53 protein-coding genes and 1 tRNA gene (1 of these 54 cut by a window edge) are annotated in these 57502 nt (G+C 57.7%); 16 read left to right on the top strand and 38 right to left on the bottom strand.

What is annotated here, in order from left to right; all coding sequences use genetic code 11:
* Both AC19YY_RS17360 and AC19YY_RS17355 read right to left on the bottom strand, forming a co-directional pair.
* A protein-coding gene (locus AC19YY_RS17360; RefSeq protein ID WP_500604582.1) for a hypothetical protein crosses the window boundary here: on the bottom strand, nt 1-173 show its 5' portion. The gene continues 1699 nt to the left of window position 1, outside the view; only the first 173 of its 1872 coding nucleotides appear in the window; it begins with the start codon at nt 171-173; its stop codon lies off the left edge, out of view.
* Between the two features lie 235 nt (nt 174-408).
* Complete coding sequence (locus tag AC19YY_RS17355) at nt 409-603, bottom strand: transcriptional regulator (protein ID WP_122554678.1); 195 nt, start codon at nt 601-603, stop codon at nt 409-411.
* A 387-nt stretch (nt 604-990) separates the two neighbouring features.
* On the opposite strand from AC19YY_RS17355, the gene AC19YY_RS17350 reads away from it, so the two are divergent.
* Together AC19YY_RS17350 and AC19YY_RS17345 are read left to right on the top strand one after the other, a co-directional pair.
* The gene (locus AC19YY_RS17350) at nt 991-2196 is read left to right on the top strand and encodes a hypothetical protein (RefSeq protein WP_500604581.1); all 1206 of its coding nucleotides are present in this window, start codon (nt 991-993) and stop codon (nt 2194-2196) included.
* A gap of 122 nt (nt 2197-2318) precedes the next feature.
* On the top strand, nt 2319-4091 hold the full coding sequence (locus AC19YY_RS17345; RefSeq protein ID WP_122554679.1) for an ATP-dependent nuclease: 1773 nt from the start codon (nt 2319-2321) through the stop codon (nt 4089-4091).
* 343 nt (nt 4092-4434) lie between these two features.
* On the opposite strand, the gene AC19YY_RS17340 is transcribed toward AC19YY_RS17345, so the two are convergent.
* Both AC19YY_RS17340 and AC19YY_RS17335 read right to left on the bottom strand, forming a co-directional pair.
* Nucleotides 4435-6720, bottom strand: coding sequence for an nSTAND3 domain-containing NTPase (locus AC19YY_RS17340; protein ID WP_500604580.1), 2286 nt, complete (start codon nt 6718-6720; stop codon nt 4435-4437).
* Between the two features lie 467 nt (nt 6721-7187).
* The gene (locus AC19YY_RS17335) at nt 7188-7559 is read right to left on the bottom strand and encodes a plasmid mobilization protein (RefSeq protein ID WP_500604579.1); all 372 of its coding nucleotides are present in this window, start codon (nt 7557-7559) and stop codon (nt 7188-7190) included.
* An 891-nt stretch (nt 7560-8450) separates the two neighbouring features.
* Between AC19YY_RS17335 and trbJ the strand changes: the two genes are divergently transcribed.
* From trbJ to AC19YY_RS17315, 4 genes are all read left to right on the top strand, one after another.
* Complete coding sequence (trbJ, locus tag AC19YY_RS17330; protein WP_500604578.1) at nt 8451-9293, top strand: P-type conjugative transfer protein TrbJ; 843 nt, start codon at nt 8451-8453, stop codon at nt 9291-9293.
* A 190-nt stretch (nt 9294-9483) separates the two neighbouring features.
* Nucleotides 9484-11094 carry a P-type conjugative transfer protein TrbL gene (gene trbL, locus AC19YY_RS17325; RefSeq protein WP_500604577.1) on the top strand — a complete coding sequence of 537 codons (1611 nt, stop codon included), beginning with the start codon at nt 9484-9486 and terminating at the stop codon, nt 11092-11094.
* Nucleotides 11095-11096: 2 nt separating this feature from the next.
* Nucleotides 11097-11417, top strand: a complete 321-nt coding sequence (locus AC19YY_RS17320; protein WP_500604576.1) for a hypothetical protein — start codon at nt 11097-11099, stop codon at nt 11415-11417.
* Nucleotides 11418-11822: 405 nt separating this feature from the next.
* Nucleotides 11823-12440 (top strand): hypothetical protein, encoded by a 618-nt coding sequence (locus tag AC19YY_RS17315; RefSeq protein ID WP_500604575.1) that lies wholly within the window; start codon nt 11823-11825, stop codon nt 12438-12440.
* A 277-nt stretch (nt 12441-12717) separates the two neighbouring features.
* On the opposite strand, the gene AC19YY_RS17310 is transcribed toward AC19YY_RS17315, so the two are convergent.
* Together AC19YY_RS17310 and AC19YY_RS17305 are read right to left on the bottom strand one after the other, a co-directional pair.
* A complete protein-coding gene (locus tag AC19YY_RS17310) occupies nt 12718-14070 on the bottom strand; it encodes a replication protein (protein ID WP_500604574.1) in 1353 nt (450 codons plus the stop codon).
* Nucleotides 14071-14184: 114 nt separating this feature from the next.
* A complete protein-coding gene (locus tag AC19YY_RS17305; RefSeq protein WP_103363074.1) occupies nt 14185-14406 on the bottom strand; it encodes a helix-turn-helix transcriptional regulator in 222 nt (73 codons plus the stop codon).
* A gap of 83 nt (nt 14407-14489) precedes the next feature.
* On the opposite strand from AC19YY_RS17305, the gene AC19YY_RS17300 reads away from it, so the two are divergent.
* Nucleotides 14490-15461, top strand: coding sequence for a hypothetical protein (locus AC19YY_RS17300; RefSeq protein WP_500604573.1), 972 nt, complete (start codon nt 14490-14492; stop codon nt 15459-15461).
* Nucleotides 15462-15525: 64 nt separating this feature from the next.
* Here AC19YY_RS17300 and AC19YY_RS17295 read toward each other — a convergent pair whose 3' ends face one another.
* From AC19YY_RS17295 to AC19YY_RS17275, 5 genes are all read right to left on the bottom strand, one after another.
* Nucleotides 15526-16740: a tyrosine-type recombinase/integrase gene (locus tag AC19YY_RS17295; RefSeq protein ID WP_500604628.1), complete on the bottom strand. Its 1215-nt coding sequence runs from the start codon at nt 16738-16740 to the stop codon at nt 15526-15528.
* 308 nt (nt 16741-17048) lie between these two features.
* The gene (guaA, locus tag AC19YY_RS17290; RefSeq protein WP_029298509.1) at nt 17049-18626 is read right to left on the bottom strand and encodes a glutamine-hydrolyzing GMP synthase; all 1578 of its coding nucleotides are present in this window, start codon (nt 18624-18626) and stop codon (nt 17049-17051) included.
* Between the two features lie 81 nt (nt 18627-18707).
* Nucleotides 18708-20177 (bottom strand): IMP dehydrogenase, encoded by a 1470-nt coding sequence (gene guaB, locus AC19YY_RS17285; RefSeq protein ID WP_016977684.1) that lies wholly within the window; start codon nt 20175-20177, stop codon nt 18708-18710.
* Between the two features lie 186 nt (nt 20178-20363).
* Nucleotides 20364-20912: a sugar ABC transporter ATPase gene (locus tag AC19YY_RS17280; RefSeq protein WP_169956685.1), complete on the bottom strand. Its 549-nt coding sequence runs from the start codon at nt 20910-20912 to the stop codon at nt 20364-20366.
* A gap of 154 nt (nt 20913-21066) precedes the next feature.
* Nucleotides 21067-21834: a sulfite exporter TauE/SafE family protein gene (locus tag AC19YY_RS17275; protein WP_500604572.1), complete on the bottom strand. Its 768-nt coding sequence runs from the start codon at nt 21832-21834 to the stop codon at nt 21067-21069.
* A gap of 99 nt (nt 21835-21933) precedes the next feature.
* Here AC19YY_RS17275 and AC19YY_RS17270 point away from each other — a divergent pair, with 99 nt between their 5' ends.
* The 4 genes from AC19YY_RS17270 (at nt 21934) to leuA (ending at nt 27120) form a co-directional block, all read left to right on the top strand.
* Nucleotides 21934-22824 carry a LysR family transcriptional regulator gene (locus tag AC19YY_RS17270; RefSeq protein ID WP_492634168.1) on the top strand — a complete coding sequence of 297 codons (891 nt, stop codon included), beginning with the start codon at nt 21934-21936 and terminating at the stop codon, nt 22822-22824.
* Between the two features lie 30 nt (nt 22825-22854).
* A complete protein-coding gene (gene xseA, locus AC19YY_RS17265) occupies nt 22855-24234 on the top strand; it encodes an exodeoxyribonuclease VII large subunit (RefSeq protein WP_500604571.1) in 1380 nt (459 codons plus the stop codon).
* Nucleotides 24235-24237: 3 nt separating this feature from the next.
* Nucleotides 24238-25059: a M23 family metallopeptidase gene (locus tag AC19YY_RS17260; protein WP_170042968.1), complete on the top strand. Its 822-nt coding sequence runs from the start codon at nt 24238-24240 to the stop codon at nt 25057-25059.
* A 381-nt stretch (nt 25060-25440) separates the two neighbouring features.
* Nucleotides 25441-27120: a 2-isopropylmalate synthase gene (leuA, locus tag AC19YY_RS17255; protein ID WP_169956696.1), complete on the top strand. Its 1680-nt coding sequence runs from the start codon at nt 25441-25443 to the stop codon at nt 27118-27120.
* 174 nt (nt 27121-27294) lie between these two features.
* Here leuA and AC19YY_RS17250 read toward each other — a convergent pair whose 3' ends face one another.
* From AC19YY_RS17250 to trmJ, 21 genes are all read right to left on the bottom strand, one after another.
* On the bottom strand, nt 27295-28086 hold the full coding sequence (locus AC19YY_RS17250) for an amidohydrolase (RefSeq protein ID WP_169956323.1): 792 nt from the start codon (nt 28084-28086) through the stop codon (nt 27295-27297).
* A complete protein-coding gene (locus AC19YY_RS17245) occupies nt 28074-29222 on the bottom strand; it encodes a pyridoxal phosphate-dependent aminotransferase (protein ID WP_500604570.1) in 1149 nt (382 codons plus the stop codon). Before AC19YY_RS17245 ends, AC19YY_RS17250 begins: the two co-directional genes overlap by 13 nt.
* 236 nt (nt 29223-29458) lie before the next feature.
* Nucleotides 29459-30928 carry a ribosome biogenesis GTPase Der gene (gene der / locus AC19YY_RS17240; RefSeq protein WP_169956319.1) on the bottom strand — a complete coding sequence of 490 codons (1470 nt, stop codon included), beginning with the start codon at nt 30926-30928 and terminating at the stop codon, nt 29459-29461.
* A gap of 134 nt (nt 30929-31062) precedes the next feature.
* Nucleotides 31063-32214 (bottom strand): outer membrane protein assembly factor BamB, encoded by a 1152-nt coding sequence (gene bamB, locus AC19YY_RS17235; protein ID WP_032858293.1) that lies wholly within the window; start codon nt 32212-32214, stop codon nt 31063-31065.
* Complete coding sequence (locus AC19YY_RS17230) at nt 32207-32848, bottom strand: YfgM family protein (RefSeq protein WP_057437951.1); 642 nt, start codon at nt 32846-32848, stop codon at nt 32207-32209. Before AC19YY_RS17230 ends, bamB begins: the two co-directional genes overlap by 8 nt.
* Nucleotides 32849-32889: 41 nt before the next feature.
* Complete coding sequence (hisS, locus tag AC19YY_RS17225; protein ID WP_099169878.1) at nt 32890-34179, bottom strand: histidine--tRNA ligase; 1290 nt, start codon at nt 34177-34179, stop codon at nt 32890-32892.
* 23 nt (nt 34180-34202) lie between these two features.
* Entirely contained in the window at nt 34203-35312 is a 1110-nt protein-coding gene (gene ispG, locus AC19YY_RS17220) for a flavodoxin-dependent (E)-4-hydroxy-3-methylbut-2-enyl-diphosphate synthase (RefSeq protein ID WP_057437947.1), read from the bottom strand.
* Nucleotides 35313-35314: 2 nt separating this feature from the next.
* Nucleotides 35315-36304, bottom strand: a complete 990-nt coding sequence (locus tag AC19YY_RS17215) for a RodZ domain-containing protein (RefSeq protein WP_500604569.1) — start codon at nt 36302-36304, stop codon at nt 35315-35317.
* Complete coding sequence (pilW, locus tag AC19YY_RS17210; protein ID WP_169956315.1) at nt 36304-37062, bottom strand: type IV pilus biogenesis/stability protein PilW; 759 nt, start codon at nt 37060-37062, stop codon at nt 36304-36306. The genes AC19YY_RS17215 and pilW overlap by 1 nt, the downstream gene beginning before the upstream one ends.
* Before the next feature lie 12 nt (nt 37063-37074).
* Entirely contained in the window at nt 37075-38223 is a 1149-nt protein-coding gene (rlmN, locus tag AC19YY_RS17205; RefSeq protein WP_169956313.1) for a dual-specificity RNA methyltransferase RlmN, read from the bottom strand.
* Between the two features lie 29 nt (nt 38224-38252).
* The gene (ndk, locus tag AC19YY_RS17200) at nt 38253-38678 is read right to left on the bottom strand and encodes a nucleoside-diphosphate kinase (RefSeq protein ID WP_017846179.1); all 426 of its coding nucleotides are present in this window, start codon (nt 38676-38678) and stop codon (nt 38253-38255) included.
* Between the two features lie 91 nt (nt 38679-38769).
* A complete protein-coding gene (iscX, locus tag AC19YY_RS17195; protein ID WP_057437937.1) occupies nt 38770-38970 on the bottom strand; it encodes a Fe-S cluster assembly protein IscX in 201 nt (66 codons plus the stop codon).
* A 14-nt stretch (nt 38971-38984) separates the two neighbouring features.
* Nucleotides 38985-39326 (bottom strand): ISC system 2Fe-2S type ferredoxin, encoded by a 342-nt coding sequence (fdx, locus tag AC19YY_RS17190; RefSeq protein ID WP_016977666.1) that lies wholly within the window; start codon nt 39324-39326, stop codon nt 38985-38987.
* Between the two features lie 3 nt (nt 39327-39329).
* Nucleotides 39330-41192 carry a Fe-S protein assembly chaperone HscA gene (gene hscA, locus AC19YY_RS17185; RefSeq protein WP_170042972.1) on the bottom strand — a complete coding sequence of 621 codons (1863 nt, stop codon included), beginning with the start codon at nt 41190-41192 and terminating at the stop codon, nt 39330-39332.
* 51 nt (nt 41193-41243) lie between these two features.
* Nucleotides 41244-41765: a co-chaperone HscB gene (gene hscB / locus AC19YY_RS17180; RefSeq protein WP_169956309.1), complete on the bottom strand. Its 522-nt coding sequence runs from the start codon at nt 41763-41765 to the stop codon at nt 41244-41246.
* An 8-nt stretch (nt 41766-41773) separates the two neighbouring features.
* A complete protein-coding gene (iscA, locus tag AC19YY_RS17175) occupies nt 41774-42097 on the bottom strand; it encodes an iron-sulfur cluster assembly protein IscA (RefSeq protein ID WP_010565230.1) in 324 nt (107 codons plus the stop codon).
* Nucleotides 42098-42125: 28 nt separating this feature from the next.
* A complete protein-coding gene (gene iscU, locus AC19YY_RS17170) occupies nt 42126-42512 on the bottom strand; it encodes a Fe-S cluster assembly scaffold IscU (RefSeq protein WP_028617851.1) in 387 nt (128 codons plus the stop codon).
* Nucleotides 42513-42611: 99 nt separating this feature from the next.
* Nucleotides 42612-43826 (bottom strand): IscS subfamily cysteine desulfurase, encoded by a 1215-nt coding sequence (locus tag AC19YY_RS17165; protein WP_169956307.1) that lies wholly within the window; start codon nt 43824-43826, stop codon nt 42612-42614.
* Nucleotides 43827-43876: 50 nt separating this feature from the next.
* Nucleotides 43877-44368, bottom strand: a complete 492-nt coding sequence (iscR, locus tag AC19YY_RS17160; protein WP_003210305.1) for a Fe-S cluster assembly transcriptional regulator IscR — start codon at nt 44366-44368, stop codon at nt 43877-43879.
* Between the two features lie 299 nt (nt 44369-44667).
* On the bottom strand, nt 44668-45453 hold the full coding sequence (gene cysE, locus AC19YY_RS17155; protein WP_500604568.1) for a serine O-acetyltransferase: 786 nt from the start codon (nt 45451-45453) through the stop codon (nt 44668-44670).
* Between the two features lie 2 nt (nt 45454-45455).
* A complete protein-coding gene (gene trmJ, locus AC19YY_RS17150; RefSeq protein ID WP_169956304.1) occupies nt 45456-46226 on the bottom strand; it encodes a tRNA (cytosine(32)/uridine(32)-2'-O)-methyltransferase TrmJ in 771 nt (256 codons plus the stop codon).
* Between the two features lie 145 nt (nt 46227-46371).
* Between trmJ and suhB the strand changes: the two genes are divergently transcribed.
* Nucleotides 46372-47187 carry a type III secretion system regulator SuhB gene (gene suhB / locus AC19YY_RS17145; RefSeq protein ID WP_003175971.1) on the top strand — a complete coding sequence of 272 codons (816 nt, stop codon included), beginning with the start codon at nt 46372-46374 and terminating at the stop codon, nt 47185-47187.
* Nucleotides 47188-47370: 183 nt separating this feature from the next.
* Here the strand turns inward: suhB and AC19YY_RS17140 are convergent, their stop codons facing one another.
* The 6 genes from AC19YY_RS17140 to queA all read right to left on the bottom strand — a co-directional run bounded on the left by AC19YY_RS17140 (nt 47371) and on the right by queA (nt 53444).
* Complete coding sequence (locus AC19YY_RS17140) at nt 47371-47913, bottom strand: glycine zipper 2TM domain-containing protein (protein WP_029298576.1); 543 nt, start codon at nt 47911-47913, stop codon at nt 47371-47373.
* Nucleotides 47914-48036: 123 nt separating this feature from the next.
* Entirely contained in the window at nt 48037-48951 is a 915-nt protein-coding gene (gene secF, locus AC19YY_RS17135) for a protein translocase subunit SecF (RefSeq protein ID WP_169956302.1), read from the bottom strand.
* Between the two features lie 9 nt (nt 48952-48960).
* Nucleotides 48961-50829, bottom strand: a complete 1869-nt coding sequence (secD, locus tag AC19YY_RS17130) for a protein translocase subunit SecD (protein ID WP_169956300.1) — start codon at nt 50827-50829, stop codon at nt 48961-48963.
* 62 nt (nt 50830-50891) lie between these two features.
* Nucleotides 50892-51230 (bottom strand): preprotein translocase subunit YajC, encoded by a 339-nt coding sequence (gene yajC, locus AC19YY_RS17125; protein WP_003175975.1) that lies wholly within the window; start codon nt 51228-51230, stop codon nt 50892-50894.
* A gap of 43 nt (nt 51231-51273) precedes the next feature.
* Nucleotides 51274-52389 carry a tRNA guanosine(34) transglycosylase Tgt gene (tgt, locus tag AC19YY_RS17120; protein ID WP_032858353.1) on the bottom strand — a complete coding sequence of 372 codons (1116 nt, stop codon included), beginning with the start codon at nt 52387-52389 and terminating at the stop codon, nt 51274-51276.
* A 5-nt stretch (nt 52390-52394) separates the two neighbouring features.
* Nucleotides 52395-53444: a tRNA preQ1(34) S-adenosylmethionine ribosyltransferase-isomerase QueA gene (queA, locus tag AC19YY_RS17115; protein WP_170042975.1), complete on the bottom strand. Its 1050-nt coding sequence runs from the start codon at nt 53442-53444 to the stop codon at nt 52395-52397.
* A gap of 108 nt (nt 53445-53552) precedes the next feature.
* Between queA and AC19YY_RS17110 the strand changes: the two genes are divergently transcribed.
* The 4 genes from AC19YY_RS17110 (at nt 53553) to AC19YY_RS17095 (ending at nt 57370) form a co-directional block, all read left to right on the top strand.
* Nucleotides 53553-53637 (top strand) — tRNA-Leu (locus AC19YY_RS17110).
* Between the two features lie 163 nt (nt 53638-53800).
* A complete protein-coding gene (locus AC19YY_RS17105) occupies nt 53801-55129 on the top strand; it encodes a tyrosine-type recombinase/integrase (RefSeq protein ID WP_142580087.1) in 1329 nt (442 codons plus the stop codon).
* 988 nt (nt 55130-56117) lie between these two features.
* Nucleotides 56118-57098: an integrase domain-containing protein gene (locus tag AC19YY_RS17100; protein ID WP_169906369.1), complete on the top strand. Its 981-nt coding sequence runs from the start codon at nt 56118-56120 to the stop codon at nt 57096-57098.
* On the top strand, nt 57095-57370 hold the full coding sequence (locus AC19YY_RS17095) for a hypothetical protein (protein WP_169906367.1): 276 nt from the start codon (nt 57095-57097) through the stop codon (nt 57368-57370). Before AC19YY_RS17100 ends, AC19YY_RS17095 begins: the two co-directional genes overlap by 4 nt.
* The last annotated feature ends 132 nt before the right edge of the window (nt 57371-57502 follow it).

The raw sequence follows: 57502 nt of genomic DNA, 5'->3' as shown, positions 1-57502 counted from the left end.
GTAAGATACTCTTTAACAATTTTAGCCTCCGACTCCGCAATACTATAGGTACTCTGTAGCTTCGACAGAGACAGCACGCGAAACTCTGTGACAGACAACCCCAGAGAGTCGTACTTGGAGGCTAAGTTACTAGGAACCCCATACTTAAGGTAGGTCTTGGCTAAATTTCTCATATCTAATCTTAAAATTAATTAAATATATATACTAACACTATTACCGCCACTTGGTAAATCTTGCTTCAGGCATCATGTTGCTTCCACCCTGCTGGCGGCAGCACAAGAGACATCGTTGCAATCACATGGTACAAGCTAACGAGATAAACGTTTCGTCTCGACTGTCCGCCATAACCTAATTTGCAAAACCTACTACGAAATAAGCGTCCCCAATGCATCAACCAACCTTTCTAGATCATTTGAGCTTCGTCCCTGTCTGAGAGACTATTCCCAGCGTATCGTGCCCGAATGCTTCAGCCATATGCCGCAACAGAATAGCCAACTCAGCCGGATCGCCGTCTCGGCGAACGTAGGCGAGCAGTTCAGCGGCGTAGATCGGGTCCGCGTGTAAATTCTCAACCATAAACTCGTCATGCGATCTTTCTTTCATCTGGTGGCGTCCTCCTTGCTAGCTGCGCGATTCAACGTCGCTAGATCCACATCAATGGGATGTGATCTGTGTTGCGAACGACGCCGCGTGCTAGCAGAGCCGGACATGTATGTTCTGGGTAACAGCCTAACGCAATGCACAACGCCAGTGTGCCCGCTGCTGGTTCACCTCACAATCAGGCTCGACGAATTCCATAAACACAGCCAATGCTCTACGCCCGACCTTGAGGATCGTCAGCCTTAATGCTGGTCCTACGAATAGTCTACTTATGGGCCATGTGCTAAAGAAAATTAGTCCTCGGAGCAAAGTTTACCTACACTCCGTTACTGAGCCGTTTTCTCCTACACTCCTCATTGAGGGGCTTTGTCTACCAGCCAGGCGAATGAGATGGATCTTTTCAATACAAAAATACCACAAAATAAACTGCATGAATCTTTCAAACAGATCTGCAGCGACCCTAATTATGCCCCAGTAAAAGACGTGATCCAGTCGTGGGGTAAAGGACTGCTGGAAAGATCAGGAGAGCAAACCAAGTTTATTAACGAATTTCAAACCACTTTCAATTCTGCCTTTTGGGAACTATATCTCAACAAAATGTTTATCGAACTGGGTTTTTCTGTCGATTACACCAAAGGAAGCCCAGACTTTTGCGTGAGCACCTCCGACGGATACCAGTTTAACATTGAGGCAGTCGTATCTGATCGCCCCCAAGATCCTTCAACACAGACAAACTCGTTCAACGAAAAAAAATTCAAGGACCACTGCACCATTAAACTTATAGGCAAGATAAAAGACAAAAAAGATCTTTTCACAGGAGTTAATGAAAAAAAGTTCCCCTACTCGTCACTTGAGCATGTTCGTGGCAGGCCCTTCGTAATTGCAATTGCTCCATTTGATAGCGATCTATCGCTTACACAAAATAACGAAATCATAAACCGCGTACTTTTTGGTATCGAGCCCCCTGACGCAGACACGTTTCAAACGGGTAAACAAAAAAAGACTGCATCAATTAACAAACCATCAGGTGCGCCAATTGAACTGGGAATATTCACCAATGACTCCTATAAAGAAATTAGTGCAGTCATTTTTTCAACCACTGGAACTTTCGGCAAAGCAGTAGTTGAAAGTGGCATCGAAAGAATCGTGAGAGCAACTAATTTCAGAGAGTTCAACAGGAATGAATTCATTACCCATCAAGGATTGAAAAACCTCGGAATAAATAACTATAAAATAGGACCACTAAACTATCTAGTGACCAGCAGATACGACTTCGGTGGCAGCATCGCTGGTTCCGACATACATATTTATCATTCATCCCACCATAGAGAAACTCATTTTGATGGTTTGCACATATATTACAATCCCTATGCCACGATCCCTCTTGATACCAGTGTCATAGCGCCTATGGAAATTACTCATAACTTTTACGACATTGAAACCGACTCCCCCACTCAAAAACATCCTGACGGCGCTTTAGTATCTAGACAGCTTTACGAACCAACAACCAACAATTTAAAGTTTCTTCTTAGCGCACACTCAAAGCAAATATTAAATGAGTTGCACAGACAGAAAAACAACCCTACAACAGACTGACAACAATTAAATCACGCTTAAATTTCGACTACCGATTTTTTGGCAAAGAACTGTATCGAGTCGATTATAAAATCCACACATCACAATCGCAACGAACAATTCAACAGACATAGGAAAATAAAATGCATCATATTTCAGAGGTTAGGATTCAGAATTTTAAGTCTATATCTGACGGATTGTTCCAACTTTCGCATTACACGCCTTTAGTCGGCTACAACAATGCTGGTAAGACAAACATAATTCGAGCGCTGGGTTGGATTATCAAGCGTTCCAGCCTCCCCGCAGAAGATTTCCATAATTCAAATCAGCCCATTGTTGTCGAAGCGGAAATATCCGGAATCACAGCCGAAGTCCTCGATGCCATCGGCAACGCCCATCGCGGGCGTATTGAGCCTCTGGTCGTCGATGGCTGCATACGTATTAGGCGGACACAAATGACGCCGGGCCAAACGGCCGCAACCATACGCTTCGAGGTGCTCAAACATGAGGACGGCCATGATGAATGGGTAGTGAACCCAGCAGGCATTGACCCCGCGATCAGCGCCTTATTTCCAGAGCCCATTTTCATTGGGGCCATGGAGAATGCTACAGAGGACGTGGCGAAGTTCGGTAACGGTACGACAATCGGCAAGCTCCTAAAAGAGATAATGACTCCCGTCATAGAGCGGCATTCGCCTGCAGTTGCGGAAGCACTACAAAATGTTGGCAGACGATTATCCGCAAATTCCGCCGACAAAGACGAGACGTTAGTCGATCTCGACGAGCGCATTCAAAGCCAGCTTTCAAAACTCTTCCCGGGCGTATCTGTAAAGACTCACATTCCGGTGCCGGAGTTTTCTGACTTTATGAAATCAGCAACGATACGAATTTTCGAAGAAGGATATGAAAATCCGGACGGTCGGGATGCCTCGTCATTCGGGCATGGTGCTCAGCGCTCAATCCAGATAGCGCTCATCAAGTGTCTTGCCGAAGTTCGAAGGGAGGGTGGTGGAAACGCGGGCAGAACTACGCTTCTTCTCATTGATGAACCCGAGCTTTATCTGCACCCACAGGCCATAGAGGTCGTGCGAGCAGCCCTAAGCCGCTTAGCTGGGGACGGGTATCAAGTCGTCATTACAACGCATTCGGCGAATATGATCTCGCGCTCAGATGCGCCCAATACCCTCCTGATCCGCAGAAGCGTTGCGGAAGGAACAAAGTGCTATCCCCGTATTAAGGACGCGGTGATAGAAGCGATTGATGATGCTAATCATCAATCGGAAACGCTCTTCGCCCTTTCGAACTCAAGCAAAATCCTGTTTTCGGAGCGTGTCGTAATCACAGAAGGCAAGACAGAGCGAACTATCCTGCCCGCAATCTTTTATGATGCGTTTGGGGCCACGCCTGACGAAGAGAAGATCGGCCTGGTGGATATTGGAGGTACACCCAATATTCCTGACACGTTGAAAGTTCTCAGAGCAATGGGAATGCCCTGCAAGGCAATTGTTGACCTTGACTTCGCATTTAGAATAGCTCCGATTAAAGCTCTCCTCGATCCGGCCCATGCGGACCTCGCCGCCTGCAAGGCGATTCTCGCTCAGCTAAGAGACGATGGGCATGTCGGGCTTGATGCAGAAGGGCTTCCCACCAAGCATAACGGAGTCTCGGCCGCCGCCGCCTTCGAGATACTTGCAAGACAGGCTAACGCGATTCCATGCATTGCAAGGCTGCATGAGGAATTAAAAGCTGTTGGCGTGTGGATATGGACAAAAGGTGCAATTGAGGCTCACCTCGGTATAGCCAAGACAAGCGCGGCGCACATAGCGTTTATAGCTGGCCTCGCAGATGAGGCATATAAAGCCGCAATCCCAGACTTTCCGTCAGTCACCGATGCAATGACGTGGCTGCGCGCCTGATAGAGATCGATGTAAATCCAACTGAAGCGGGTCAATTTCTCGACCCGTGCATTTCGGCGGCTAACGATCCCCAGCACAATTTACAACTTCACGCACGATGAAAAGCTGGAAGCTCGCCACCTCAAATCGAGGATGAAGTGTAACCGAACAGCAAACACACCTATCGAACTCCTAAGTTAAGGACGATGGCGTCTGATCAAAAATTTTTCATAGCTCAAAAAGCCTATCGACCAATCACTCTCGATTCCATGGCTGTACTCCTCATCCGAACATAGTATCGAGGTACTTTTTCATAGCTGGCTAGCATATCTAAACGAATGGCAACGCCATGCTTTTAGTGAGTCTAGCGATCAAGGAGAGGGGTGAATAGGTCTCGAAGAGCTCTGTCGTCAAACGTCTCCCGATCACGCTTGTTCGACGGTGGGAAACTCGGAGAGGAGGCGGGACTACTCCGGTCTTCAATCTCGCATATGCGATCCTCGATGGCTGAGACGGCGCTATTTAAAACAGCGTCCGACACACCGAAACGCGGCGCGAACTTTTTCAGGGCATCAATGCGGTCCGACAGGGAAGACTCGCTATCATCCTCGCGAATGCGGCTGGTGTTCTCCTCGAAATCTTCGAGCACAGCCGCCCGCAAGGCACTAGTGATGTTGGCGGGTAGCCCCTTCGCTGCGTCCACCGCATCGACAAGCGTGGAGAGCGTGTCACATGAGCTCAAGCGTATTGTGTCCGTGAGCGCTTTTTCCAGGAGCTCTAGGAATTCGGCTTCGTAAATGAACTGACGGCCATAGCCCCTGTCACCTAGCTGGCAAAAGAAGTCGATTAAAGCCTCGCCATCCGACCATGCACCGAAGCCCTGCTGTGGATTGCGGGCAATCGCCATAATGCTGTCGGCAAACCGCTGTTCGTTCGTGAGCTGCCACCAATCCATCAGCATTCGGAGCCGTCTAGAGTTTGCGGCATCATTGTATTCGAGCGAGCGGGCGTCACCAGCTCGCGGACGCCAGTGCGGACGCGTTTCGATCATCTCCAGCATGCCAACGCAGGCTCTGGCGATCTTCGTTTGATCGGCTTCGCTGAGCCCGTTCGGATGCACGAAGTCCCACAGGCTCGACAGCCAATCGATGGAGGCCGCTGTGGGAACAAGGCGAATAAGGAGGTCCGTGTCCAGTAGGTAGGTTGAGAGATAGTCCTTGAGTGAGGGGTTGAGAAAAGAGACGATTGGGCCGCCGATGTTGACGATGTTGACAAAGCTACCTTCCAGAATGCGAAGGGCTTCTTCGAAATCCTTAGGCCCATGTGCCAGGCCGTAGGCCGTGCTCACCGCGGTATGCAGGGTCTCGAAAGATGAGCGAAGGGTGGCGAGGTAAACCCCGTATTCCGCGAGGAAAAACATCGCCATCAGGAGGTGCCTGCACCGATGATCAATGTGCATCCGGAAAGCGGTGTCCCAAATTTGGCTGGGATTGTTCAGGGCGCCGATAAAGGCTGAGGGATAATTGGCGGGTTCGATCTCACCGATGCGAAAAGCATCGGTCATGGCCTCGATGACACGTGGGTTATAGTTCTTGTGATCAACAATTTCCGCGAGCTTATTGCTTTGCAATAGCACCCGAATATGCGACTGCGGTGTCTCTAATACGAGAAGATGATTGTAGAGAATCCGCGCCTTGATCCGGCGGGTATAGATACCAACATCGAGCACGTATTTCGTTACATCGAGGCGCTGATCGCCAAGGTGTTCGGAGACTCTCCGGGCTTCCTCAAATATGTAACCCCTCGTCGTCAGGATAAAACGGGCGTTCGGTGAGCGTCGTACGCGGCTCATGAACCGCGCTAGATCAGAATCCTTGTGCGCCAGAGCTTGTCGGTCGAGGGCGACCTTCCCGAGGAAATCGTCGAAGAGGAATACCTGCTTTTTGCTGTCGGTAATGGCAGTGAAGCCGTCCTCCAGACTGCGGATGGGAACGAGCTCCCACTGCTCGCCCAGGAAGGTGTAGCAAAGCATCTCGGCCAGTGTCGTTTTGCCAACGCCCGGCGGACCGGAGATGATGAGAAGCCGATGCTTCTCTAGCGTAGCTAGTGATTCGTCAAAGCTGGGGTTTGATGCGTAGACGCGAACCTTCTGTTCGATGTCTTCCTGCGTGAACGCTGCAAACGTATGGGCCGCCGCACGCACGACCCGCTCCAAAACACCCGCGCCCGAGAGCCATAGTTTGATGTGCGACTTGAGGATGTCTGGGTACTTCCGGAGAAGACCATTGATGTCCTCCGGACCGAAAATATCCGCCTCGGACTTCAGGCTTGGCCCTATGAGTGGAGCGAGCTTCCCCTTGCTAAGCGGAGTGAACTTACAGGAGGTCGCTAGAATATATCGAGTGGGTGCCAGCGTATTGATTGACAAGCGCTCACGCTTCATAGCTGCCGTCAGTTTGCTGAACGGCGAACCTTCATAATGCTTCGCCTGTAAAATGAGGTTCCCGCTGGCCTGCGCGTGCCGGCCATCAATGCCGCCATCTGGCCCTGCGCAGAATGCCTCGAAGCGAAGTCCTTCCTCTTTTCCGATGAGGTCCCGGACGAGATCCTCAAAGTCCGCCGATGAAAGATTTCTGAAGTCGTAGCTCATGCTGAAGTATCGTCCATCACAAATTTCGCTCATATCAGCTGCTGTTAGCAGACCCGCTGTGTGGTTGCTAAGCAAGCATATCCTCAAGTATGGAATCAGCATCCGATGGAAAAGCTCGGTCCGATGATTCACCCGCACTAGGCGTGCTGAGTCTGGTCGTGCGCTCCAAACGCGAGGGCTAGCTGTTGTAACAAAATAACCAGCTCCGCTGGGCTGCCTCCGCGTAGCACGTCCGCAAGTAATTCAGCCGCATATTAGGGGTCTGCACGAAGCTGCTCGGACATTGCCTCACTGTGCGGTCGATCTCTCATTTGGTCCTCCCCATATCGCCTAGAGGCATACGAGCTAAAGCCCACCAATAGCATACGTTGAGCGGGCGACATCGTGCTCAGAACAGTCAGAGGGGCAGCCAACCGGCTATTGGTCTTTGTGGATTGCACAATCCCAAAGCTGCTCAGAGCTGAGATTTACCTGTGAGCTTTAACAATCGCTCCCATCTTCATTCCTATGGCCACCTGCAACCTCCGAAACTCCATCATTACGCTTTCTACATCAATGGCGTTCGCGCCTTCTCCACGCTTCTCTGCAAGCCAGAGTTTCAATAGACCCGCAACCCGTCCAAGGTCGCCATTTACCTTCGCCAAGTCAGTCACTGCGCCCAGGTCAACGACTGACTTTACAGGCGTATTTAAACCAAGAGCTCGCAGATAGGCCGAGCGTGCCATCCCAGCCTCTCTAGCCCGAGCAGTAATTGTCGCCTTTTCTTCATCGGTGACCCAAACCTCTATGGGCTTCCCGCGTCGGCGAGCCGGTGCTTTTTCTTTGGTGCCGTCTGTCATGGCTGCTCCTTTTGTTGCTATGCCTTTGCTCCTAGTCGCGGTAGCGGCTGTGCGCCGCGAAGAGCAAGATGCGTTGAGCCGAAGGCGAATAAGGGGCGTTGGTGGATGGGGGCGGGCTTGCCCGTACCCGTACAACACACATCTTGCCGTCTGATTCGACGCAAATACATGCGTATCTTTGCGAACGGTTCATATCTAGCATACCTACGCATATCTGCGCACATCTAATCTAGATTACGCATGGTCAGTAAACAGTTTTTTGCGCATACTTGCGTAACCATGCTTAAGCGGAGGATCGATGATGAAGACACCAAAAGAAGGGCTTACTGGCGCGGGGCGGGTGGCGTTTTTAGCGCGCCTCGATGAATTTCGGGGTCTCATTCAAGCCGGCTGGCCGGTAACGGTCGTATATGAGAACCACGGCGGAGATAACACGGGGCTGAGCTACAGCCAGTTCGCTCGGTACGTAGGAAAGTACATCCGAAAGCCGACCAAACGTGGCGCCCAGCAGCCCACAATTCCTGACGAAATAACTATCCCGGTAGCGCCGGTGCCAGAACAAATGCAGTCCGGCACCCCAACGGTACCAGCCCCTATGTCGAAGCCCCGACCTGGGTTCCGGCATGACCCAAGCAGCGGCAACAACCGTGATGATCTTATATAGCCTTCTAATGGGTTAGCCTTTCCGGCTGCACATCTTTCAAGCGGTCCGAAGCAAGTACTGCAAGTAGAAGCCCAATATTTGGTACATTCCGAAAAGGGTGGATTGAACAATAATCGCTAAGAATTGATTCCCCCATGTCAACCTAATTAGCCAATCATTCCATCGATGCAACCGGCATGTCCGGGCACGATCAGGCACTGACCAAAGTGACTGATAGAGGCCGGGAAATGCACCAAAAAATCATAACGTCGATTATCTGCAAAACGCCGCTGGCAACAATTCCGCTGCACGAAACGACCGTTTCTCCTGCTCGGAAACTCCGTCGTCAGGCGGCCTATGGTGCCAAAGTTGCCGTAGCCGCCTTTTTCGGACTGGTCATGTACATCGCTCCGCCCCCGGCTTACGCCATCTATTGCTCGAACTGCTCGACGTTCTATCAGCAGATGTTCGAGTACGTCGAGGCCGTTAATACCGCCTTGAACACGGCCGAGACGTTACAGACGCAAATTCAGCAGTATCAGAACATGGTCACTCAAGGCACCGGCTTGCCCGACTCAATGTTTGGAAGCGTCGCGGCCGATCTCAAAAAAGTGGCCAACATCTACACCCGCTCGCAGTCTCTAGGCCGCCAGATCCAGAACATGGACTCGCAGTTCAATACGGCTTTTCCCGGCTTTCAGTCCTATCTGAATCAAGCTGCAAACTCGGCAGAAGTACCGGCGGGTGAGCGCTATCAGAAGTGGTCCGAGCAAAACCGCGACAGCGTGAAAATGGCGCTTGAGGCGGCGAACCTCAACACCAGCACTTTCGAGTCTGAGGATACCCAGCTCGATCACATGGTGGCTCGCTCACAGTCGGCCGTGGGCCGGATGCAAGCCATTCAGGCAGGTAACGAGATAGCCTCTCAGAACGTTCAGCAGTTGCAAAAACTGCGCGATCTACTGGCCACGCAAATAAACATGCAAGGCAACTATATCGCTCAGCAGGGCGACCGGAAGGCTGCTAGCGAAGCTGCGGAGCAAAAGTTTGAGGCCCGTAAAAATAACTGGGGGCCTTCCGAGGATTTCTAACCATGTTCATATCTAAATATCTGATCATTGGGTTATGTATCGCCTCTGCTCTTGGTGGCTCCGCTATATCTGGATTCATTGTTTCTATCCGCACCGATTGCGTGGCTGTTGAGCGGTCGATGCAATCAGATACGGATAAGAACTTTGAAGTACGGAAAAACAACTGGGGCCCGTCTGAGGATTTCTAACTATGCAACGCTCAGCATTTCTAGCACTGATTGGTGCAATACTCTTGCTTTCGACCGGTAGCGCGATGGCAGCCGGCGATGTAACTCAAAGCAATGAAATGAACGGCCTTTTGCGGATGCTCTATCAAGCCGCAAGTGAATGGTCACCACGGCTACAGGGCTATGCACTCAAATTACTGGCATCTCTCGCTCTCATCCAATTGGTTTGGACGTTCATGCCTTTAGTGATGAGACAAGCTGACTTAGGCGAAGTTGTCGGCGAGCTGATCCGCTTCTTCATGGTCATTGGCTTTTTCTATGCAGTCATTGAGCATTCCGTGCCATGGGCGACAGCCGTAGTGGACAGTTTCCGAGAAGCTGCGGGCACGGCTAGCGGTTTGGGCCGTGCGCTTCAGCCCGGTGATATGTTCGCGGTGGCGGTCAACTTCTCACGCACCATCGTGGAAGGCATTTCACTTTTTTCTCCGGGTAAAGCAATTCTTATCGCGCTTGTTGGCTGCTTGGTTTTACTGTGCTTCGCTTTTATCGCGGCATTTATGTTTGTGACGCTTGTAGAGTCGTACGTCATCATTAATGCCTCCGTACTGCTCTTCGGTTTCGGCGGTTCACAATGGACACGCGATTTTGCAATTGCACCACTCCGCTTCGTTGTCGCAGTAGGTGCCAAGCTGTTCGTCTTAACCTTGATCGTGGGAATTATTGTCACGTCGGCTAAGTCCTGGTTAGCGGCTTATACCAATGACGAAGCATCTCTGATGACATTGGCAGGTTTGGCTTTGGTATGCGCCTACCTGACCAAAACTATTCCCGAACTGATTGGCGGGATGATCAGCGGCACGTCAATGGGAGGAGGTTCGGCCATCGGTGGAATGGCAGCGGCTGGCGCTGCCGGTGCTGCTGCCGCAGTCGCCACCATCGCCACGGCCGGTGCCGCTGCGCCCGCCGCTGCTGGTGCGCTTGGCGCTGCCGGTGGTGGTGCAAGTGCCGCAGGGGCGGCTGGTAGCGGAGGATTGGCTGGCTCTATTAACTCCAGCTTTGCCGGTGCGGCAAACTCCGGCATCGGTGCAGCGGCTTCAATGGGCAACGCCGCGTCCTCTGGAGTGGGTGCCAGCACTGGTGGCGGTGCAGCCATCAAAGTCTCTACATCAGCAGGGTCGAGCGTAGGTGGCAGTGCCGCTAAAGCGACGCCCAGCCCTGCACAACCACCTAACAGCGGCGTGCAGCAGGCCGCCAAGCAGGCTGGAAAGATAGTGCAAGACAACGACGGCAAAGACAAACAACAAGAGACACCAAAAAGGGGGACTGAAGTGTCGGGAAATTCCCTTTCTCAAGCGGCGAATGGAGGTGCGAAGGTGCTCGGGGTGATGGCTTCAATGGCTGTACCGGGCATGGAGAATGCGCACGGCTTGTCCCTTGGTGCTGGATCAACCCCACCTTCAAATAGCGAGGCCAATTCGGCCGCTCCAAACAGCGGCGGAGAGTTAGCCGCTAATTCCGAGCAGGGGGATTCCAACGTGATCCGTCCAGCCTCAGACGCAAGCCCTACTAATGGTCGCCTAGCCTCGCTGAGTGTGCCGGGTACGGCCTCCAACAACGAAAAAACGGAGAAATAATCATGATGGGATTTCTGATGTTCGCTGGATTCGCAGTATTCGCCTTTACGTTCGCCGTTGGCATGTGGGCACTCGGCCGGTGGCTGCGAAGCGAAGGTTACGGGCCGCAGCTAGATAAGCTGGATCGGCAGTACACGGCGCTGCAGCTTCGCGTTAGCCCGCTCGCAATGTCGGCTTCGTATCGCATGTTTGTCGGGGCAGAGGCTCTAAATCGCCTACCTTTGTTGGGCAGCAAGACTAACGCGAACTTGAACCAGCAAGTGTTGATGGCCATCCAAGCCGCGCAGCAAGCACAGCAGCAGGAAACCCCTGCCAATCGCTAATCACTAATCACTAATCACTACCCTGCCCTACAGACAACCCCGCCCGAGTGCGGGGTTTTGTTTGCATGTCGCACATCAGGAAGGCATATGTGCTGCGCTCGGAGCGATTTTCGCCTCTCACCGGCGCGCGCATCATTACTAAACAACTGAAAAGCGGCTCACCGCCTCCTGAGGCCTTTCGGGGGAAGTCGATAGTCAAACCAGCGCCCTGACTTTCTTTTTGGTGTCCACCGGTCAGGGTGTATCCCTCTCGACACCTCTCGCGTGCTGATCCATTTACCAATAAAATTTACGACGAATACTTGGCCGATACTGATCGTTGACGCTTTCTCAACTGGCGAGGCGGTCACCCTGGCTTGAAACTACAACCTTGCTTTAACTGACTGAACAATTGAGCGGACGAACGTGCGCATTAAAGAAAAATCAAAGAAGCGGGAATCGGAAACATCGCCTCCCGAATCAGCAGACCGGAAAAAAGGCGGGATCAAGGCGCTATGGATTGCCTTTCTATCCGCTACCGGCGGAGCGTTGATGGAGTCTTACACAAGCTTCCTTTCTCAAAACATCGGCCCCCTGTGCTTGTCGTTTATCGCGTGGGCTCAGGACCACGTCATGCCAATGCCAGCAGACCAACAGATAGTCGCGCAACTCACCTTCTATATGCCGGCGAAGCTCACGACTGATCATTCCGCAGAGATCATGGGCGTCTCACTACTGGGCCGAGACTGCCGACGGCCTGGTGGCAAAAGCGACATCGGGACCTACCAGTTTGGGGACAGTGAAACCTACACGGACGCCGTTGTCCGGGCATCATGTCGTCCATCAGGCAAGACCCGAGTCACAATCACACCGAGGAACGGCAGCCCTATCGTTCTTCACGATGGTTTTTTCAACAGTGGGGATCAGGTTGAATTCGGTGCTGTACCTGGTAGCTACGAGCACGGAGTGCTAACCATGCTGTATGTCGGGACGAACCAACCGAGTGGACCGTGGGTGCCGGTGAATGAGACCCCGCCGCAATGAAACAACTACATCGAGCTGCCAAGCGATGCGAACTGGCGGCCAGAAGAAGTACATTTCTGCGCACTGCGAAACCACAGGCTTTCGATTAGTAATACGCACGGACATGGAACAGCTATTGCGGGGGCCATCCCCATTACTAGCATAGGCGCCTCGGGACACATCTAAGACCTCCGCCTTCAGTGACTAGATCTGCCCCACCACCTAGATCAGCAAGAACAGATCCGCAGTCAACAACGCGGAGGCTTCGCCATTAGTAATACGGACGGACATTGAACACCTACACGGGATCGGGAGCTTCGCCATTAGTAGTACGCACGGACTCTGAACACTTCACAAGCTTCACCTTGAGGTAGCCGGAAACGGCCCCCACCGAGATGCCCATTTGCCTAGCAATCGCTCGCACGCTCATGCCTTCCGCTCTGAGCGCTTGAGCCTTTGCCAGCTTGCCGTTAGCCACTTCGATATAGGCTTCGCGGCTAACCGCACCGGCGGCGCGCCTGCGGATCTCGTGGCGCTTCCTGTCACGCTCCTGGGCCATCCCCGAGCCGATGATCGTCTTGAGCTGCCGCTGTTCATCCACGGTGATCCTGAAAAGGTTGATCAGGGTTTCGTTCCTGGGCGTGTAGAGCGGCGTGTAATCCTTACCTCCGAAGCTAACCCTTTCCCCAGACTCGTACGCCTTGGCCTTACTGAACAGCGTCATTAGTTCCTTGGAACGGCTGCTCCATTTCGGATCTAGCTCGCGAGCCAGCGCTGAGGCTTCGTGATACATCTGCTTGCTGTTGGTCGCGCCGGACAGTAGCAGGAAGTTCAAGCGCCAAAATAGGTGCTGCATCCGGCTGCCTTCGTTGACGCCACCGCGCAGCTCGGCGAGCTTGCGCAGGTCTTCGAGGCGATCCCAAGCAAGCTGGCGGCCGGAGAATCCGCGGAGATTGTCAGCTTTACCGCCAGGCACCAAAAGGAAGGGCTTAAGCTTGCGTTTGACCCGCTCGGCCTGTTCCTGCCGCTGTTGCTCGATTGTCCAACGGGAAGTTGGTAGCAGGGCCTCGGCCATATACTCGAAGTTGTAGCGGACGGGCTGGCCATCGGTGTCGTTCGTGACGTGAATAACGCGACAGACTTCGCCACTCTTGCTGTTGACTGTCTGGATGGTTCGCAAAACGCGGCTTGCGTCTTTGGCCATCGGATCGGCCCCGACATGTGCGAGGCGATCCACTAGGTAGCGTTGGCACGCATTCCAGCGGGGCAATGCCTGACGCGGGATAGTACCGTCGAGTAGCCATTTCGCCTGGATACCCCGGCCGCTGTAGATCAGTACGGACGGTGCCGGTAATCCTTCTTCAGTGCAGAAATACAGCACCGACATCGCCAGTTGGTCAGGCGTGCGACCGGCGAGAGAAGGTATGCGATAAGTGTCAAGATCGGTGAACAACAGCCCCAACCGGGCAAGGTTCACGACCCGCCGGTTGGGCCGGATGAACTCTGCCTGAGACATCCATGTGTCGCGGTTTTTATCCACCAAATTGAGAATGGCGGGCATGTCCGCTAACCGATGGGAGGACTGGCGTTTTTCGCCACGTACGTCAACCAACAGCGAGAAAAACCCGCTCCTGTTGCTGTCGTGGTACATCTGCGCCTCGTCCTGAGAACTGAATAGCGCAAGCTGTGGACATTGGTGGCGACCGCAAGCCGTTCTAGCATGGCGCTGCGACATGGGCCTTGCGTCGGGCCCGATCTGCACCGCTCAGACTCCAATTCCGGGCCTGGGCGCAGGGCCGGAGTCCTTACATGCGTCAATCCAATCTTCGACCTCAGCCAAATCCCATACTACTTTGCGACTGCTGATCGCAATGCGACGCGGGAACTTACCTTTGATTTCAAAGTTGTAGATCGTCCGCTCACACAGCGGGATCATCGCTAGTAGCGTCTTTTTATCGATAAGCGTTCTGTTCGTTGATACCTGCATACCCTTGCCTCAATCAGTCACATTGGATGTGTGCCTGATCGTGCCCGGACGTGCCGCTTGCTTCGACGAGATGATTGGCTAAAATGGTTGACATGAAAAATAGATCAACCATCGCCATTTGGAAGGGATGCGACCCAACCGTCGCAGATGCCATTCGACGGTTTCGGGATTGCTGGGAGCCGTACTCTGCAGCATCGAAGCGCTACCCTATCGCTCGACTGGTAGAAGAACTCATCGACCCCGTTGTAGCTACGTACACGACAACACTCCCGTCGCGCTATTTGGGGCACGTGCCAGGAGCCGGTACCGGCGTAGCATTCAGTGAGATCATGCGATTGGTCGGTGCTGAAGCAATGGTCCGGGTACAGCGCCGATTGCTGCGAGCTTTTGTTCTAACAGAAGATCAGCAGTCCAAGAGAGACCAGCAATTTATCGCCACACTCGAAACGCTCATCGAGCTGGTATGGGCATGCAAGCGCAAGCAACCGGCGAACAGAAATGTTCGCGGCTTAAATGGTCAACGCTTAAAAGTTTTTTGTAGATTTTGCGGCTCGCTTGCGGAGCTGGCCTCATTCGCCGAATCCGTCAAAGACGAAGGCCAACGCGGCATCGATGAAAAACTACGCCTAAGCAACCTGTACTGCGTGGCTCATCGCCCGAAGTTGCCGGATGACGATTGGAATCCCGAGTACAGGAAAGCAAAACGGTCTGTAGCGCAGTTTGACCTCGAACTAATTAGGCTCAGCCGACAATGCGCCTCGCGAGGCACCCCGCAAGCGAAATCAGGTGACGAGTTGGTTGACAGCTACATACACAACTACATGCTTGGCCAAACGCTAACGCTAGCAGAGGAAGCAGAGTTACGGGACCTAGCGCGGCTCATGGTGGACTCAAGATTATCTGATAGAAAAAAACAGATACTCATGCTCCAACGGCTTGGTTTCAATCAATCAGCGATTGCGCGCAGGCTGGGTATCGAACGCCAAGCGGTATCCAAAGCAATTGCCTCAATCCCAGAGATATTTTGGTTGAGTCAGCCACACCGATCCGGTTAGTGGCTCTTTTTAGTGTCAACCCAAATACACAATCAATAGAGGTTCACGCGGCCGAACCGGACTCTTAAATCAAAACCTTCGCACGTGGTTTTTTTAGCGTCCATTCGTCAATCATATCCGCCCAATCCTGCAACATCGCCCGACGCTGATCGCGGTATTCAGCCTTGTTGTAAACGGCCCGTACCCCCTTCTGCTCGTGCGCAAGGCACTTCTCAATCCAGTCTGAGTTGTAACCCGCCTCATGCAGCAGCGTGCTCGCTGTGCGCCTCAAATCATGCGGGCCGAACTTGCTTAGCGGCTGCCCTTCTTTCTGCGCAAGCCGATAGGTCAGCGTCAGCACCTGATTGATCGTCGCGGTGCTCATTGGCAAATCAGAATCGTATCGGGAGGGAAAGACGTAATCTGAACCACCGGCAAACGTCTTCAACGCGATGAAGAAATCCAAAGCCTGCTGAGATAAGAACACCAAATGGGGGTTGCGGCGCTTCATCCGCTCTTTCGGAATTGTCCACAAGGCTTCGCTGAAATTGATCTCATTCCAGGTAGCGTTGGTCAACTCACTTTTGCGAACCATTGTCAGCAACAATAACTTAGCGGCCACCCTCACGGATGAGGCAGTGCCGATGCGGTCCAGGTACTGATACATCAACGCGATTTCGTCAGGCCCTAAAGCACGGTCACGTGGCTCGAATTTAGCGATGCTTGCAGGACGCACCAAATCAGCCGGATTCTCGACCTTCTGGCCTCGCTCTATCGCCCATCGGAACACCTGCATCACAATCTCGCGGGAGTGCACGGCCGTGGCTGGAGCTCCACGCTCCACAATTGCATCAGTCAGCGTTCGCAGGTCCTCATGATTGATTTCCACCAGTTTCTGATTACCGAAGTGCGGCTTTAGCTCGCGCTCGTAAACCGATCGGCGCATGTCACGGGTCGAGTCAGCCATCTGATACCCACGCAGCCATTTCTCAGCCCACGCATCAAACGTCTCTGCCCCTTTGGTGCGTGCCTTGGCACGGGCTTTCTCTTTGGCAGGTGACTTACCCGCCGAAACCATCTTTTTAGCCTCGCCCAGGCGCTCTCTGGCTTCCGCAAGTGTGATGCCACTCACGCCATAACGGCCGAACGTGATGGTCTCCTGACGGCCATTGATTGAGTAGTTGTAACGAAATGAGATGGAACCGGCAGCAGTGACGGCCACGTACAGCCCGTCGCGGTCGTTCACCTTGTAGAGTTTTTCTTGCGGTTTGAGGTTACGCAGCTTGGTATCGGTCAACATGGCAGTTATGGATTCCATGGAAAAAATACCATGCTCAGAAAAGCACTCATACACCACGGTAAAACCCAATGAAACCGGGCTGATGATGAGATTTAATACCATGCCCTACCCTACGAGGGCGACATGGTATCGAGCACCGAACATGGTATTTGGCTCAGTCAATGCCCCGTACCATGCCATACAAACACGGTGCTTGGCGATGCACAAAGCTGCCAGAATTTGCCAGACCCAAAAAGCCAAAAGCCCGCAATTACGCGGGCTCTAGGGCATTTCTTGCTAGATCGTGCCGGACAATGCCGGACGTCCCATCATTCCCACTCAATCGTCGCCGGCGGCTTGCTCGACACGTCATACGTCACGCGCGAGATGCCTTCGATTTCATTGATGATACGGCCGCTGACAGTCTCCAGCAGTTCGTACGGCAGGTGTGCCCAGCGGGCGGTCATGAAGTCGATGGTTTCTACGGCACGCAGGGCCACGACCCAGGCGTAGCGACGGCCATCGCCAACCACGCCAACCGATTTCACCGGCTGGAACACGACGAAGGCCTGGCTGACTTTGTGGTACCAGTCGGCCTTGCGCAGTTCTTCGATGAAGATGTGGTCGGCGCGACGCAGCAGGTCGGCGTATTCCTTCTTCACTTCACCGAGGATGCGCACGCCCAGGCCCGGGCCCGGGAATGGGTGGCGGTAGACCATGTCGTACGGCAGGCCCAGTTCCAGGCCCAGGCGACGGACTTCGTCCTTGAACAGTTCGCGCAGCGGTTCTACCAGCTTGAGGTTCATTTCCTCAGGCAGGCCACCCACGTTGTGGTGGGACTTGATCACGTGGGCCTTGCCGCTCTTGGCGCCGGCCGACTCGATCACGTCGGGGTAGATGGTGCCCTGGGCGAGGTACTTGATGTTGTCCAGTTTGTTGGACTGGGCATCGAAGACGTCGATGAAGGTGCGGCCGATGATCTTGCGCTTCTTCTCCGGGTCGGACTCGCCGGCCAGGTTGTTCAAGAACTGATCTTCGGCGTTGGCGCGGATCACCTTGACGCCCATATTCTCGGCGAACATGGCCATCACTTGCTCGCCTTCGTGCAGGCGCAGCAGGCCGTTGTCGACGAACACGCAGGTCAGTTGGTCGCCGATGGCCTTGTGCAGCAGCGCAGCAACCACGGAGGAGTCAACGCCGCCGGAAAGGCCGAGCAGGACGTTGTCGGTACCGACCTGGGCGCGCACGTTGGCGATGGCGTCTTCAGCGATTTTCGACGGGGTCCACAGGGCCTCACACTCGCAGATGTCGAGGATGAAGCGCGACAGGATGCGCCCGCCTTGCTTGGTGTGAGTCACTTCGGGGTGGAACTGCACGCCGTAGTAACGACGCTCGTCGCTGAACATGCCGGCGATCGGGCAGCTCGGGGTGCTGGCCAGGATGTGGAAGTCTTCCGGCATCCGGGTGACCTTGTCACCGTGGCTCATCCAGACATCGAGGCCGAACAGGCCGTCGGCGTCGACGTGATCTTCGATGCCGTCCAGCAGGCGGCTCTTGCCGACCACGTCGACACGGGCATAACCGAATTCACGCAGCTCGGAACCTTCAACCTTGCCGCCCAGTTGCTCGGCCATGGTCTGCATGCCGTAGCAGATACCAAATACCGGCACGCCCAGGTCGAATACCGCTTGTGGGCAGCGCGGGCTGTTGGCTTCGTGCACGGACTCGGGGCCACCGGCGAGGATGACGCCTTTAGGGGCGAATTCGCGGATCGCTTCGTCATCCATGTCGAACGGATGCAGTTCGCAGTACACGCCGATTTCACGCACGCGGCGGGCGATCAGCTGGGTGTACTGGGAACCGAAGTCGAGGATCAGGATGCGGTGGGCGTGAATGTCGAGGGCCATGAAGTCAGTCTCGTCTAATGAATCAGAAACAACTCGGGGCTGAAAGAACAGCCCCGGTTACTTAACGTTTTGCTGGAAGCCTCAACCTACGCGGTAGTTTGGCGCTTCCTTGGTGATCTGCACGTCGTGGACATGGGATTCAGCCATGCCGGCGCCGGTGATCCGTACGAACTCTGGCTTGGTGCGCATTTCTTCGATGTCGGCGCTGCCGGTGTAGCCCATCGAGGAACGCAGGCCGCCCATCAGTTGATGGATGATGGCGCTCAGGGTGCCCTTGTACGGCACACGGCCTTCGATGCCTTCCGGTACGAGCTTCTCGGCGCCTGCCGAGGAGTCCTGGAAGTAGCGGTCGGAAGAGCCTTGCGCCTGGGACATGGCGCCCAGCGAACCCATGCCACGGTAAGCCTTGTAGGAACGGCCCTGGAACAGTTCGATCTCGCCTGGCGCTTCTTCAGTGCCGGCAAACATCGAGCCCATCATCACGCAGGAAGCACCGGCCACGATGGCCTTGGACAGGTCACCGGAGAAACGGATGCCGCCGTCAGCGATCAACGGTACGCCAGTGCCTTCGAGGGCAGCGGCAACATTGGCGATGGCGCTGATTTGCGGCACGCCCACACCGGCGACGATCCGCGTGGTGCAGATCGAGCCAGGGCCGATACCGACCTTGACCGCGTCAGCGCCGGCTTCGGCCAGGGCCTTGGCGGCAGCGCCGGTGGCGATGTTGCCGCCGATCACCTGTACGTCAGGGAAGTTCTGCTTGACCCAGCGCACGCGGTCGATCACGCCCTTGGAGTGACCGTGGGCGGTGTCGACCACCACCACGTCAACCCCGGCAGCGACCAGGGCCGAAACGCGATCGCCGGTGTCTTTACCGGTACCAACGGCGGCGCCAACGCGCAGACGACCTTGGTCATCCTTGCTGGCCAGCGGGTAAGCCTTGGCTTTTTCGATGTCGTTGACGGTCATCATGCCTTTGAGGGCGAATTTGTCGTCGACGATCAGCACGCGCTCGATGCGGTGCTTGTGCAGCAGTTCACGCACATCGTTCTTGTCGGCGCCTTCCTTGACAGTAACGAGGCGCTCTTTAGGCGTCATCACTTCACGGACGGTGACTTCAAGACGGTTTTCAAAGCGCACGTCACGGGAAGTGACGATGCCGACCAGGTCGCCATCGTGCAGCACTGGAACACCGGAGATGTTGTGCAGGCGGGTCAGGTCGAACAGGTCGCGCACGGTGGCGTCGGCTTCGATGGTGATCGGATCTTTCACCACGCCGGCTTCGTAACGCTTGACCTTGCGCACTTCGGCAGCTTGCTGCTCGATGGTCATGTTCTTGTGGATGATGCCGATGCCGCCTTCCTGAGCCATGGCGATTGCCAAACGGGCTTCAGTGACGGTGTCCATGGCAGCGGAAACCAGAGGAATATTCAGCTCGATGCCACGGGTTAGGCGGGTCTTGAGACTGACTTCGTTAGGAAGCACCTCGGAATAACCGGGCACTAGGAGAATGTCGTCGAATGTCAGAGCTTCTTGGCTGATACGCAGCATCGCGGGGGCTCCCGAGCGGGAAAATGGAAGCGCGTCATTATACTCAGACACCCCTCGGGCCTCAACGTAAAACTCTGACAAACTTGGTAATACTGATAGATGGGTAAAACCAGTCTCTGGTTTGGCGCACGGCCCAGGCTCCATCGCCGGCAAGCCGGCTCCTACAGGTAGGGGGCGGCAGTGGTTTTAGAGTTCGACTTTGACCCAACTGATTTTCTGATCGAGCCAATCGGCAAACTCGTCGATAAAGCTCTGCTTGAAGCCCGCTTCCGCCCAGTTGTTGAAGATAAAGCCCAGGTTGGAAAAGCCGCATTCCTGCAGGAACAGGAAACCGTTGATGTCATCTTCATGCCCACACAGCGGGCAAGTGAAGTTGTCGGTGTGGCCGGGCATCCAGTCTTCCAGGCTGTCGAACAGCGCCTCGCCAACTTCTTTAAGGCATTGCGGGCAGCCGGCTTCTTCGAGAAAACCCTTGGCGGGGGTGTAGATGCAGCGTTTGTAGATGATTTCCAGGCCGTTGACCGGTTCGTTGAACGGCAGCGCCTCGGGGTGCAGCACCACCGCGCGGGCACCATCGGCCAGGGCATAGCCCATGCGGTTGCCGGTGCGCCCGCAGGTGGTCAGTTCTTCCTTGATGATGTTCTTGCGCACCAGCCAGCGCACGATGGCCCGGGCGCGGGGTTCGTGGACGGGCAAGGTGGAGATTTTCGGGACAAGGATGCTTTGGGAATTCATGGGAGTCCTGCGGTGTGGCGTCTGACGCCTTCGCGAGCAAGCCCGCTCCCACATTCGACTGCATTCCTACAGGAGAAATGCAGTCGAATGTGGGAGCGGGCTTGCTCGCGAAGAGGCCCTGAAGGCTGGCAGCTTAATCTCTGCCCCACACAGGTCAAGTACTCAAATACCGTCCAATCAAGGCAATGCCACTGGCCAGTACCAGCCACGTCACCAACCGCACAAACGCCTCGCGGGACATGCGCAGGGTCAATCGCCGCCCCGCCCACAGCCCCAGCGCCATCGCCGGCAGCAGGCACACGGCCAACATCAGCAGCGGCAACTCGGCATACACCCCGGCGATCAAAAACAGGCTCAGACGTACCACCGTGCTCGCGCTGATCAACGCACTTTGGGTCGCTCGCGCCCCGTCCTTGGGCAGGCGGCTGTTCAGATAGATCGCATATAAAAAGCCGCCACTGCCAAACAAGGCACCAAACAGTCCGCCCACCACGCCCATCGGCACCGACCAGCCGGCAGCCAGGGCTGTGGGCTTGGCCCTTACCGTCAGGCTGTAGATGGCATAGGCGCTGATAAACAGGCCCATCAACAGCAGGAGCAGATCCGAATGCAGGTTGAGCAGGAAGATCACGCCGAGGGTGCAGCCAATCGCCATGCACGGCAGTAAGCGCAACAGCTCCGGCTTGACCACATCCCGCCGCGATTGCAGCAGGTTGCCAAAGGCCGCGACGAAATCCAGCAGCACCAGCAGCGGGATGATCTTCGACAGCGGCATAAACATAATCAGGATCGGCCCGGCCACCAGCGCCGTGCCAAAGCCGGCGATGCCAAACACGATGTAAGCCAGGGCAATCCCCAGGCCGATTACCAGCCAGTCCATCGTCCCGAACGACCACTGCCCCATCAATTCAACCAGGCTCATGCAATATTCCTTGTCAGCGATGGCCCTCACTTTAGCCAAGCCGGTGAGTTGCGACTAATATCTTCCACGCCCTCCACCTATCTCGAAAAGGCATGACTCGTGATTTCCACCCGGCAACTGCGTTACTTCGTTGAAATCGCCGAGAGCGGCAGCTTCAGCGCCGCCGCCGAGCGCCTGTTTGTCGCGCAATCGGCCCTCAGCCGGCAGATCAAGGAGCTGGAAATTATCCTGCACACCCCGCTGTTCGAGCGCACCGCCCGCCAACCCAGGCTGACTGCCGCCGGCGAGGCGTTTTATCCACGGGCGCGCAATCTGCTGGGCGAGTTGCACAAGGCCAGTGAACTGGCGACCCAGGTCGGCCACGGCCAGCTCGGCACCCTGCGCCTGAGCCACTCCAGCACAGTGCCGATGAGTGGGCGGGTACTGCGCGGGATCAGCGCCTGGCTGGAGCAGTGCCCCGGGGTGTCGCTGGATATCGTCAAACTGTCCTCTGAAGCGCAGTTGGAAGACATTGCCGAGGGTCGCCTGGAAGTCGGCCTGCTGCGCCTGCCGGTGCTACGCCAGCGCGAGGGGGTACGCATCCTGCCTTTATATAAGGAGCCGCTGCTGCTGGCAGTCCCGCCAGGCCATCCGTTGGCCCGGCATTCCTCGGCCATTGAGCTGGCGCAGTTACAGGACCAAGCCTTTATCTCGATCCCCCATCCGCAACGCGGCGGCCTGAGTTACCTGTCAGCCGAGTTGTGCATGCGCGCCGGATTTTTCCCCAAGGCGGCGCGGGTGATGTCGCGCAAGACCACCCAATTGCAACTGATCCAGGCGGGGTTTGGCATTGCCCTGCTGCCCGAGTCGATGCGCGATATCGCCCCGGCCAACATTCACTTCCTGCCCCTGGCCGACCCCGACTGCCACAGCACTGTGGCCCTGGCCTGTGCGCAGGCGCCGAGCGCGCTGGTTGCGCAGTTCTGTCAAACACTGGGCGAATGCCTATAAACTGCCGCCCATGACTAAAGATCGCCTCTCATGATTAAAGACCCGTTTGCCCGCCTGGGCCTGGACCGCGAAGTCCTGACTGTCAGCCAGCTCAACGGCCGCGCGCGGGTGTTGCTGGAGGACGTGTTCACCAATATCTGGGTCGAGGGCGAGATCTCCAACCTCGCCCGCCCGGCCTCCGGCCATGTGTATTTCACCCTCAAGGACAGTGGCGCGCAGGTGCGTTGTGCACTGTTTCGCAATAACGCTGCGCGGGTGCGCCAGGCGTTGAAGGATGGCCTGGCGGTCAAGGTGCGCGGCAAGGTCTCGCTGTTCGAGGGGCGTGGCGACTATCAGTTGATTCTCGACACTGTGGAGCCGGCCGGTGATGGTGCGCTGCGCCTGGCCTTCGATGCACTGAAGGAAAAACTCAGCGCCGAAGGCTTGTTCAGCGCCGAGCGCAAAGTGCCACTGCCGGCCCACCCGCGGCGCATCGGCATTATCAGCTCACCTACGGGCGCGGTGATTCGCGACATCATCAGTGTGTTCGGCCGCCGTGCGCCGAACGTGCAACTGACCCTGATCCCCACCGCCGTGCAGGGCCGCGAGGCCGTGGCGCAGATTGTCCGCGCCCTCAAGTTGGCCGATGCCCGTGGTTTTGATGCACTGATCCTGGCCCGTGGTGGTGGCTCGCTGGAAGACCTCTGGTGCTTCAACGAAGAAGCCGTGGCGCGGGCCATCGATGCCTGTGTCACGCCTATCGTCAGTGCCGTGGGTCATGAGACCGATGTGTCCATCAGCGACTTCGTGGCCGACGTACGCGCGCCCACGCCGTCGGCGGCTGCTGAGCTGCTGGCGCCGGATGCGAGCAACCTGGTGCGTCAGGTCGAAAGCCTGCATCGCCGGCTGGTGATGCTGATGCGCAATCGCCTGACCCACGACCGCCTGCGCCTGGAAGGCATGGCCCGGCGCCTGCGCCACCCCGGTGAGCGCCTGCGCCAGCAGGCCCAGCGCCTGGATGATCTGGATATGCGCCTGCGCCGCGCGTTCGAGCGCAGCCTCAATACCCGCCGCGAACGCCTGATCCGCCTGGAAACCCGCCTGGCCGCCCAGCATCCGGGGCGGCAACTGGCCCTGCTGCGCCAAAGGCTGGACAGCCTCGCCGAACGCCTGCCCCGGGCCATGCGCGAAGGCCTCAAGGCGCGCCGCCTGCAACTGCAAAGCCAGGTGCAGACGTTGCAGGTGGTCAGCCCGCTGGCGACCTTGGGCCGTGGCTACAGCATCCTGCTGGACGAGCGCGGCCAGGCCATTCGCAATGCCGCACAAACCCACACCGGCCAGCGCCTGACCGCGCGTCTCGGTGAAGGCCAATTGCAAGTGCGGGTGGAAGACAACCACCTGACACCCGTCACCCTTTCATTACTGGATTGATTGATGCCTCGTCTATTTAGCCTGTTGATGTTGCTGTGCCTGACCTTCAATGCCCACGCCGACAGCTACATCACCCGCACTCTGAACAAGCCGGTGCCTGGCGGTGTGGCCGTGGTCGACCTGGGCCCTGGAGCCGCCGCGCCGAAAGCCACTTACCAAGGCAAACCGGTGCTGGTGGTCAAGGAACAGGACAACTGGCTGGCGATTGTCGGCATCCCGTTGACGGTCAAGCCCGGTAACGAGCGGATCAGCAGTGGCGGGCGCACCCTGCCGTTTATCGTTGGTTTCAAGAAGTATCCGGAACAGCGCATCACCCTGAAGAACAAAAGCCAGGTCAACCCTGAGCCGGCGCAACTCAAGCGCATCGAGGGCGAGTTGGCGGTGCAGCTCAAGGCTTACCGCAGCTTCAGCCCGAACCTGCCGAGCAACCTGGTGCTGGACAAGCCGGTGAATGGTCCGCTGTCGAGCAGGTTCGGCGTGCGCCGCTTCTTCAACGGTGAAGAGCGCAACCCGCACTCGGGCCTGGACTTCGCGGTGCCTGCCGGCACGCCGATCAAGACGCCGGCCAATGGCAAGGTGATCCTGGTGGGTAATTACTTCTTCAACGGCAACACGGTGTTCGTCGACCACGGCCAGGGCTTTATCAGCATGTTCTGCCATATGTCGAAGATTGACGTGAAGGTGGGCCAGCAATTGGTGCGAGGGGCGGTGGTCGGCAAGGTCGGGGCGACGGGCCGGGCGACCGGGCCGCATATGCACTGGAATATCAGCTTGAATGATGCGCGGGTGGATCCGGCGATCTTTATTGGCGCGTTCCAACCTTGATGTGATCGTTGAGCTTACTGGCGCCATCGCGGGCTTGCATGCGAGGGCGCCGATCAGTCGCCACTGATTGCGCATCTGGAAACCCCAACGCAAATAGAACAAAGCCTCCCGACTTTTTCCACAATAAAATCTCGTTTCCTACAGAAATAGCAGAACTTCTCTCAATTTTTTCCGACTGCTTGCCATCTTTCACCCCGGCGGTTAGGGTTGAGCTTATGAAAACCTCTCACACCCTCATTCAGCTCCGCCAGCACCGCAGCCTGTGCCTCGTCAGCGCACGACTGCCAGGCTGAATCGATCTGCCTCGTCCCCGATTTGCATCCCTAATAAACGCTTTCTGGCAGGCCGCCTCTTCTCGGCCCTACAACAAGGATTCTTCTGATGAGCATGCTCAAAGACCCGTCTTCGAAATACCGCGCGTTCCCGACCATTGATATCCCGGACCGCACCTGGCCATCCAAGACCATCACCACCGCGCCGATCTGGTGCAGCTCCGACTTGCGCGACGGTAACCAGTCGCTGATCGAGCCCATGGATGCGGTGAAAAAACTGCGTTTCTGGAAAACCCTGGTCGCGGTGGGCGTGAAAGAGATCGAAGCCTCGTTCCCGGCCGCGTCGCAAACCGACTTCGACTTCGTGCGCACCCTGATCGAAGACAACCACATCCCCGAGGACACCACCATCCAGGTGCTGACCCAGGGCCGTGAAGACTTGATCGCCCGTACCTTCGAATCCCTGCGCGGTGCCAAGAAAGCCATCGTGCACTTGTACAACGCCACTTCGCCGTCGTTCCGCCGTATCGTGTTCAACCAGGACAAGGATGGGATCAAGGCCATCGCAGTCGACGCAGCCAAGCTGTTCGTCAAGTACGCTGCCCAGCAGCCGGAAACCCAGTGGACCTTCGAGTACTCCCCGGAGACCTTCAGCGCTACTGAACTGGAATTCGCCAAGGAAGTGTGTGACGCGGTGATCGAGGTGTGGAACCCGACGCCCGAGCACAAGATGATCCTCAACCTGCCGGCCACCGTGGAATGCGCCACGCCGAATATCTATGCCGACCAGATCGAGTGGTTCGGTCGCCATATCAACCGTCGTGACAGCGTGATCATCAGCCTGCACACCCACAACGACCGTGGCACTGGCGTTGCAGCAACCGAACTGGGCCTGATGGCCGGCGCCGATCGTGTCGAAGGCTGCCTGTTCGGCAACGGCGAGCGTACCGGTAACGTCGACCTCGTCACCGTGGCGTTGAACCTCTACACCCAGGGCGTGAACCCTGAGCTGGACTTCTCCGACATCGACGGCGTGCGCAAAGTGGTCGAGGAATGCAACCAGATCCCGGTCCACCCGCGTCACCCGTATGTTGGCGACCTGGTCCACACCGCGTTCTCCGGCTCGCACCAGGACGCGATCCGCAAGGGCTTCGCCCAGCAGAAGCCGGACACCTTGTGGGAAGTACCGTACTTGCCAATCGACCCGGCTGACATTGGCCGCAGCTACGAGGCGGTGATCCGCGTCAACAGCCAGTCGGGCAAGGGCGGCATCGCCTACTTGCTGGAGCAGGAATACGGCATCAGCTTGCCACGCCGCATGCAGATCGAGTTCAGCCAGGTGGTACAGGCCGAGACCGATCGCGTGGGCCTGGAAATGACCGCCGCGCAGATCCACGCGTTGTTACAGCGTGAATACCTGCAGGCCAACACCCCGTACGCGTTGGTCAGCCACCGCTTGCAGGAAGAGAACGGCAACAGCTCGGTAGAAGTTGAAGTGTCCGGCAAAGGTCAGGGCGAAACCAACCTGCGCTGGCACGGCAAGGGCAATGGCGCGCTGGAAGCGCTGGTGGCCGGCCTGCCGATTGGGGTTGAGATCATGGACTACAACGAGCACGCGATTGGCGCGGGTACTAACGCCAAGGCTGCCGCTTACATTGAACTGCGCGTGAACGGCGAGCGTCCGGTGCACGGTGTGGGGATTGATGAAAACATCACCACGGCCAGCTTCAAGGCGGTGTTCAGCGCGCTGAACCGTTCGTTGAGCCAGCTGGAAGCGAAAGCGGCGTAACTGACTGCTGGAATGTAAAAGGCCCCTGGGTGAGAACCCAGGGGCCTTTTTTATTTGTGGTTGTGGTGGTGCTGATGGCCTTATCGCGGGCAAGCCCGCTCCCACATTTGCAATGCAGTACCCTGTGGGAGCGGGCTTGCCCGCGATAGCTACCTCACTGGCAACGGGCTCCTGTCAGACAAACTGAAAGCTATCGGCATCCAGATTCGCCGGAAACCGCGTGCGGTACTCCGCCAATTGCGCCGCCTCCAGGCACACCTGGAACACCCCGTCCGCCTCCCCCGCGCTCAGCAGGCTTTCACCCTGGAAGTCCAGGACCTGGCTGTCCCCGGTGTAGGCAAAACCCTTGCCATCCGTTCCCACCCGATTCACCGCCGCCACATAGCACAGGTTTTCGATGGCCCGGGCCGGCAACAGGCGGTTCCAGTGCTGGCGCCGCGCCCCCGGCCAGTTGGCGGTGTACAGCAGCAGGTCGGTGTCCTGGGCGTCCCGGCTCCACACCGGGAAGCGCAGGTCATAGCAGATCAGCGGGCGTATCCGCCAACCCTTGAGCTCGAACTGCACCTGACGCTCGCCAGGCGTGTAGTGATTGTGCTCGCCGGCCATGCGAAACAGGTGGCGCTTATCGTAGTGCAACACCTCACCGTCAGGCCGTGCCCACAATAGGCGATTACGGTGACTGCCATCGGCGGCTTGGATGATCACACTGCCGGTAATCACCGCGTTGTGCTTATGTGCCTGAGCCTTGAGCCATTCATGGGTCGGGCCGTTTTCGGCTTCGGCTAGCAGTTGGGATTCCATGGAAAATCCGGTGGTGAACATTTCTGGCAGCACGATCAGGTCGGCGCCCGCGGCCTGCTCCAGCAGCAGCTCGAAATGCTCCAGGTTGGCCTGGCGGTCATGCCAGGCCAGGGTGGTCTGTACCAGGGCGATATTCAGGTCGGGTAAAGCACTTAGATCACGCATAGTTTCTCGGCTGCTTGGCGCAGCGTCTCCTCGCGTTTGGCAAAGCACAGGCGCACCAGGCGCTGGCCTTGGGGTGGGGTCCGATAGAACACCGAGACCGGAATTGTCGCCACACCATGCTCGCGGGTCATCCACAGCGACATGGCCACGTCATCCAGGTCCGGGCGAATCTGTGAGTAATCAACCAGTTGAAAGTAAGTACCGGCCACCCGCGTAAAACTGAAACGCGAGGGGGCCAGCAGATCGCAGAACAGGTCGCGCTTGGCCTGATAAAAGGCTGGCAGTTCCTCGACATGTTCCGGGTGCTCGGCCATAAAGTCGGCCAGGGCGAACTGCAACGGCGTCACACCGCAGAAGCTGACGTATTGATGTACCTTGCGCAGCTCGGCGCTCAAGGCCGCTGGGGCCACCACGTAGCCGGTCTTCCAGCCGGTGACGTGGTAGGTCTTGCCAAAGGAGCTGACCACGAACGCGCGCTGATACAGCTCTTCGTGGGCCAGGACGCTGACGTGGGGCACGCCATCGAAAACCAGGTGTTCGTAGACTTCATCGCTGACCAGGTAGATATCGCGGTCGCGGATCAGCTCGGCCAATTGGTCCAGCTCGGTGCGGCTGATCAGGGCGCCGCTGGGGTTGTGCGGGGTGTTGAGGATGATCATCCGCGTACGCGACGACAGCGCCGCCTCGATCTGCTCGAAATCCAGGCTGAAGTCCGTCAGCCCCAACTGCACATGCACGCAACGCCCACCGGCCAGCTCCACCGCAGGTTCGTAGCTGTCGTAGCACGGGTCGAAGACAATCACTTCATCACCGCTGCGGATCACCGCCTGGATCGCACAGAAGATCGCCTGGGTGGCGCCGGGGGTGATGGTCACTTCGCTGTCGGGACTGACCTGCACGCCATAGCTGCGGGCGATCTTGGCCGCCACTTGCTGGCGCAGGGCCGGTAGGCCGGTCATCGGCGCGTATTGGTTATGGCCGCTGGCAACGTGTTTGCCCACCGCGTCGAGCAAGGCCTGGGGGCCATTGAAGTCGGGAAATCCCTGGGACAGGTTCAACGCGCCGGTTTCGGCAGCGAGTTGCGACATGGTGGTGAAAATGGTGGTGCCGACATTTGGCAGCTTGCTGGTGATCATTCGGTGGGCCCCTGGCGGTGAGTTACAAGTTGTAAGCTGCAAGCGCCGAAGGGTCAATCGTGAGGCACAAAAAAGGGCTCGTTCAGAGCCCCTTCTTGGGTAACGCCTAACTTACATAAGAGCTGGCTTGCCTGGGTTGGCGCTGGGTCAGTCAGCACATCGGTGTCTGACCTGTCGCTATCGCGGGTAAGCCTGCTCCCACACAAGCCTGCTCCCACACAAGCCTGCTCCCAGAGCTAGCGGCGATCTTTACGCTTTTTGTCAGCCTTCTTGTTGTGGCTCATCAAGCGACGTTTCTTGTTCACTTGGCGGTCAGTCAGGCTGTTCTTGTTGCCTTCGTACGGGTTTTCACCACCTTTGAACTCGATGCGGATCGGTGTACCGACCAGCTTCAGGACACGGCGGTAGGTGTTTTCCAGGTAACGCACGTAGGACTTGGGCACCTTCTCGATCTGGTTACCGTGGATCACGATAATCGGCGGGTTGGCACCACCCAAGTGGGCGTAACGCAGCTTGATTCGACGGTTGTTGACCATCGGTGGCGCGTGTTCGCCCACGGCGTCTTCGAGGATCTGGGTCAGACGGTTGGTCGGCCAGCGGGTGACCGCCGACTTGAACGAGTTCTGTACCGACGCGTAGAGGTTGCCCACGCCAGTGCCGTGCAGCGCCGAGATAAAGTGGATATCGGCGAAGTCGACGAAGAACAACCGACGTTGCAACTCGACCTTGACGAAGTCGCGCTCGCTCGGGGTCATGCCGTCCCATTTGTTGATCGCGATCACCAATGCCCGACCGGCCTCCAGGGCAAAGCCCAGCAGGTTGAGGTCGTGGTCGACCACGCCTTCGCGGGCGTCCATGACGAAGATCACCACGTTGGCGTCTTTGATCGCCTGCAGGGTTTTGACCACCGAGAACTTTTCAACTTCCTCGTGGATCTTGCCGCGCTTGCGCACACCGGCGGTGTCGATCAGCGTGTACTTCTCGTCGTTACGCTCGAACGGGATGTAGATACTGTCGCGGGTGGTGCCGGGCTGGTCATAGACGATTACCCGGTCTTCACCGAGCATGCGGTTGACCAGGGTCGACTTGCCCACGTTGGGGCGGCCGATGATGGCGATCTTGATCCCGTCTTTTTCACTCGGGCCAGGAATGCGCTTGGCTTCCTCACCTTCAGCGACGATCTCTTCTTCACCTTCAACTTCTTCGGCGTCATCCTTGGGGAAGTCGCTCAGGGCGATTTCCAACATCTGGGTGATGCCGCGGCCGTGGGCACCGGCGACAGGAATCGCGTCACCCAGGCCCATCGGGCTGAATTCGGCTCGGGCCGCCTCAGGATCGATGTTGTCGATCTTGTTGGCGATCAGATAGGAGCGCTTGTTACGCTTGCGCAAGTGCTCGCCGATCATTTGGTCGGCAGCGGTGTAGCCTGCGCGGGCGTCCACCAGGAACAACACGACATCGGCTTCTTCAATGGCCAGCAGCGACTGCTCGGCCATCTTTTCGTCCATGCCATGCTCGTCACCGGAGATACCACCGGTGTCGACAATAATGTAGGAGCGCCCTTGCCACTTTGCCTCACCGTATTGGCGATCACGGGTCAGACCGGACAAGTCGCCGACGATGGCGTCGCGAGTCCTGGTCAGGCGGTTGAACAAGGTGGACTTGCCGACGTTAGGTCGGCCCACCAGGGCGATTACGGGAACCATGCGGCTCTCCACTGCGTTATTTCAGAAAATACAAAAGCCGCTGCAAGGCAGCGGCTGGTGCTCGGGGCAACACCCGAAGGTGCCGCATGCCCTGCCGAAGCAGGGCCGCCTGGGGGTTACCCCAAGCATAGTTCTTACTTGATGGTCAGGGCTTCCAGCTTGCCGCTGTTACCAAACACATAAAGCATGTTGCCTACTACCAGCGGACGCGCACGCAGGCCGTCGCTGTCGATACGCTCACGGCCGACAAAGCGGCCATCCACCTGGCTCAGCAGGTGCAGGTAACCTTCCAGGTCGCCTACCGCTACATAGCTGGAGAATACTTCCGGAGCCGACAGTTGACGGCGAGCCAACGAGTCGTTGCTCCACAGGGCTGTGGTGGAACGTTCGTCGACGCTTTCAACGGTACCGGATGCCAGGCTCACGTAGACGCTGCCAAACCCTTGGGCGACACCGGCGTAGCTGGAAGCATCACGCTGCCACAGGACACGACCGCTTTGCAGGTCCAACGCCGCAACACGGCCCTGGTAAGTGGCGACGTACAGGGTTTCGCCCGACAGCAGCAAGCCGCCGTCGATGTCCACGACACGGTCCAGCTCGGAGCGACCTTGCGGAATGGCGACCCGCGATTCCCAGGCCGGCACGCCGTTCTGGGTATCCAGGGCGACCACTTTACCGGTCGAAAGACCTGCCAGCGCCAGGTTATTGGTCACAACCGGACCACTGGTACCGCGCAACGTCAACACCGCAGGGGTGCTGTCATACAGCCAGCGCTGCTCACCGGTGTTGGCGTCGAGGCCGATGACACGGTCATCCTGGGTCTGCACCACGACGATGTCGCCGTTGGTGGCAGGCGGTGCGAGGACTTCACTGGTCACGCGAGCGCGCCATTTCTCTTCACCGTTGCTCGAATCCAGGGCCACGACTTCGCCTTTCAGCGTGCCGATCATCACCATGCCGTAACCCACGCCGACGGCGCCGGAAACCGGGAGCTCGAGGTCTTTCTTCCACTTGACGTCGCCGTTCATGCGATCCATGGAGATCACCACGCCCGTCACGTCAGCGGCCACAATGTTGTCACCGTCGATTGCCGGTACCAGCATGTTGTAGGTGTCGCCCTGGCCGTCACCGATGGAGCGGCTCCACTGCTTTTGCAGGACCACTTCTTCCTTGAAGCTGGTCAGCTCGGCCGGAGGCAGTTCTTTTTTGCTGTTGCTGCTGCAACCCGCGGCCAAAACGGCCAGAGCCAGCAATGCTGCATGTTTCCAACGGATCACGTCACGCATCCCCTTTGGCCAAGTCGTCCAGCTTGATTTGTAAGCCACCGACCGCTGCTTCATCAGACAGCGCAGCCTTGGCTTTTTGGTACGCAGCATTGGCTTCGTCGGTACGACCCAATTGGACCAGCAGGTCGCCCTTGAGCTCTTCGCGAGTGGCTACAAATGCCTTGTCAGCATCGCCGTCGAGCAGTTTCAGTGCTTCGTCGGCTTTGTTCTGTGCGGCCAGGACCTGGGCCAGGCGCTGACGTGCGATTTCACCCAGGGTCGGGTTGCTCGGTTTGTCGGCGATGGCTTTGAGCTCGGAGGCTGCATCATCCAGCTTACCGGTATCGACCGCGACTTTCGCGACGAACAGGCTGCCGTATTGGGCGTAGGTGCTACCACCAAATTCGTTTTTCAGCTTGCCGGCCAGGTCCGCCACTTGGGCAGGATCAGGCTTGCCAGTGGGCGTCAGCGTGGTTTCCAGCAGCTGCTGATAGAGCATCGAGGCGCCTTGCGACTGATTGCCCTGATACTTCTGGAACGCCTGCCAACCGAACACCACCACCAGCGCCAGCAGGCCGCCAGTTACCAAGGGTTTGCCGTTACGCTGCCACCAGTCTTTGAACTCGGCCAGCTGATCATCTTCAGTACTCGACACCCCAATACTCCTTAATCGCTAAATTCGGCTGTTTGACAGCTTCAACCCTGCACGATGCAGGTGGCCAAGTGCGCGGCAAGCGCATCAAAGGCAATGCTTTGTTGTTCGCCCTGGCCACGCAGGGGTTTGACACTTACCACTTGCTGGGCCAGTTCATCGTCGCCCAGGATCAGCGCGTACAACGCGCCGCTCTTGTCGGCTTTCTTAAATTGGCTCTTGAAGCTGCCAGCGCCGGCATTGACCAGCAGGCGCAGGCTCGGCAGTTGGTCGCGCAGCTGTTCGCTCAAGGCCAGGCCAGCCAATTCAGCTGCCTCGCCAAAGGCGCACAGGTACACGTCCACCTGACGGGAAATTTCTTCAGGGATCTGCTCCAGGGTTTCCAGCAGCAGGATCAGCCGCTCGATGCCCATGGCAAAACCCACGCCCGTGGTCGGCTTGCCGCCCATCTGCTCGACCAGGCCGTCGTAGCGCCCACCGGCACACACGGTGCCCTGGGCGCCGAGCTTGTCGGTGACCCACTCGAACACGGTCTTGCTGTAGTAATCGAGGCCGCGCACCAACTTGGGGTTGATCACGTAGGGAATACCGGCCGCATCCAGGCGAGCCTTGAGGCCCTCGAAGTGGGTGCGGGATTCGTCATCCAGGTAGTCGGCCATTTTCGGCGCGTCGACCAGCACGGCCTGGGTGTCGGCGTTCTTGGTATCGAGGACGCGCAACGGGTTGGTCTTCAGGCGACGCTGGCTGTCTTCATCGAGCTTGTCCAGGTGGGCCGACAGATACTCGACCAGGGCCTCACGGTAACGGCCACGGGACTCACTGGTGCCCAGGCTGTTGAGCTCGAGCTTGACCGCGTCGCGGATGCCCAATTGGCCCCACAGGCGCCAGGTCAGCACGATCAGCTCGGCGTCGATGTCCGGACCATCGAGGTTGAAGACTTCGCAACCGATCTGGTGGAATTGGCGATAACGGCCTTTTTGTGGGCGCTCGTGGCGGAACATCGGGCCGATGTACCACAGCTTCTGGGTCTGGCCACCACCGGTGATGCCATGCTCAAGCACAGCGCGCACGCACGCAGCAGTACCTTCCGGACGCAGGGTCAGGGAGTCGCCGTTGCGATCTTCGAAGGTGTACATCTCTTTTTCGACGATGTCGGTCACTTCACCGATGGAGCGTTTGAACAGCTCGGTGAACTCGACGATTGGCATGCGGATCTGCTTGTAACCGTAGTTATCCAGCAGGCGCGCGACCGTGCTCTCGAAATAGCGCCACAGGGGCGTCTGCTCGGGCAGGATGTCGTTCATGCCACGAATGGCTTGCAGAGACTTGCTCACATCAAATCCTTAAATTCGTTCGATCAGCCGCGAGCGATAAGCGCTGCGTCAGAGGCGACCTTCTCGGCCGCTTTCTCGCGGATCAGCCGTTCCAACTGATCCACCAGATTATCATTCGTCAATTTCTGCGACGGCTTGCCGTCGATGTAAATCAGGTTCGGGGTACCGCCGGTCAGGCCCACATGCGCCTCCTTGGCCTCACCCGGCCCGTTGACCACGCAACCGATAACCGCGACATCCAGCGGCACCAGCAGGTCTTCCAGGCGTACTTCCAACTCGTTCATGGTTTTCACCACGTCGAAGTTCTGCCGCGAGCAACTCGGGCAGGCAATAAAATTGATGCCACGGGAGCGTAAATGCAGGGATTTGAGAATGTCGTAGCCGACTTTCACTTCCTCTACCGGGTCCGCCGCCAGGGAGATGCGAATGGTATCGCCAATCCCGTCGGCCAGCAGCATACCGAGACCCACCGCAGATTTCACTGTGCCTGAACGCAAACCACCGGCTTCGGTGATGCCCAGGTGCAACGGCTGCACGATTTCCTTGGCCAGCAGGCGGTAGGCTTCTACCGCCATGAACACGTCGGAAGCCTTTACGCTGACCTTGAAGTCCTGGAAATTCAGGCGCTCAAGGTGCTCGACGTGGCGCAGTGCAGACTCGACCAGGGCTGCCGGGGTAGGCTCGCCATATTTTTTTTGCAGGTCTTTTTCCAGGGAACCGGCGTTGACGCCGATACGGATCGGGATCCCGCGATCACGGGCCGCATCGACCACGGCACGCACGCGGTCTTCGCGACCGATGTTGCCCGGGTTGATCCGTAGGCAGTCGACACCCAGTTCGGCCACGCGCAACGCGATCTTGTAGTCGAAGTGGATATCGGCGACCAGTGGCACCTTGACCAATTGCTTGATGCGGCCAAACGCCTCGGCAGCGTCCATATCCGGCACGGAAACCCGCACGATATCGACGCCGGCGGCTTCCAAGCGGTTGATCTGGGCCACTGTGGCAGCCACATCATTGGTGTCGCTGTTGGTCATGCTCTGTACGGCAATGGGGGCATCGCCACCCACCGGCACCGAGCCGACCCAGATCTTGCGCGATACGCGACGTTTGATTGGAGATTCGCCGTGCATGACTATTGTCCCAACTTCAGGCGAGCGGTCTCGCCACTGGTGAACGGCGCCACGTCCACAGGCTGGCCGTTGTAGGCCACTTGCGCGCCACGGGCGAAGCCCAGACGCAGCGTCAAAGGAGGCTTGCCGACCTGATCAAGCGTATCTCCCTTACGCTTCAAAGCACTGAACAGGACCTTGCCATTGCCATCGGTGACTTGTGTCCAGCAGTCAGCGACGTAGGTAATCTGGAGACGGCCATCGCCCGCCACGCTGGCAGGCGCCTGGGCGGCAGGTGCGGCGACCGTTGGTACGACGGGTGCGACCGGTGCCGGCACAACGGGGGCCTGGGCCGCAGTGGCCGGAACCTGGCTTGCGGGCGCGGCTGGAGCGGCTGCAACGACGGCCGGGGCCGACTCGGTGCCGGCTTCGGCAGGCGGTTGGCCTGCTTGCAGGTCAAGATTGGTTTCAGCCGTGGCCTCGCCCTGGGCGACAGCCTGGTCTTCCGGCTCGTCCAGGGGATGAATCTGGGTGGTGCCGTCGGCGCTTTCGACTTCGACGTGCTCCATAGCGTTGCTGATCAAGTCCTTGCTGCGCAGCGAGGTCTGGTCCTGCCACCAGACAAAACCACCACCGATCACCGCAATCAGCAACAAAAGGCTGACAATTCGCAAAATCGTGTGGGAAACACGCACGGGCTCTTCAATACGACCAAGACCGTGTACGTTGCTGCCCTGGGAATCGGTACCGGTGAACTGGTCGAATTGCTGGACCAGAATGGCCTGGTCGGTGCCCAGCAGCTTGGCGTAGGCACGGATATAACCGCGGGCAAAGGTATGCCCGGGCAGTTTGTCGAACGCGCCGTTTTCCAGGTTGCCCAGGGAAGTGGTGGTCAAATTGAGCTTGAGGGCCACTTCTTCGAGCGACCAACCATTGCTTTCGCGGGCCTGACGCAAGGTCTCGCCTGGGTTTACGCGATTAGCGGCTACAACTTCCGGGTGCGCGGCTTTCATCATTGCTCCGACAGGTATTGCTGATATTCCGGCGTACCGGGATAGAGTCGTTCTAGTTGCTGGCCAAAACGTGCGGCCTTGTCGCGCTCTTCATGAACTGTGGCCAGGCGCACACCAAGCAATAGACTACGTGCATTTTGCCCACTGAGCAGGCTAAAACGCTCGTAATAGTCACGTGCCGGCACATAATGCCTGTCTTCAAACGACAACTGGGCCATTTCAAGCAAGGCCCGTGGCTGGCGCTGGTTCAGGTGCAGGGCTTTTTCCAGTTGCCGGCGGGCGTCTTCACGTTGGCCAAGGCGCATGGAGGTCACTCCCAGGTTTTCGAAAACCCGCGAACGCTCAGGATATAGGGTATCAGTAGCTGCTTGCTGGAAATAACCGGCCGCGTGCTTATAACGCTCCTGCTGAAACAGGAAGCTGCCGTAGTTGTTAAGCAGGCGCGGATCATGGGGGCGAACCGCCAGGGCCTTCTGGAAATACTGGTCGGCCAGCTCGGGCTCGGCCTGGGCCTGGAACACCAGCGCTAGCGCCGCATTGGCGTCGGCATCCTGATTATCGAGGGCCAGGGCCTTTTGCAGCGGCACCTTGGCCTGCTCGCTCAAGCCCTGGCGCAAGTAACCCAACCCCAGCTGCACATAGGCAGCACGCGCTTCGTCACGGCCCTTGCCAGTTTGCAGCGGGCTGTCAGAGCCCGATGAAACACAGCCAACCGAGAGGCTGGCAACAAGCAAAAGCAGCGCAAGGCGCAGGGGCATAGAGTTCCTCTCTCAGGTTCTTGTCGCGGCGTTCTGCGCCAGATCGCTGTCGGCGCTCAACTCGCGCACGGCGATATAACGCTCGCTACGACGGGTGCGATCCAGCACCTGTCCTACCAATTGACCACAGGCGGCGTCGATGTCTTCACCACGGGTGGTGCGCACAGTGACGTTGTAGCCTGCCTGGTGCAGTTGATCCTGGAAACGACGAATGGCGTTGTTGCTCGGCCGCTCGTAGCCAGAATGGGGAAACGGGTTGAACGGAATCAGGTTGATCTTGCACGGGGTGTTCTTAAGCAGCTCGATCATCTCGACCGCGTGTTCGACCTTGTCGTTGATGTCCTTGAGCATGGTGTACTCAATAGTCAGCACGCGCTTCTCGCCCAAGGTCGCCATATAACGCTGGCAAGATTCGAGGAGCATCTTAAGCGGATACTTCTTGTTGATCGGCACCAATTGGTTACGCAATGCGTCATTGGGTGCATGCAGCGACAACGCCAGGGAGACGTCGATGTGCTTGGCCAGCTCATCGATCATCGGGACCACGCCGGAGGTCGACAGGGTCACACGGCGCTTGGAAATGCCGTAGCCCAGGTCGTCCATCATCAGATGCATGGCCGCAATCACGTTGTCGAAGTTCAGCAGCGGCTCACCCATGCCCATCATCACCACGTTGGTGATGGCACGGTCGACGGTTGCCGGTACGCTGCCAAAGGATTTGTTGGCAATCCACACCTGGCCGATGACTTCGGCGGCGGTGAGGTTGCTATTGAAGCCTTGCTTGCCAGTGGAGCAGAAACTGCAGTCCAGGGCACAGCCTGCCTGGGACGAAACGCACAAGGTGCCGCGTTTGCCCTGGGGAATGTAGACGGTCTCGACGCAACTGCCGGACGCCACGCGCACCACCCACTTACGGGTGCCATCGCTGGAGATGTCCTCGCTGACAACCTCGGGACCACGAACCTCGGCAATCGCCTTGAGCTTGTCGCGCAGGGCCTTGCTGACGTTCGTCATGGCGTCGAAATCGTCGACGCCAAAGTGGTGAATCCACTTCATTACCTGACCGGCACGGAAACGCTTCTCCCCGATTGAGTCGAAGAATTTTTCCATTTCCTGTTGAGTCAGACCCAGCAGGTTGGTTTTTACAGTCGATGTAGTCATGGATTCACCTTCACTCTTTAAGCCAATGCTTAGCGAGTGGTTACTTCAGTAGCTGCGAAGAAGTACGAGATTTCACGAGCAGCAGCGGCTTCGGAGTCCGAACCGTGTACAGCGTTGGCGTCGATGGAGTCAGCGAAGTCAGCACGGATGGTGCCGGCAGCAGCTTCTTTAGGGTTGGTAGCGCCCATCAGCTCACGGTTCAGAGCGATAGCGTTTTCGCCTTCCAGAACCTGTACAACAACAGGACCGGAGATCATGAAGGCAACCAGGTCGCCGAAGAAGCCACGAGCGCTGTGCTCAGCGTAGAAGCCTTCAGCTTCAGCCTTGGACAGTTGCTTGAGTTTCGAAGCTACAACCTTCAGGCCGGCTTTTTCGAAACGAGTGGTGATCTCGCCGATGACGTTTTTTGCAACAGCGTCAGGCTTGATGATGGAGAAAGTACGTTGAACAGCCATGGTGTAACTCCAGAAACGGTAATTTGCGAAAAATTAAACCCGCGAATTATACGCGGGTTCTTGGGTATTGCCTAACTGCGTGAGGGAGGCTTCAGTCCTGTTCTTCTTTCCAGGCAGTCTGGATAGCTTCAAGAACCTTTTCACCGCCGCGATCCCGCTCGTCTTCGAACCCTGGCAAGGCCATGACCATGTCACGCAAAGCTACAAAGTTCACGGAATAGGGATCCGTATCCGGATGGCCATCGGCCAGCAGAATAGCGATCTCTTGCACATCAACCCATTTAAGACTCATGACACTTCCTTGAATCAGTGCGGCGCTTCGGCCGCATGGTTGAGCGAATACTTCGGAATTTCGACGGTAAGGTCCTCTGTTCCCACCTTGGCCTGACAGCTCAGACGCGACGTCGGTTCCAGGCCCCACGCCCTATCAAGATAGTCCTCTTCCAGCTCATCGGCCTCTTCAAGGCTATTGAAACCTTCGCGGATAATGCAGTGACACGTGGTACAGGCGTTAACGCCACCACAAGCACTCTCGATCTCGATGTGGTTGTCGTGGGCAACTTCGAGAATGGACTTGCCGGTCTCAGCCTCCACGACCATACCGTCCGGGCAATGCTCGGCGTGTGGCAGAAAAATGACCTGCGGCATCAGTTATTCCTCGATTTCATTCAGGTTGCGTCCCGCCAGGGCGGCTTTCACCGTCTGGTTCATACGACGGGCGGCAAAGGCATCGGTTACTTGTGAAAGGCGCTTGGTCTGTTGTTCGATGGCATAGCCATCGGTACCTTTCATCAATTGGGCCAGCTCCTGCATCTGCAGGTCGATGACCAGGCGTTCTTCAGCATCCAGCAGGCGCTCACCGTCTGCCTCAAGCGCGCCCTGCACCGCTTCAAGCAGGCGCTGGGCATCGACTTGCTGCTCACGCAACACACGGGCGACCTTATCGTCACCGGCATACTGGAACGAATCCTTGAGCATCTTGGCGATTTCGCCGTCAGTCAGGCCGTAGGACGGCTTGACCTGAATGCTGGCCTCAACGCCCGAACCCAGTTCGCGTGCAGCTACGCTGAGCAGGCCGTCGGCGTCGACCTGGAAGGTCACGCGGATCTTCGCCGCACCCGCGACCATGGCCGGGATGCCGCGCAATTCAAAACGCGCCAGGGAGCGGCAGTCGCTAATCAGCTCGCGCTCGCCCTGCAGCACATGGATCATCATGGCCGTCTGGCCATCTTTGTAAGTAGTGAAGTCCTGGGCGCGGGCGACGGGAATGGTGGTGTTGCGCGGAATCACCTTCTCCATCAGGCCACCCATGGTTTCCAGGCCCAGGGACAACGGAATCACGTCGAGCAGCAACAATTCGCCACCGTCACGCTTGTTGCCGGCCAGGGTATCGGCCTGGATCGCAGCCCCAATGGCCACCACTTGATCCGGATCGATTTCGGTCAATGGCTGGCGGCCAAAGGCTTCAGCCACCGCTTCGCGAACCCGAGGCACACGAGTCGAGCCGCCAACCATGACCACCGCACCCACTTCTTCCAGCTCAATGCCGGAATCACGTACCGCACGACGACAGGCTTTCAGGCTGCGGGCAACCATTGGCTCGATCAGCGCATCGAAGGCGTCACGGGTCAGTTGGGCCGACCAGGAGCCGTAGGAAACTTCAACAGATGCGGCGTCGGTCAGGGCTTCCTTGGCGGCGCAGGCGGTTTGCAGCAGATTGCGCTGGGCGCCAGGATCCAAGTCGGCGGACAAGCCGGCGCTGGTGATAATCCAACCGGCGATGGCGTGGTCAAAGTCATCACCGCCCAGGGCACTGTCGCCACCGGTAGCCAGCACTTCAAACACACCGCCGGTCAGGCGCAGGATCGAAATATCAAAGGTGCCGCCGCCCAGGTCGTAAATCGCAACCAGGCCTTCAGCGTGCTGGTCCAGGCCGTATGCCACGGCGGCCGCAGTCGGCTCGTTGAGCAGGCGCAACACATTGAGGCCAGCGAGTTTCGCTGCATCCTTGGTGGCTTGACGCTGAGCATCGTCGAAATAGGCAGGAACAGTGATTACCGCGCCAACCAATTCACCGCCCAAGGTGGTTTCTGCACGCTGGCGCAGCACCTTGAGGATATCGGCCGATACTTCCACCGGGCTTTTCGGCCCCTGGATAGTGTCGATGAACGGCATATGGGATTCGCCGCCGACAAAGCGATATGGCAGTTGGTCGCCCAATTGCTTGACGTCGGACAACCCACGACCCATCAAGCGCTTGACCGACAGCACGGTATTGAGCGGGTCGGTAGACGCCGCCAGTCGAGCGGACTCGCCCACTTCGGTGCGATCCGCGTGATAGCGCACCGCCGACGGCAGGATCACCTGGCCATCAGCATCGGGCAACGGCTCGGAGAGACCGCTGCGCAGTGCGGCGACCAGTGAATTGGTAGTACCCAAGTCGATGCCAACCGCCAGGCGACGCTGGTGCGGTTGAGGACTTTGGCCGGGTTCGGCGATCTGCAGTAGAGCCATGGTAATCAGGTCTTATCTGTCTATCAGGCGTGCAATCTGTGCAGCACTGGGTTAATCGTCGAGGCGCTCTTCTAGCTGGCGCACTTCGTAAGTGAGCTTGTCGAGGAACTGCATGCGCCGCATCAGGCGTTCGGCCTGCTCACGTTGCGCTGCATCGTCCCAACAGGCTGCGAAGCTTTCGTTGAGTGCATCCTGGGCCACTTTCAGACGCCGCTTGAAGACCGCGACGCCAGCCAGATCGGCCTCGTCCTGCAGGTCTTCGAGCTCTTCACGCCATTGCATCTGCTGCATCAGGAAATCAGGGTCATGGACCGTGACTTCCAGCGGCATTTCGCCACCACCCATGGCGAGCAGGTAACGCGCGCGCTTGGGGGGGCTTTTGAGCGTCTGATAGGCTTCGTTGAGGCTGGCTGACTGCTCCAGCGCCAGGCGCTGCTCACGCTCGGAAGCGTCGGCAAAGCGATCCGGATGCACCCCGCGCGCCAATTCACGGTAGCGCGTGGCAAGCTGCTCGAGGTCCAGGCGAAAACTCGGCTGCAACTCGAATAAAGCGAAATGACAAGGAGTACCCACAAATAGCCTCAGATGTTGAAGCTTTCGCCGCAGCCACATTCACCGCGCACGTTAGGGTTGTTGAACTTGAAGCCTTCGTTCAACCCTTCCTTGACGAAATCGAGCTCGGTGCCGTCCAGGTAGGTCAGGCTTTTCGGGTCGATGATCACTTTCTCGCCGTGACTTTCGAACACCTGATCTTCCGCCACCACCTCGTCGACGAACTCCAGCACATAGGCAAGGCCGGAACAGCCCGTGGTGCGCACACCCAGACGAATCCCCTCACCTTTACCGCGCCCATCCAGGGAGCGTCGCACGTGCCGCGCAGCCGCTTCTGTCATGCTGATAGCCATCGTTGACTCCTTACTCGTCGCCAAATGCTTAGATCAAGCCTTTCTTCTGCTTGTAGTCGCGAACGGCCGCCTTGATGGCGTCCTCTGCAAGTACCGAGCAGTGAATTTTCACGGGCGGCAGGGCCAGCTCTTCAGCCAACTGGGTGTTGCTGATAGTGACAGCCTCATCCAGGGTCTTGCCTTTCATCCATTCGGTCGCCAGGGAACTGGAGGCGATGGCTGAACCGCAGCCGTAGGTCTTGAACTTGGCGTCTTCGATAACGCCAGCGTCGTTGACCTTGATCTGCAGGCGCATGACGTCGCCGCACGCCGGGGCGCCGACCATGCCGGTGCCCACATCAGGATCTTCCGCGTCCATCTTGCCGACGTTGCGCGGGTTTTCGTAGTGGTCGATGACCTTTTCGCTGTAAGCCATGGTACTGAATCCTCACTCATCAGGGCCGCTCTGGAACCCTGTAAAAACGCCTGCGTTTTCCGCCACGTTCCTACAGAGCTTGGGTGGCGGCTTCTATATTTAGTGTGCCGCCCACTCGATCTTGGAAATATCGACACCGTCTTTGTACATGTCCCACAGCGGCGACAGGGTGCGCAGCTTGGTGACCGCTTCGCAGACTTTCTGCGCTGCGTAGTCGACTTCTTCTTCGGTGGTGAAACGGCCGAACGTAAAGCGGATCGAGCTGTGTGCCAACTCGTCGTTGCGGCCCAGGGCACGCAGGACGTAGGACGGCTCGAGGGAGGCCGAGGTGCAGGCCGAACCGGACGAAACCGCCAGGTCCTTGAGCGCCATGATCAGCGACTCGCCTTCGACGTAGTTGAAGCTCAAATTCAGGTTGTGCGGTACACGGGCGGTCATGCTGCCATTGATGTACAGCTCTTCAAGGTTCTCGACCTGCTTATAGAAGCGATCGCTGAGGGCCTTGATGCGCACGTTTTCGCCAGCCATGTCTTCCTTGGCTACGCGGAAGGCTTCGCCCATGCCGACGATCTGGTGGGTCGCCAGGGTGCCAGAACGCATGCCGCGCTCGTGACCGCCACCGTGCATGGTGGCTTCGATACGCACGCGAGGCTTGCGGCTCACGTACAGCGCACCAATGCCTTTAGGGCCGTAGGTCTTGTGGGCCGAGAACGACATCAGGTCGACTTTCAGCTTGGACAGGTCAATGTCGACCTTGCCGGTAGACTGGGCAGCATCGACATGCAGCAACACGCCTTTGGAGCGGGTCAGCTCGCCAATGGCGGCGATGTCGTTGATGGTGCCGATTTCGTTGTTCACGTGGATCACGGAAACCAGGATGGTGTCTTCACGCATCGCGGCTTCGATCATGGCCGGGGTGACGATACCGTCAGTGGTGGGCTCGAGGTAAGTCACCTCGAAACCTTCACGCTCCAGTTGGCGCATGGTGTCGAGGACAGCCTTGTGCTCAATCTTGGTGGTGATCAGGTGCTTGCCCTTGGTCGCGTAGAAATGCGCGGCGCCCTTGATTGCCAGGTTGTCGGACTCGGTGGCACCGGAGGTCCAGACGATTTCACGCGGGTCGGCATTGACCAGGTCGGCGACCTGGCGACGAGCGTTTTCCACCGCTTCCTCGGCTTTCCAGCCGAAAACGTGGGAACGGGACGCCGGGTTGCCGAAGTTTCCGTCAACCAGCAGGCATTCGCTCATCTTTTGCGCGACACGCGGATCAACCGGGGTGGTCGCTGAGTAATCAAGGTAAATCGGCAATTTCATGGACTTTCTCCTAAATCAGGCTGGCTGGCGTGCCGTTAGCTCTTCGGCTGTCACTCGACGGCGGACGCTTCAATCTTGTCCAGACGCGGCGCCTTGGTATTGCATCGGCGCTGGTCCTGACGCTGGGCTACTTCCTGCACCTCACGGCGAGTCACAAGATCAGCCAAGCTGATACCGCTCAAAAACTCATGGATCTGCAGGCTCAGGTCACACCACAAGTGGTGCGTCAGGCAAGTGTCGCCGGCATGGCAATCACCCAGGCCCTGGCACTTGGTGGCATCGACGGATTCATTGACCGCATCGATCACCTGGGCAACCTGGATGCCCTGCATGTCGCGGGACAATTGATAACCGCCGCCCGGGCCACGCACACTGGAAACCAGGTTGCTGCGGCGCAACTTGGCGAACAGTTGCTCAAGATAAGACAGGGAAATGCCTTGGCGCTCGGAGATATCGGCCAGGGACACCGGCCCGTTTTGCGCGTGCAAGGCCAGATCGAGCATGGCGGTCACCGCGTATCGGCCTTTTGTAGTCAGTCTCATGGACAAGTACCAAGGTGTTTCAGAATGGGAGCAAGTATGCGATTCCCGAGTATTTAAGTCAACTATAAGACCTAGTACTTTAGTCAGGAATACCCGTAAAAAGGGCGCGCGAATCATAGCAGGGTGGGGTGGAATCGAACAGCAGGAACCTGGCGAGGGCCAAACCTCAAGACCAACGGAGGTCAAATGCGTGAGCGGGTTAGCCTGCAATGGCGGTGGATCAGCCGCCCATGGGGTGACTGGCAGACCGCTATCACCGGCAAGCCAGCTCCCACAGGGGATTTTATCGATCTTAAAACCTAACCGGCCTTGCTGGCACCGGCCTCATCCTTGATCTCGGCGAAGTCTTCTTCGCGCAACTCAGGCAGATCTTTCGCACAGTAAGGACTACCCAGATCTTTCAACGCGCCGCACATGCCATCCAGCTTGCCGTCCACCGCCTGCAGGTGGTCGAGCAACTGGCCAATGGCGCGTGCCACCGGATCCGGCATGTCTTCGCTGACGCCATAAGCGTCGAAGCCGATCTTCTCGGCCATGGCCTTACGCTTGGCCTCCTGCTCAGTGCCGACTTCCGGCTTGACGATGATCCGCCCCGGAATCCCCACTACGGTTGCGCCTGGCGGCACAGCCTTGGTGACCACGGCATTGGAGCCAACCTTGGCACCGGCACCGACCGTAAACGGGCCCAGGACCTTGGCGCCCGCCCCGACCACCACACCATCTTCAAGGGTCGGGTGACGCTTGCCCTTGTTCCAGGTGGTGCCGCCCAGCGTCACGCCCTGGTACAGGGTCACGTCATCACCAATCTCGGCCGTCTCACCAATCACGATGCCCATGCCATGGTCGATGAAGAAGCGACGACCGACCTTGGCCCCCGGATGAATCTCGATCCCGGTCAGCCAGCGCCCAAAGTTCGACACCAGCCGCGCCAACCACTTCCAGCCCATGCCCCACAAGGCGCCGGACAAGCGGTGAATCCAGATCGCGTGCATGCCCGGGTAGCAGGTCAGCACTTCAAAGGCGTTGCGCGCCGCCGGGTCACGATGGAAAACACTTTGGATATCTTCTCGCAGACGCTCGAACATTTTTAATCCTTCCGCTTCAGAAGCTCGCCACGGGCCGCTTTCTGGGTCTCCGTGAGGATGCCACGCAATATATTCATCTCTGCCCGGCTGACCGAGCTACGTCCGTAAAGCCTTCGCAGGCGCGCCATCAAGTGCCTCGGTTTTTCCGGATCGAGGAATTCGATGGCCACCAGGGTTTGCTCCAAGTGCTCATAGAACCGCTCCAGCTCATCCATGGTGGCCAATTCGCCACTTTTGGTGGATGCAACCTCGTCCTTCTCCACTTTGCTCGGCTGACCTTGTGCTGCCAGCCAGGCCATGCGCACTTCATAACTCAACACCTGCACCGCTGCCCCGAGGTTCAGCGAGCTGAATTCGGGGTCTGATGGGATGTGCACGTGATAATGACATCGCTGCAGCTCGTCATTGGTCAGACCAGAGTCTTCACGACCAAACACCAAGGCGATTTCGGCGCCACCAGCCGCCTCTTCGACCACTTTGGCCCCGCATTCGCGGGGATCGAGCAGCGGCCAGGGGATGCGGCGGTCGCGGGCGCTGGTGCCAAGCACCAGATTGCAACCCACCAGGGCATCTTCCAGGGTGGCGACGACCTGGGCTTTTTCCAGGAGGTCATTGGCGCCGGAGGCACGAGCGTCGGCTTCGTGGTGCGGGAACACACGCGGCTCCACCAGCACCAGGCGCGTCAGCCCCATGTTTTTCATGGCCCGCGCCACCCCGCCGATATTGCCGGGGTGACTGGTATTGACGAGGACGACACGAATGTTTTGCAGCAAGGGAGGCGCTCGCGGACACGGGAAAGGGGAGCAAATCTTACAGAACAGCCTAAGGTTATGCCATGAAAGCGAACGTCGTCCTTCACCTGAAGAAAGTTTCTGCTAGAATGCTCGGCTTTCTTTAACAACCTTAGGTGACACATCCATGCAGCCCATGCTGAATATCGCGCTGCGCGCCGCCCGCAGCGCCAGTGAATTGATCTTCCGCTCCATCGAGCGCCTGGATACCATCAAGGTCGACGAAAAAGACGCCAAGGATTATGTATCCGAGGTGGATCGCGCCGCCGAACAGAAAATCATCGACGCCCTGCGCAAGGCCTACCCTACCCACGGCATCCTCGGTGAAGAAACCGGCCTGCACAAAGGTAGCGGCGAAGGCGAAGACTACCTGTGGATCATCGACCCACTGGATGGCACCACCAACTTCCTGCGCGGCATCCCGCACTTTGCCGTAAGCATTGCCTGCAAATACCGTGGCCGCCTGGAGCACGCCGTGGTCCTGGACCCGGTTCGCCAGGAAGAATTCACCGCCAGCCGTGGCCGTGGCGCCCAACTGAACGGTCGTCGCCTTCGCGTCAGCGGTCGCACCAGCCTGGACGGCGCCCTGCTGGGCACCGGTTTCCCGTTCCGTGACGACCAGATGGACAACCTGGAAAACTACCTGGGCATGTTCCGCGCCCTGGTTGGCCAGACCGCCGGCATCCGCCGCGCCGGTGCCGCCAGCCTGGACCTGGCGTATGTGGCCGCCGGTCGTTTTGATGCGTTCTGGGAGTCGGGCCTGTCCGAGTGGGACATGGCTGCAGGCGCCCTGCTGATTCAAGAAGCCGGGGGCCTGGTGAGCGACTTCACCGGTGGTCACGACTTCCTGGAGAAGGGTCACGTGGTTGCAGGCAACACCAAATGCTTCAAGGCAGTCCTGACGGCGATCCAGCCGCACCTGCCGGCTTCGCTGAAGCGCTAAGCGAGCGAGCACAAAAAAGCACCCTTAGGGGTGCTTTTTTTATGCCCGGGATTTGACCAAGAACCAATGCCCACTGACCCCACTGTGGGAGCTGGTTTGCCTGCGATAGCGGTTGGCCAGCCAACTTGCTTAATACTGACCCGCCGCTATCGCCGGCAAGCCGGCTCCTACAGGATATGTCGGTTACTGCTGATTCTGGCCGAGGATCAGGCGACCCTCTTTATCCACTGGAATCTGGCTACCCGGATCACGCTCCATGCGCACCGATCCTTCCTTGCCATCCAGGTTGTAACGCACGTCATACCCGACCACCTTGTCGCTGATGTCGTTGACGGTGTTACAGCGAGTTTGCGTGGTGGTGTAGGTATCACGGTTCTGCATGCCCTCCTGAACCTTGTTACCGGCATAACCGCCACCCACTGCGCCAGCTACGGTGGCAATCTTCTTGCCAGTACCGCCGCCGATCTGGTTACCCAGCAGGCCGCCTGCCAGGGCGCCGACCACCGTGCCGGCGATTTGATGCTGATCCTGCACCGGACGCTGCCGGGTCACGGTGACGTCCTTGCAGACCTCACGGGGAGTTTTGATCTGGGTCTTGACCGGCTGCACCGCCAGCACTTGCGCATACTCAGGGCCGCTTTTTACCAGGCTGTAGGTGGCAACAGCACCCCCGGCAGTCACACCGACAGCACCCAATACCGCACCAACCAGTAACGACTTGTTCACGTGAACCTCCTGACCATCACAAGCGGACTGAAACGTCCGCGCTATACCCAGCCTTGGAGCAAAAAAAAAGGCGCGAGTTCAATACTCGCGCCTTCTTTGCAACAGTAGATCAACAAACACCCATCAAGGGCGGTCGTCGACCTCCTTGTCGGTCGCAACAGGAGGAATCAGGTCTTCGCTGTTGAGGTTCAGCCAGATCAGCACCACGTTGGCGATGTAGATCGACGAGTAGGTACCCGCCAGGACGCCGATAAACAGCGCCAGGGAGAAGCCCCACAGGTTGTCGCCACCGAAGATCATCAGCGCGGCAATCGCCAGCAAAGTGGAAATCGACGTCGCCATGGTGCGCAACAGGGTCTGGGTGGTGGAGATGTTGATGTTCTCGATCAACGTCGCCTTACGCAGTACCCGGAAGTTCTCGCGAACCCGGTCGAATACCACGATGGTGTCGTTGAGGGAGTAACCAATGATCGCCAGCACCGCCGCCAATACCGTCAAATCGAAGGTGATCTGGAAGTACGCCAGGATACCCACGGTCACGATCACGTCGTGAATCAGCGAGACAATGGCCCCGACGCCGAACTTCCACTGAAAGCGGAACGCCAGGTAGACCATGATGCCGGCCAGCGCCATCAGCATGCCGAGGCCGCCCTGGTCGCGCAGCTCTTCACCTACCTGCGGGCCGACGAACTCGACGCGCTTGACCGAAGCCGGGTTATCGCCACCGACCTTGAGCAAGGCCTCGGCCACCTGGTGGCCCAGTTGCGGGTCTTCACCCGGCATCCGCACCAGCAGGTCGGTGGTCGCACCAAAGCTCTGCACGATCGCCTCGTGGTAACCGGCCTCGTTCAGTTGGGTACGCACCTTGGTGACATCGGCCGGCTTCTCGTAGGTCAGCTCGATGAGCGTACCGCCAGTGAAGTCCAGACCGTAGTTCAGGCCCTTATGGAACCAGCTGAACAACGCCAGGACGGTAAGGAGCACAGTGACGCCGAACGCAACGTTGCGAACGCCCATGAAGTTGATTGTACGTAACATGGCAGCCCCTTAAATCCACAACTTCTTGAAGTCACGCCCGCCAAAGATCAGGTTGACCATTGCGCGGGTCACCATGATGGCCGTGAACATCGAGGTAAAGATACCGAGGGACATGGTCACCGCAAAACCCTTGACCGGGCCGGTGCCCATGGCAAAGAGAATCCCGCCGACCAGCAATGTGGTCAGGTTGGAGTCGAGAATCGCGGTAAATGCCCGGCCGAAACCTTCGTTGATTGCCCGTTGCACGCTCATGCCCGCCGCGATCTCTTCACGAATCCGCGAGAAGATCAGCACGTTGGCGTCCACCGCCATACCCATGGTGAGTACGATACCGGCGATACCCGGCAGGGTCAGTGTAGCCCCCAGCAGCGACATCAAGGCCAGCAGCAGCACCATGTTCACTGCCAGCGCAACCGTGGCAATGATGCCGAAGAAGCGATAGATGGCGATGATGAACAGCGAAACGAACAGCATGCCCCACAGGGAGGCGTCGATACCCTTGGTGATGTTGTCAGCACCCAGGCTCGGACCAATGGTGCGCTCCTCGGCGAAGTACATCGGTGCCGCCAGGCCACCGGCACGCAGCAGCAATGCCAGCTCGGAGGACTCACCCTGGCCGTTCAGGCCGGTGATACGGAATTGAGCACCCAACGGCGACTGGATGGTCGCCAGGCTGATGATCTTCTTCTCTTCCTTGAAGGTCTGTACGGCTACGTCTTTCTCGACGCCATTGACCATCTGCTTGGTGTAGGTGGTCACCGGGCGTTGCTCGATGAAGATCACCGCCATGCTGCGACCGACGTTGCTGCGGGTGGCGCGGCTCATCAGTTCGCCACCATGACCATCCAGGCGGATGTTCACTTCAGGCGTGCCGTGCTCGCCAAAACCAGCCTTGGCATCCGTCACCTGGTCACCGGTGATGATCAGGCCACGCTCGATCTGCGCTGCTGGGCGATTGCCCTCGCGGAACTCGAACATTTCGGAAGTAGCCTTGGAAGCACCCGGCTCGGCAGCCAGACGGAACTCAAGGTTGGCGGTCTTGCCGAGAATCCGCTTGGCTTCAGCGGTGTCCTGCACGCCTGGCAGCTCAACCACGATGCGGTTGGCGCCCTGGCGCTGGACCAGAGGCTCGGCCACACCCAGCTCGTTGACGCGGTTACGTACCGTGGTCAAGTTCTGCTTGATGGAGTATTCACGGATTTCCGCCAGCTTGGCCGGGGTCATCGCCAGACGCAGCACCGGCTGACCATTGAGGTCGGCAGGAACAATGTCGAAATCGTTAAAGCTTTTGCGAACCAGGGCGCGTGCCTGTTCACGGGTGGCTTCGTCAGCAAAGCCCAGCTGGATGGCACCGTTGAGCTGCGGCAGGCTGCGATAACGCAGGCGCTCTTTGCGCAGCAGGCTCTTCACATCGCCTTCGTAGACTTTCATGCGTGCATCGAGGGCTTTGTCCATGTCCACTTCCAACAGGAAGTGCACACCACCGGACAAGTCCAGGCCCAGCTTCATCGGGTGCGCGCCGAGGCTGCGCAGCCATTGCGGAGTGGTTTGTGCCAGGTTCAGTGCGACTACATAGTCATCACCCAATACCTTGCGCACAACATCCTTGGCCGGCAATTGGTCTTCTTGCTTGGCCAGGCGCAACAAACCGCCCTTGCCGTTGGGCGTCAGGCTGGAAGCCTTGACCGTCAAGCCGGCTTCGGTAAGCGCCTTGCTCGCGCGCTCGAGGTCGGCATCGGTCACTTGCAACGACGTGCTAGCGCCGCTGATCTGGATCGCCGGGTCATCTGGATAGAGATTGGGAGCGGAATAAATAAAACCGATCGCCAGCACCGCCAGGATCAGTACGTATTTCCACAGAGGGTATTTGTTCAGCATCACGCCGCCCGCTTATGACGCGGGGCGCCTTGCGCGCCCCGTCGATTGGTAAAAGTTGTTACTCAGATCGCTTTGAGCGTGCCTTTTGGCAGCGTGGCGGCGATGGCGCCTTTCTGGAACTTCATTTCAACGGTGTCGGAGACTTCCAGTACCACGAAAGCATCGGAAACCTTGGTGATCTTGCCAGCGATACCGCCGGTGGTGACCACTTCGTCGCCTTTTTGCAGGCTGCCCAGCAGGTTTTTCTGCTCTTTGGCGCGCTTGGCCTGTGGACGCCAGATCATCAGGTAGAAGATGACCAGGAAGCCGACCAGGAAAATCCACTCGAAACCACCGCCCATAGGACCGGCAGCGGCCGGTGCAGCGGCGTCAGCCATAGCGTTAGAGATAAAAAAGCTCATTTAGCACTCCAGTTGCAAATAGTGAATCTTAGGGTCGGGAAACTCAGTCCAAGGGCGGCACAGGCAGCCCGCGCTTGGCATAGAAGGCATCGACAAAGGCGGCCAATGTACCCTGTTGAATAGCCTCGCGCAAACCAGCCATCAGGACTTGGTAGTGACGCAAATTGTGGATGGTATTCAACATGCTACCCAGCATTTCCCCGCATTTGTCCAGATGGTGCAGATAAGCACGGGAGAAGTTCTGGCAGGTGTAGCAATCACAGGTGGGATCCAGCGGCGAATCATCATGGCGATGGAACGCGTTACGGATCTTCAGCACGCCTGTATCAATGAACAGATGCCCATTGCGGGCATTACGGGTTGGCATCACGCAATCGAACATGTCCACACCGCGGCGCACACCCTCTACGAGATCTTCTGGTTTGCCAACGCCCATAAGGTAACGAGGTTTGTCAGAAGGCATCAGGCCTGGCAGGTAGTCCAGCACCTTGATCATTTCGTGCTTGGGCTCGCCCACCGACAGGCCGCCAATGGCCAGGCCATCGAAGCCGATCTTGTCCAGGCCTTCGAGCGAGCGCTTGCGCAGGCTTTCGTGCATGCCGCCCTGGACGATGCCGAACAACGCGGCAGTGTTGTCGCCGTGGGCATTCTTCGAACGCTGGGCCCAACGCAACGACAGCTCCATGGAGATCCGCGCCACGTCTTCATCGGCCGGGTACGGCGTGCACTCGTCAAAAATCATCACGATGTCTGAGCCCAGGTCACGCTGGACCTGCATCGACTCTTCCGGGCCCATGAACACCTTGGAACCGTCCACCGGCGAGGCGAAGGTCACGCCCTCCTCCTTGATCTTGCGCATGGCGCCCAGGCTGAACACCTGGAATCCACCGGAGTCGGTGAGGATCGGGCCTTGCCACTTCATGAAGTCATGCAGGTCGCCATGCTTCTTGATCACTTCGGTGCCCGGGCGCAGCCACAGGTGGAAGGTATTGCCGAGGATGATCTCGGCGCCGGTGGCGACGATGTCACGCGGCAGCATGCCCTTGACCGTGCCGTAGGTGCCGACCGGCATGAACGCCGGGGTCTCCACGGTGCCACGGGGGAAGGTCAGGCGGCCGCGACGGGCTTTACCGTCAGTAGCCAACAATTCAAACGACATACGACTCATAGTTGTTCCTCTGGGCCGCGCGGCGCCGGATTACGGGTGATAAACATCGCATCACCGTAGCTGAAAAAACGGTACCCATTATCGATGGCGGCCTGATAGGCGGCCATGGTCTCGGGGTAACCGGCAAATGCCGACACCAGCATCAACAGCGTGGATTCCGGCAAATGGAAGTTGGTGACCAGGCAATCGACCACATGGAACGGCCGGCCTGGGTAGATAAAGATATCGGTGTCGCCACTGAACGGCTTGAGCACGCCATCGCGCGCGGCACTCTCCAGGGAACGCACGCTGGTGGTGCCCACCGCGACCACCCGCCCGCCACGCGCCTTGCACGCGTTGACCGCGTCCACCACGGCCTGGCTGACTTCCAGCCATTCGCTGTGCATATGGTGATCTTCGATGTTCTCCACACGCACCGGCTGAAACGTCCCGGCCCCCACGTGCAGGGTCACATAGGCCGTCTCGACACCCTTGGCGGCAATCGCCTCCAGCAGCGGCTGGTCAAAATGCAGCCCAGCCGTCGGTGCGGCGACGGCGCCGAGGCGCTCGGAGTAAACCGTCTGATAGCGCTCGCGGTCCGAATCTTCGTCGGGGCGGTCTATATAAGGAGGCAACGGCATATGGCCGACACGCTCCAGCAGCGGCAACACTTCTTCGGCAAACTTGAGTTCGAACAGCGCGTCATGGCGCGCCACCATCTCGGCCTCGCCACCGCCATCAATCAGAATGCTCGACCCCGGTTTCGGCGACTTGCTGGAGCGCACATGGGCCAGCACACGATGGCTGTCCAGCACCCGTTCCACGAGGATTTCCAGCTTGCCGCCGGAAGCCTTCTGGCCAAACAGCCGCGCCGGAATCACCCGGGTATTGTTGAAGACCATCAAGTCGCCTGGGCGTAAATGCTCAAGCAAATCAGTAAATTGACGGTGTGCAAGGGCACCGTTGACCCCGTCCAGGGTCAACAGTCGGCTGGCGCGACGCTCGGCCAAAGGGTGGCGAGCGATCAGCGAATCCGGCAGTTCAAAAGTAAAGTCAGCAACGCGCATGATGGGGTTCGTCTAGCAGGGCCGGGAAGTCTAGCGGAAATAGTGAAAATAGACCATGAAACGTGATTGACCAACGGTAATCACGTCTCTATACTTCGCCGCCATTGAGCCCTGATGGCGGAATTGGTAGACGCGGCGGATTCAAAATCCGTTTTCGAAAGGAGTGGGAGTTCGAGTCTCCCTCGGGGCACCATTTGCAGTACATAGACGACTACCAGCGTCTACGTAACACCCCTAGAGCCCGCTAACTGCGGGCTTTTTGGTCTCTGGGGTTCCACCCCCATCTCTTGCAAGCCAACCTCTTTTTGGTACATTTTCTGTACATATTCCAGTTCGAGAACCGGAGGTGTACAGCGATGCCATTGACCGTCTTGCAAATCAAAGCATCCAAGCCTGCCGACAGACCGTTCACGTTGAGTGATAGTTCGGGTCTTGCCTTGCTGGTGAAACCCAACGGCAGCAAGTATTGGCACTTCCGGTACACCTATCAGGGGCGGGCGGCGCGCATGTCACTGGGCGTGTATCCGTATATCTCCTTGCAGGAAGCCCGTGAACGAGCTGCAGAATGCCGCAACCTACTCAAGCAAGGCACCAACCCCGGCGCCAAACGCCGCGATGACAAACTGCGACAGCAGGAGGCCGGGCTCAACACCTTCAGGCGAGCCGCGGAGTACTGGTACCAATTCAAATCGGACTCCGGCCGCAGCAGCGCGACGCTGAAGAAGATCCGCGACTATCTCGATAAGGATCTACTGCCCGCTCTCGGCGAGAAGCAACTGGAGCTCATCACGCGAAGCGACTGCGCAAAACTGCAGGCCTGCATCGAAAAACGAGGCGCCTTCAATGTTGCGGACAAGACCCGGACCTGGCTGAAACAGATTTTCAGTCAAGCCATTGCACGCGGCCTGTGCGAACACAATCCAGCCTCCGAACTCCATGCCATTGCGATAGCGCCACCGCCCACTCAACACTACCCACATCTGCACGAACACGAACTACCTGAGTTTCTCCGGGCCTTAAGCAAGACCACCAGCCGGCTACCAGCGAGGATTGCATCATGGATGACAATTCTGACGGCGAGCCGCCCCGGCATGGTTCGCTACGCAAAATGGGAGGAAATCGATTTTGAGGAAGGGATATGGACCATCCCGGCCGCCCGCATGAAGATGCGCAGAGACTACGTCAGCCCTCTACCTCATCAATTGATCGCCATGCTTACCAAACTGAACCAAAGCACTGGCCGCAGTCGGTATCTATTCCCAGGCAATGGTGAAAAGCAGCCAGTCATCAGTGAAAACACGATCAACCTAGTGTTCGCCAAGATCGGCTATAAAGGACGACTCGTCAGCCATGGCACTCGTCATACCGCAAGCACGCTGCTGCGCGAACATGGCTGGCTGAAGGACCATGTCGAAAGCCAGCTGGCTCACGTCGAGGGCGGCATCTCTGGCGAGTACAATCAAGCCCTCTACCTGCCGCAACGTCGGATCATGATGCAGTGGTATGCAGACTATCTCGACGCCCTCAAAGAAGGCATTACAGCCAACCTTCGCGATCAATTTGATACTCGCGTTAATCAGTTCCTCGCACGCCCTTCTGCACCGCCTCTAACAGCATCTCATGCACACAAAGATGATCACCTCCAAAAGCTGCCTATCGAGACAGACTCAACGGAGACTCAGTGATCACGTGACGCCTCACCAATTCGACCCGGTCGACGACAACATCATCGCCTTGCAAAACTACCGTGGCGTATTCCAGCACTGGTAAGTCGGTGAGATCTCCACAGCCCAGCCTTCCACGCGGGTCCATCCAAACAGGGCTGCAAAGCCGCCCTGCTTGGATGGACCTCACTTAAAAAATCTAAAGCCCATGCAACTGTCTGTGGAAAACCACAGATTTCCACCGGTGGATAATTTCATCCACAACTGCAGAATTCCCGTAAATTCGAGCCTTGACCCAAATTATCCACAGGCGTAGAAAAGAACGGGCAAAGCGCTGTCGTTGACAGCAACCCAGGTAGCCAGAACCTTTAAGGCTACGCCACACAGTGGTGGTTCTCCCAAAGTGCGATTAGCGTCCGGCGGCTCGCACGGTCACAGCGATGTGATGGATGCCTACTGTTATCAGTGTGCCCACTGCGGCAACTCATACCCTTTCATAACTGCCCTGCAGCAACCTATCCGCTTGGCCATTTCATTGCGCCAACCTGCGCCCGTCTCTTTCTTCCGGAAAGAGACGGGCGCTCCTACCGCTGCTGCAGCCCAACTCGTAAAAGGCTTTGCGGCATTCCCCCTCGTGACAATCGGCGTGACAAACACCGAAGTCACCAGCAGCAGCGATGCAGATGATGGTGCCGCAGCCTACGGAATGGACTGCACCTGACTGACAGTCAGGTATGCCCCGGTCATCGCATGCCTGCCTTCACCTGCTTCAGGATCTCGCGGCATTGGCCTCGTCAGCCAATGCAGTCTCCACCCGCCCACCGGAATCGGTGTTCAGGAGGCCAGATCATGAAATGCCCAAGCTCCCGGTCGTAAAGAGCCGTCAGTCCCGCGTTAGTGGACAACCCTCACAGGTCGCAGGGGCCTTGATCCCTGATAACACTCAACATTCTTGGCGGGATGACGTGGGGAAAGTTGTAAAAATTTTGGCTTCGAGAGGAGTTCGATCATGGCACTGGTGGGCAGGCGAGATGGACGCAATTTTGGCTACGGTCGGCAGTTGAGCTATGCCGGGCCACAGGCATTGAAAGATCTGTTTGGCGGTGGGCATTACGGGACCGTCAAAGCACACAGTGATCGCTGGCAGGCGTTTGTGCGCTGGTGTCGCTCGGAGGATGGGCCGGGGTTTAACGATGCCCGGCAAATTGATCGACAGACCCTGCGTGACTATGCCGAATATCTGCGTCACCACGTTGAACAAGGTGAGCTCGCCATCACCACTGCGCAAAATCAGTTATCCAGCGTTAACCGGACTATGGCTGCGCTTCGCGGTGATCAGTATGTGAAAGTGCCAAACCCGAGTAAGGCGCTGGGAATGCGGCGCACCAGTGTTCGTCGTTCGGTGCCGCAAGGCCAAGACCGCGAACATGTGAAGAGGGTCGTAGAGGTGCTTTGCGCGAACCAGCAGCCGCGTGCCGCGGCCATCACTCAATTAGCACGAGCCACCGGCATGCGCTTACGTGAGGCCATTTTGGCCGACCTTCCCCGGCTAAAACGTGAGGCCGAACAATACGGCAAGATCAACATCCAGGATGGCACCAAGGGGGGCCGCTCAGGTGCCTCGGCACCTCGCTGGATCAGGGCGGATGATCATATTCGCGAGGCACTGAGATTCGCCGAACTGGTCTCACCCGACGGTAGCCGCAACCTACTTGCACAGAGCGAAATCTACGTCGACCTCCAACAGAAAATCGTCCGTCCTGCACGGGATCTACTCCATCAGTACAACCTCAAAGGCTTCCACGAATTGCGGGCAGCCTATGCGTGCGAACGCTATGAGCAAATCACCCACCATCCCGCCCCCATCAACGGAGGCCATTGCTTCCACTTCGACCCGCACCTGGATCAGCAGGCACGGAAGCTAATTAGCTATGAACTCGGACACGGCCGTATAGACGTGGTATCTGCGTACATTGGCGGGCGAGCATGAGCAAGCAGTTCGATATGGAGATTTTTCTGGAAGGTGTGCTGAGCGGATCGCATGCCACACGTCAGCGTCACCTTCGTCAGGCGAGAACTATCCAAACAGCAATAGCTGAGCGCTGGCAACGCAATAATCCATGGACTTGGCAGAGAAAACACCTCGAGTGGTTTTTGAATCACCACTTAAACGATCGCACTGAATCGACTCGATATTACTACTTGCTGACTATGCAATTACTCACTCATCGCCTAGGAAAATCTTGGCAGTTCAACCCATAAGCGAAGGAAGGTCTGAAGTAAGCAGCCGTTTTTAACGGCCTCGCTGTCTGAGGTTCAAAAAACACCGACTTAATCGAAAATCAGACCTTTCCTCCTGTCAGTTCACTGTTTTTTGCGGAATAGCACCTTTTC

The sequence above is a fragment of the Pseudomonas sp. MF09156 genome (assembly GCF_059862305.1).
The sequence above is the reverse complement of the archived record's forward strand: the minus strand, read 5'-3'. Positions and strand labels throughout refer to the sequence as shown.

Excerpts from the sequence above, each read along its gene's own strand:
- AC19YY_RS17355 (WP_122554678.1), bottom strand. The coding sequence starts at position 603 with ATGAAAGAAAGATCGCATGACGAGTTTATGGTTGAGAATTTACACGCG.
- AC19YY_RS17350 (WP_500604581.1), top strand. The coding sequence starts at position 991 with ATGGATCTTTTCAATACAAAAATACCACAAAATAAACTGCATGAATCT.
- AC19YY_RS17345 (WP_122554679.1), top strand. The coding sequence starts at position 2,319 with ATGCATCATATTTCAGAGGTTAGGATTCAGAATTTTAAGTCTATATCT.
- AC19YY_RS17340 (WP_500604580.1), bottom strand. The coding sequence starts at position 6,720 with ATGAGCTACGACTTCAGAAATCTTTCATCGGCGGACTTTGAGGATCTC.
- AC19YY_RS17335 (WP_500604579.1), bottom strand. The coding sequence starts at position 7,559 with ATGACAGACGGCACCAAAGAAAAAGCACCGGCTCGCCGACGCGGGAAG.
- trbJ (WP_500604578.1), top strand. The coding sequence starts at position 8,451 with ATGCACCAAAAAATCATAACGTCGATTATCTGCAAAACGCCGCTGGCA.
- trbL (WP_500604577.1), top strand. The coding sequence starts at position 9,484 with ATGCAACGCTCAGCATTTCTAGCACTGATTGGTGCAATACTCTTGCTT.
- AC19YY_RS17320 (WP_500604576.1), top strand. The coding sequence starts at position 11,097 with ATGATGGGATTTCTGATGTTCGCTGGATTCGCAGTATTCGCCTTTACG.
- AC19YY_RS17310 (WP_500604574.1), bottom strand. The coding sequence starts at position 14,070 with ATGTACCACGACAGCAACAGGAGCGGGTTTTTCTCGCTGTTGGTTGAC.
- AC19YY_RS17305 (WP_103363074.1), bottom strand. The coding sequence starts at position 14,406 with ATGCAGGTATCAACGAACAGAACGCTTATCGATAAAAAGACGCTACTA.
- AC19YY_RS17300 (WP_500604573.1), top strand. The coding sequence starts at position 14,490 with ATGGTTGACATGAAAAATAGATCAACCATCGCCATTTGGAAGGGATGC.
- AC19YY_RS17295 (WP_500604628.1), bottom strand. The coding sequence starts at position 16,740 with ATGTTGACCGATACCAAGCTGCGTAACCTCAAACCGCAAGAAAAACTC.
- guaA (WP_029298509.1), bottom strand. The coding sequence starts at position 18,626 with ATGGCCCTCGACATTCACGCCCACCGCATCCTGATCCTCGACTTCGGT.
- guaB (WP_016977684.1), bottom strand. The coding sequence starts at position 20,177 with ATGCTGCGTATCAGCCAAGAAGCTCTGACATTCGACGACATTCTCCTA.
- AC19YY_RS17280 (WP_169956685.1), bottom strand. The coding sequence starts at position 20,912 with ATGAATTCCCAAAGCATCCTTGTCCCGAAAATCTCCACCTTGCCCGTC.
- AC19YY_RS17275 (WP_500604572.1), bottom strand. The coding sequence starts at position 21,834 with ATGAGCCTGGTTGAATTGATGGGGCAGTGGTCGTTCGGGACGATGGAC.
- xseA (WP_500604571.1), top strand. The coding sequence starts at position 22,855 with ATGATTAAAGACCCGTTTGCCCGCCTGGGCCTGGACCGCGAAGTCCTG.
- AC19YY_RS17260 (WP_170042968.1), top strand. The coding sequence starts at position 24,238 with ATGCCTCGTCTATTTAGCCTGTTGATGTTGCTGTGCCTGACCTTCAAT.
- leuA (WP_169956696.1), top strand. The coding sequence starts at position 25,441 with ATGAGCATGCTCAAAGACCCGTCTTCGAAATACCGCGCGTTCCCGACC.
- AC19YY_RS17250 (WP_169956323.1), bottom strand. The coding sequence starts at position 28,086 with ATGCGTGATCTAAGTGCTTTACCCGACCTGAATATCGCCCTGGTACAG.
- AC19YY_RS17245 (WP_500604570.1), bottom strand. The coding sequence starts at position 29,222 with ATGATCACCAGCAAGCTGCCAAATGTCGGCACCACCATTTTCACCACC.
- der (WP_169956319.1), bottom strand. The coding sequence starts at position 30,928 with ATGGTTCCCGTAATCGCCCTGGTGGGCCGACCTAACGTCGGCAAGTCC.
- bamB (WP_032858293.1), bottom strand. The coding sequence starts at position 32,214 with ATGCGTGACGTGATCCGTTGGAAACATGCAGCATTGCTGGCTCTGGCC.
- ispG (WP_057437947.1), bottom strand. The coding sequence starts at position 35,312 with ATGCACGGCGAATCTCCAATCAAACGTCGCGTATCGCGCAAGATCTGG.
- AC19YY_RS17215 (WP_500604569.1), bottom strand. The coding sequence starts at position 36,304 with ATGAAAGCCGCGCACCCGGAAGTTGTAGCCGCTAATCGCGTAAACCCA.
- pilW (WP_169956315.1), bottom strand. The coding sequence starts at position 37,062 with ATGCCCCTGCGCCTTGCGCTGCTTTTGCTTGTTGCCAGCCTCTCGGTT.
- rlmN (WP_169956313.1), bottom strand. The coding sequence starts at position 38,223 with ATGACTACATCGACTGTAAAAACCAACCTGCTGGGTCTGACTCAACAG.
- ndk (WP_017846179.1), bottom strand. The coding sequence starts at position 38,678 with ATGGCTGTTCAACGTACTTTCTCCATCATCAAGCCTGACGCTGTTGCA.
- iscX (WP_057437937.1), bottom strand. The coding sequence starts at position 38,970 with ATGAGTCTTAAATGGGTTGATGTGCAAGAGATCGCTATTCTGCTGGCC.
- fdx (WP_016977666.1), bottom strand. The coding sequence starts at position 39,326 with ATGCCGCAGGTCATTTTTCTGCCACACGCCGAGCATTGCCCGGACGGT.
- hscA (WP_170042972.1), bottom strand. The coding sequence starts at position 41,192 with ATGGCTCTACTGCAGATCGCCGAACCCGGCCAAAGTCCTCAACCGCAC.
- iscA (WP_010565230.1), bottom strand. The coding sequence starts at position 42,097 with ATGGCTATCAGCATGACAGAAGCGGCTGCGCGGCACGTGCGACGCTCC.
- iscU (WP_028617851.1), bottom strand. The coding sequence starts at position 42,512 with ATGGCTTACAGCGAAAAGGTCATCGACCACTACGAAAACCCGCGCAAC.
- AC19YY_RS17165 (WP_169956307.1), bottom strand. The coding sequence starts at position 43,826 with ATGAAATTGCCGATTTACCTTGATTACTCAGCGACCACCCCGGTTGAT.
- iscR (WP_003210305.1), bottom strand. The coding sequence starts at position 44,368 with ATGAGACTGACTACAAAAGGCCGATACGCGGTGACCGCCATGCTCGAT.
- cysE (WP_500604568.1), bottom strand. The coding sequence starts at position 45,453 with ATGTTCGAGCGTCTGCGAGAAGATATCCAAAGTGTTTTCCATCGTGAC.
- suhB (WP_003175971.1), top strand. The coding sequence starts at position 46,372 with ATGCAGCCCATGCTGAATATCGCGCTGCGCGCCGCCCGCAGCGCCAGT.
- secF (WP_169956302.1), bottom strand. The coding sequence starts at position 48,951 with ATGTTACGTACAATCAACTTCATGGGCGTTCGCAACGTTGCGTTCGGC.
- secD (WP_169956300.1), bottom strand. The coding sequence starts at position 50,829 with ATGCTGAACAAATACCCTCTGTGGAAATACGTACTGATCCTGGCGGTG.
- yajC (WP_003175975.1), bottom strand. The coding sequence starts at position 51,230 with ATGAGCTTTTTTATCTCTAACGCTATGGCTGACGCCGCTGCACCGGCC.
- tgt (WP_032858353.1), bottom strand. The coding sequence starts at position 52,389 with ATGTCGTTTGAATTGTTGGCTACTGACGGTAAAGCCCGTCGCGGCCGC.
- queA (WP_170042975.1), bottom strand. The coding sequence starts at position 53,444 with ATGCGCGTTGCTGACTTTACTTTTGAACTGCCGGATTCGCTGATCGCT.
- AC19YY_RS17105 (WP_142580087.1), top strand. The coding sequence starts at position 53,801 with ATGCCATTGACCGTCTTGCAAATCAAAGCATCCAAGCCTGCCGACAGA.
- AC19YY_RS17100 (WP_169906369.1), top strand. The coding sequence starts at position 56,118 with ATGGCACTGGTGGGCAGGCGAGATGGACGCAATTTTGGCTACGGTCGG.
- AC19YY_RS17095 (WP_169906367.1), top strand. The coding sequence starts at position 57,095 with ATGAGCAAGCAGTTCGATATGGAGATTTTTCTGGAAGGTGTGCTGAGC.